Genomic DNA, 57,671 nt, shown 5'->3' with positions numbered 1-57,671 from the left:
CATGGATGGGATGCTTTTTGACTGTTGAGAAGATTTATCTTTTGCAAGGAAATGCAGATTCGGTCTTGCAAATTCTTTAAACTTTTCAAAATTTTAATTGGTCTCCATTCAATATGCGCATTTTTATACAGCACGCGGCTGGGCAACTGCTTTTTAATTTATCAGCTATTTTTAAATAATTGCATAATTTTATTAACTCATTATTGTGTTTTTTGGTTAATTTAACAGTTATTTGATAATTTTTTTAAAAATATTTATAATTTTAATTCTGAATATTTACATTTGTGTATTAATATTTTAATAATGAAAAGAGTATTTTTGCTGATCTTTCTGATGCTTTTGTTTGGATTTGGGGGCGGGTTAGGCTGTACAAATGTTTCTGCTACAAAAAATAGTGTTAAAACAGAATCAGCAATGAATAGCACTAATAATGAACTCAAATTTTCAGAAGTACGGAGACTGAACAAGAATATACCATTGAAAACGTATACCATTTTACAGTCTTTTGAGGAAACCATGAAATTATACCGTTTAATGGAAGATAAAAGATTTTCACGGTCGGCACCCATTCCTACATTAGAGGAAAATGAGTTTCTGCTTGTGTTGAAACCCAAATTGAAAACACAGCCATACGGAGATATTGAAATAGAGAAGATAGAAGAAGTGAAATCTGTTTTAAATGTTTATTACAAAGAAATCAATAACGAAGAATATCTATTGAACAAAGAAAAGAATCCCATACTGATTCTTAAAATAGAAGGGAAAATTCCTTCAGGTGTTAAGCTAATTACCTTTTAATTTAAATTTTAAAAAATAAATAGATGAGAAAAAAATTACTGGTTTTGGGAACCTTACTCATGTTTTCAGCAGTGGGGTTTGCTCAAAAAAATTATTGGAAAAAATCTGACTCGAAAATTAACAGTGAAATTCGTGAAAGTAATGTAAAGATTACTGATTTCACTTTTTTTAAACTTAATGTCAGTGAGATTCAAAATCAACTTAAAAATTTGCCGGACAGTGACCTGCATCTGTCTAAAAAAGGAGTGCTGTTGAATTTTCCAAACCTTGAAGGAGGTTTCGATACCTATGAGGTTTTCGAATCATCAACAATGCATCCCGACCTTCAGAACAGATATTCCGAGATCCGTTCTTATACTGGCTTCAAAAAAGGTGACCAGTCAGGAGTTTTAAAGTTTACGATAGATCCTTATTTTGGATTTAACGGGATGATCAGAAATAACGAGGGAATTTATTATATTGATTCCTATACAAAGGATAATAGCGTTTATAAACTTTATGACCGAAAAAAGGCTTCATCTCCCAATCAGTTTGAATGTCTTTTTAATGAAGAGAGTAAACTGAGTGCATCAGCGTTAAATGTTCAGAAAACAGTTATAGACGGATTACTTAGAAAGTACAGACTGGCTATTACAACCACAACAGAATACACAGGTTATATTGCAGGACAGGCCGGTGTAGGTTCAGGAACGGATGCTCAGAAAAAAGCGGCTGTTCTTGCGGCTGTTAACCTGGCTGTCACAAGATTGAATGAAGTTTTTGAAAAAGATATCTCCGTAAGATTGCAGCTTATTCCGAATACAGATTCTTTATTCTTTATCAGTACAGATACTTTTAATGCTCTGGATGCCGGCCAGATGTTAAATGAAAACATCACGGTTACCAATACTGTTATTGGTGCTGCCAACTACGATATCGGGCACCTGTTCTTTCAGGCAAACGCAGGAAATGATAACGGTTTGGCAGCTACTCCTTCCATTTGTGGAAATAGTAAGGCGGGTGGAGTTACTGGTTCTGCAGTTCCGGTAGGAGATCCTTTTGTAATAGATTATGTAGCCCATGAAATGGGACATCAGTTTGGAGCCAACCATACGCAAAACAATGGTTGTAACAGAAACACGCCTACATCCATAGAGCCGGGAAGTGCCAGCTCTATTATGGGATATGCAGGTATTTGTGCTCCCAATGTACAGGCGCACAGTGACGCTTATTTTCATGCAGTAAGTATTGCAGAAATGTATACCCGCTTAACTTCAGGAACAACCTCTAACTGCGGTGTTAAAACGCCTATTGCCAATACAGAGCCCATTGCCAATGCCGGCTTAGACAGAAGCATACCAAAGGGTACACCGTTTATGTTAACGGCAACGGCTACAGATGCAGATAATGATGCGCTTACCTATACCTGGGAACAAACGGATTTTGGGGTTGCAACTCAGCCGCCTCAACCGACCAATGCAGTAGGGCCTCTTTTCAGGTCTGTAATGCCTACAGCGTCACCTTCAAGATACTTTCCTAGACTGTCAACCATTGTTTCCGGCTATAACCCTGCCATTGTAACGCCTACAGATGTGAGAGCATGGGAGAAGCTTGCTTCCACGGGAAGAGATCTTAATTTTTCAGTTCTTGTTAGAGATAATAATCCGCTCGGAGGACAGACAGGACGTGATGATGTGAAACTTACCGTTATCAATGCGGCAGGTCCTTTCGTGGTTACTTCACAAAACACAGCAGGAGTTGTTTGGACTCAAGGTCAGTCCTATGCCATTACATGGGATGTTGCCAATACAACAGCAGCGCCTGTAAGCACACCTAATGTAACGATCCTGTTGTCAAAAGACGGAGGTCTTACTTTCCCAACGGTTTTGGTAGCAAGTACACCTAACAGTGGTACTTATAATTATACTGTTCCGGCAGGTCTGGGAACAATTTCGAATAATGCCAGAATTATGGTAAAAGCTGTTGGTAATGTATTTTTAAATGTAAATTCACAAAATTTTACAATTAATTCAGCAGTAGTAGTAGATCCCGGTCCAAATCCGGGGAATCCTATAATTCCTACAAGAATTTATCAGGGGCTGATGATATATCCTGTGCCTTCCAACGATGGGTATGTTTATATCAAAGCAGATTTCCCAAGACAGACTCCATTACGTCCTTATGTTATTTCTTACGAAATTTTTTCAATGGATGGGAAACTGGTTGTTCCTAAAAAGACCAAATATATATTTGACCAGGATCTGGAGCAGATCAACTTAAAACATTTACCTACCGAATCTTATATGATTCATGTGACGGTAGATGGAGAAAAAATTGTTAAGAAGTTAATGATGGTTCCTAAGTAAATCATTCCAACAGATTCAATAAAAAAACCGTTCACAGGAACGGTTTTTTGTTTTTTTATGATGTCTAGTATTACTCATTATTAAATTCACTGATAAAGTGCAGTTTAACATTAGGGAATTTCTCCTGTGTCATATGAATCGTAAATGAAGAATCTGCCAGGAATACCAGCTGATCATATTTATCTCTTGCAAGGAAACGCTGTTTCAGTCTTGCAAACTCTTTAAACTCCTCAGATTTCTCATCAGCTTCCACCCAACAGGCTTTGTGCATGGAAAGAGGTTCGTAGGTACATTTTGCACCATATTCATGCTCCAGACGGTACTGGATGACCTCATACTGAAGGGCACCTACCGTTCCGATAATCTTTCTGTTGTTCATTTCCAGGGTAAATAACTGCGCAACCCCTTCATCCATCAGCTGATCAATACCTTTTGCCAGTTGTTTAGCTTTAAGCGGATCATTGTTGTTGATATAGCGGAAATGCTCAGGAGAAAAGCTTGGAACTCCTTTGAAGCTCAGTTTCTCACCTCCCGTCAGCGTATCACCGATTCTGAAACTTCCGGTATCGTGAAGACCTACAATATCTCCTGGGAAACTTTCGTCCACAACCTCTTTTTTGTCAGCGAAGAATGCGTTTGGAGAAGAGAACTTCATTTTTTTGCCTTCTCTTACCAATAAATAATTTTCATTTCTTTTAAATGTTCCCGAAACAATTTTTACAAAGGCCAGACGGTCTCTGTGCTTCGGATCCATATTCGCGTGGATCTTGAAAACGAATCCTGTGAAAGTACTTTCTTCAGGCTTTACAAGACGGGTGTCACTTTCTTTAGGCTGAGGCATCGGTGCGATTTCAATAAAGGCATCCAATAACTCACGTACCCCGAAATTATTCAAAGCAGAACCAAAGAATACAGGCTGAAGATCACCCGCCATATAATCATCACGGCTGAATTCAGGATACACAGATTGTACAAGCTCCAACTCATCTCTTAAGTTTTGAGCTGCTTTTTCTCCGATCACTTCGTCTATGGAAGGGTCATTGATGTCATCAAACTTAATGGTTTCACCTACTTTCTGTTTCTTTTCTTCAAGGAATAACTGGATGTTGTTTTCCCAAATATTATAAATTCCCTGGAAGTCACTTCCCATCCCAATCGGAATGGATAACGGAACAACTCTTAATCCCAATTTCTGCTCTACTTCATCCAAAAGATCAAAGGCATCCTTACCTTCACGGTCAAGCTTATTAATAAAAACAAGCATCGGGATGTTTCTCATTCTGCAGACCTTCACCAATTTTTCAGTCTGTTCCTCAACCCCTTTCGCAACGTCAATAACAACGATTACGGAATCTACGGCAGTTAAAGTTCTGTAGGTATCTTCAGCAAAATCCTTGTGACCCGGTGTATCCAGGATGTTTATTTTGTGGTCTTTATATTCAAATGCCAATACGGAAGTCGCTACAGAGATCCCTCTCTGTCTTTCGATTTCCATAAAGTCGGAGGTAGCTCCTTTTTTTATTTTGTTGGACTTTACCGCACCGGCTTCCTGAATAGCACCTCCGAAAAGAAGTAATTTTTCAGTAAGGGTTGTTTTTCCGGCATCCGGGTGGGAAATGATCCCGAAAGTCTTTCTTTTTTGTATTTCTTTGATTAAGTCTGACATAGTGTATTTTGAAGTTGCAAAAATCGGGATTTTTTGCGAGGTTTTCAAATAATTTAGGCGAATAAATAGTTGAGAAGATGGAATAAGGGATTTCAGGGTTTGAGAGGAGGAGATTTTGAGGGGTTCAGGGTTTAAATATTTAGCTTCTGTCTAAGCCTGGCTTCTCTTTTTAAGTAAAATAAAATACCAGCCAAAGTATAAGTCCACAGATTAAAAAAGCTGCTAATATAACGAACAGAAGTATAAAACCTTCACTTTTCCGATCTATTTTCCATGTTTCCGGATCAATGAAATAGCTATGAAAAACCTGAGGAGCAATTTTCAGATCCGGTCTGAAAATACTGATTCCCTGAAGAAAACGGGCGTATAGTGTATAGCGGTCTTTGACGACATGGAGTGGAAGAGTCATTTCAACATATAAAGAATTTGAAGCATCTTTTTCAGATTGGGTAAAAACCTCGAGCAACGGTATGATTCCGCTATTTCTGGTATTATGTGATGAGATGTCAAATTCTTTTCCGGAAGCAACAAGATCGGCATACCGTATTTTTTTTACAGTTTCATTTTTTGAATTACAATAAAGAATTCCGGTTTCATTAATGATAATTTTACTTGCTGTAAGATTTCTTTTGATGATATAATGCTTTACTGAAGGAATTAAAATGCCAAATCCTATAGGGAAACAGATTAATGCGGGAATAAGCATCACTTCAATACCTCTTTTATAAATTCCGTAAGCGGGAAGAAGGATGAGAAAACCACAACCGAAAAGCAATACGCCGTAAAGAAGTGTCCGAAGTATGAATGTCGGAAATATGTTGATTTTAGATTCTAAACTTTGGAAAGACTTTTCTGAGTTCATTCTGGCTGTGATTGTGATGAATAGGCGAAAATAAGTATTTCCTTTTTTAGTTGCTTAGGGCTTTCAAAAAAATTATCTTTGTTTTCATAAATTTTTTACAGAGAAAAGCATGGAAAATAGCAGGTATCCGAAGTTTACGTTCACATGGATCGGTGGTCTTGTTCTGGTGGCAGGATTATTCATAGGAACAATGGCTGTTACTTTTTTTGGAAGTTTCTGGAAAATTGCTTTCAGAGAAAACCTTGAACTGAAAGACTGGTTTTTAATGCTGACGAATGCTGTCGGTTTTTTGACGGCAATTGCTTTTTTTGATTTTTTCATTGTAAGGCCAAGCACAGGCAAAAAACTGAATTTCAACTTTTCTCCCACAAATTTTTATACCTATGTCCTGATATTCCCTATGATGCTTGGGATGATGTTTATCTCCGAATTTATCACTTCACTGATTCCTGTCACGGGACCGTTTTGGGGAAAGTATTATGAATATTTCGCACAGCTGATGGAGCAGTTGACCTTTGAACCGGTGATCATGATCATCATGACCGTGATTATGGCTCCGATTTTTGAGGAAATTATTTTCAGGGGAATTATCCAGAAAGGATTAATGAATAAAGGAGTAGATCCTAAAAGAGCGATTTTTTATGCATCCGTTATCTTCGGACTGATCCACGGAAATCCATGGCAGTTTGTAGGTGCGGTATTATTGGGAGGTGTTCTGGGATTAGTTTATTATAAGACAAAATCTTTGTTGCTGCCGATGTTGCTGCATGGATTTAACAACCTGTGTTCTTCAATGCTGGTGACTTACACCAAAAGCGAAAGTTTTGCAGATGCCTTGAAAATTTCCGAATGGGTTATTTTAGCCGTTGGAATTGTTCTTTTTTCTTTATTCTATTACCTTTTCATGAAAAAGAATAAAGTGCATTACGCTGAAATTTAAGAGATAACAGGAGTGAGCCGTAACAAAAATACGGACAAACGAATTGAGCAAAAATGAATATAGATATGGAATTATTGGTTGCTACGCACAACGTACACAAAAAAGAGGAGATCCAGCAGATTCTGGGAAATGATTTTACAGTAAAAAGCCTTACAGATTATAATATTCACGAAGAGATCGTAGAAGACGGCGATTCTTTTAACGCCAATGCCCTGATCAAAGCAAAATACTGTTTTGAGAAAACCGGAATTCCCAGCTTGGGTGACGACAGCGGACTTGTAGTGGAAGCTTTAGATGGCAGACCCGGAATTTTTTCTGCCCGTTATGCAGGAGACCACGATTTTGCTAAAAACATAGAAAAGGTTTTAAGCGAACTGGAAGGTGAAGAAAACAGAAAGGCTTATTTCATTACCGTTTTGTGTTATTATGATGAAAACGGAGCCCGCTATTTTGAAGGCAAAGCCCATGGGAATTTATTGACAGAAAACAAAGGACACAAAGGATTCGGATATGATCCTATCTTCGTTCCTGAAGGATATGAGATGACTTTTGCGGAAATGAATCCTGAAGATAAAAACAGAATCAGCCACCGTAAACAGGCATTAGACCTGTTCCTGGACTTTCTGAAAGTAAAAGATTAGTTGTGAACGAGTTAAGGATAAGGGGAGAGAATACAAGTTTTGGGTTATGGTGGCTTCGAGTTCCCTCAGCCACCATTTGGAACGTCAGTTATTCGTTAGGATATTCGGATAGAAGTGCTGCATCCTGGTGGCTGAGGGAACTCGAAGCCACCAGCAATAGATCTGAAATATGTCTATGTTTCTTTATTCTCAAATATACATTCACCATTAACTTGCGAAGCAAAATTCACCATTGACATTCTTGCTCGCGGTTGAAAGTCTGATGTCTGATGTTTGATGTCTGAAATCTCAATTCCAGCATTCACCATTCACTTGCGAAGCAAAATTCACCATTGACATTCTTGCTCGCGGTTGAAAGTCTGATGTCTGAAATCTCAATTCCAGCATTCACCATTCACTTGCGAAGCAAAATTCACCATTGACATTCTTGCTCGTGGTTAAAAGTCTGATGTCTGAAATCTGATATCTAAAAAATGTCTTATCCCGAACTCGTGCTATGTTTAAATTTTCTGTCGTACATTTGTTTCAATAAACTATTGATTTGAGTACTTATTTAACGATACTGGGTTTTAACTCAGCTATTCCGACCATTAATTCTTCGCCTACAGCCCAGCTGCTGGAAATAGAAGAAAGACACTTCCTGATCGATTGTGGAGAAGGGACACAGGTACAGCTGAGAAAAGCAAAAGCAAGATTTTCAAAGATCAATCATATCTTTATATCACATCTGCACGGAGATCACTGTTTCGGGCTGCCGGGACTTATAGCGTCTTTCCGTTTGCTTGGAAGGGATACTCCTATTCATGTTTACGGTCCGAAAGGCATAAAAAAAATGCTGGAAACCATCTTTACGATTACGGAAACGCACCGCGGTTTTGATGTCATTTATCACGAGCTGGATAAAGATTATTCTGAAAAGATCTATGAAGACAGCAGGGTAGAAGTATATACCATTCCTTTGGACCACAGAATATACTGTAACGGTTATCTTTTTAAAGAAAAACCGAAAGACAGACACCTCAACATGAAGGAAATCGCTAAATACAGCGAAATTGAAAGCTGTGATTATCATAATATAAAAGCAGGAAAAGATGTCGTGCTGAGTGATGGGTACGTTCTTAAAAATGAAATACTAACCCTTGATCCGGCACCTCCGGTTTCCTATGCCTTCTGCAGCGATACCCGCTATCTTGAAACGGTGCTTCCAATCATTAAAAATGTAACCGTTCTGTACCATGAGTCCACTTTTCTTCATGATCTGAAAGAAATGGCAGATTATACAGGACATTCAACGGCTTTGGAAGCAGCAACAATTGCGCAGAAAGCTGAAGTCGGTAAACTTATTCTGGGACATTTTTCAAACCGATACGGAGACCTTACGGTATTTACCGATGAAGCCAGAACTGTTTTTCCCAATACCTTCCTTCCAAAAGCCCTGGAAAGTGTAAAAATTTAAAAACCTGTATGCTTAATTTTGAAGAATTAAAAAGCTTTTTGAACGAAAAGGCAGACCAGTACAACAGTCCCGATTTTATAGAAGATGATCCGATACAGATTCCGCACCGTTTTTCCTTAAAACAGGACGTGGAAATTGCGGGGTTTCTGGCGGCTACTATTTCCTGGGGAAACCGGAAGTCGATTGTGAAATCTGCAGAGAAAATGCTGGATATCATGGGGAATTCTCCTTATGATTTTGTATTGAATTATTCGGATAAAGATCTGGAAGCTCTTCAGGACAAAAGTATACACAGAACTTTTAACGGCCAGGATTTTGCTTACTTCATCAGGCAGTTCAATAAAATCTATAAAGAAAATGAAAGCCTCGAGAATTTATTTTTAGTAAAAGATCAGGAAACCAATTTTCTTCATGCGATTGAAAGGTTCAGAAACAGTTTTCTGGAAACGGAGAAGCACAGAAGCCATAAACATGTCAGCTCGCCGTATAAAAATTCTTCTTCTAAAAGGATTATCATGTTCCTGCGCTGGATGGTGAGAAAAGATAAACACGGCGTAGATTTTGGGATTTGGAAAAATATAGACCAGAAACACCTGTCGATTCCGCTGGATGTTCATACGGGAAATATGTCGAGAAAGCTCGGTTTGGTTTCCAGAACGCAGAATGACTGGAGAACGGTGGAAGAACTGGATATTGCTATCAGACAATTTGATGAGAAAGATCCCGCCAAATATGATTTTGCCCTGTTTGGACTGGGAGTGACCAAAGAACTCTTATAACACTACGAAAGGATGAAAAAAGAAACTGAAAAAACAGAAATCGAAAAAACAGAAATCTTAGAGAAAATAGCAAACGGTATTACGTGGTGGGTAGGTTCTATTCCGTCACTTATTGTTCATACTTTATTCTTTATTACCTCATTTCTTTTGCCGATGCTCAATTTGGTTGAGTTTGACAAAATGCTTTTAATTCTTACAACAGTTGTTTCTCTGGAAGCAATTTATCTGGCTATTTTCATCCAGATGTCCGTGAATAAAAGCCACGAGAAAATTGAAGACATCCAGGAAGATATCGAAGAGATCAGTGAAGATATTGAAGACATTCAGGAAGATATTGAGGAGATCAGCGAAGACATTGAAGAGATCAGTGAAGACATCGAGGAGATCAATGAAGACATTGAGGACATCCAGGAAGATATTGAAGAGATTAATGAGGACGAGGATGACGAAGACCACAACGAAAGAGCTAAGAACGTGATCCTTAAAAGCAACGTGAATTCCAACAAAAATGAAATCAAAGCTTTAAAAGATATTATCAGCCAGCTTAAGAATGAAATTGAGGAACTGAAGAAATAAACAGATTTTTGAATAAAACAAAAGATAACTGAGTATAATCATCCTCAGAAATAGAAAGACCGGGCATAATAAACCGGTCTTTTTTTATGCTGTTTTTAACATTGAAAATGTAATCCTACTAATTTTGTGGAATATATAATTATAAAATAAAATTATTGCGAATACGTGTAGTGAATTATTTGTTTGTGCTAAAAAAGAGTGTTTTTAATTGATATTTTTGTTACATTTGAGCAAACAATAATAAAATGTTAAGTTATAGATTGAATAATTACTTTTTAGTTACACTGTTTCTACTCACTTCTGTTTTGGTATTTTCCCAAAGGGCAGAAAGAAAGCCAAAACCTGAAAAGTTTACTGCAGCAAGTAAGAAAGCAGGCGCATTTATAGATGTAAATGTACCCACTTATCTGCCGTCCAGCTATACAATAGAAGACATTGTAAAGAAAGTGCTGATTTCCGGAGGATCGGTCTGTGCAGCACCCAATGTGAGCAATGTAACGATAACTCCCAATCAGCTCTCAACAGATACAGAGAGAGCCTGGGGATATTTCAACAAAGGAACAACCAACTTCCCTTTTACTGATGGAGTTCTTCTGGTGACAGGAAAAGCAAGAAGAGCCGGAAACGGGCTGGAAGGACCGAATTCATTAAGCGATGTCGTACCGGGTGCCGGAATGAATGATCCCGATCTGGTAGCAGCCATTAACCCACCGGGTAACCTTAAAGATGTGGTATCCCTGGAATTTGATTTTGTCCCGAACAGCAATCAGGTTAAATTTAATTATTTATTCGCTTCGGAAGAATATACCAGCGGGTTTCCTTGTGGTGACTTCGCAGACGGTTTTGCGCTCCTTCTTAAAAAAGTAGGAGATCCTACCTATGAGAATCTGGCTATTCTTCCCAACGGAGACGGACCTGTAAGTGTAACGAATATCGTTCCGGCAGGAGTCGGATGTGCCCCTGCAGACATTAAAAATGAACAGTATTTTGCTGGATTGAATACACTGAATGTAGAAACTAATTTTATAGGAAGAACGATACCTCTTAAAGCGGTTGCCACTGTTATTCCGGGCCAGACTTATCATTTTAAAATGGTTTTGGCAGATGCGATAGACAATAATTATGATTCTGCTGTATTCTTACAGGGTGGATCTTTTGATATCGGAATGACCATTGTTGACAATAACGGAAACCCTCTGGGAGAAACATTGAACATGTGCGACAATACTCCACAGGTTTTAAAAGCACAGGTGACAACCGTTCCGGGAATGACTTACAAATGGTACAAAAACGGTGTCCTGATTCCTAATGCAACAAGTGCAATATATATAGCCACTTCTCCGGGAGTATATGAAGTGAAAACTTTTGTGGGAGGAACGGAATGTCAGAAAGCAAGCATCACGATCATAGGAGGAACTTCTCCAACAGCTCAGAGTGCAACACTCAAACTTTGTGCTACTCCTACTTTAAGTACTTTTAATCTGGATAGTGCAAAACCACAGATCAGTACAACAGCTGGAGCTGTATTCCGTTTTTATGCCAATCAGGCTGATGCACAGGCACAAAATAACAGTTTCATTACCAACACGACAGCTTATAATGGTACAGACAATCAGGTTATTTATGTGCTGGTTTCCAATGGAGCCTTCTGTAGCAAAATTGTTACCCTTACATTAAGAAGAGAAGAAACTCCCGTTGCTCAGGTGACTGCTCCAAGAATGAGGATCTGTGCCGGTGAATCTCTGATCTTAACCGCTTCCGGCGGAGTAACCTATCAGTGGAGTGATACCTCAACGAATGGCGGAGTAAGAACTGTGAGTCCAGCCCAAACGACTACTTATACAGTATATGCTATCGGTGCACAGGGATGCAGATCTCTGCAGCCGGCTACTATTACCATTGATGTTGTACCGGCTATTGTATCTTCTCTGAAAGGAGGGCACATCTGTGAAGGCGATATGATTCTTTTAGACGCCGGATCAGGACCGGGATATACGTATGAATGGAATACCGGTGAAACCACTCAGGCAATCACCGTGGGAACTCCGGGAGAATATACCGTAAAGATCAGCAATGGAGTGTGTTCCAAAGAATTTAAAACCCAGGTGATACGCGCTATTGTTCCTCAAATCATAAAAGTGGATTATAACGTTAATGGAACCATGGTTCTTACCGCAAGCAATCCAAGTAACGGGACACTGGAATATTCTGTAGATGACGGATTCACATGGCAGGCTTCCAATGTGTTCTCCAATGTTCCTAAAAATAAGGTGATTTCTATCCGTGTCAAAGTGAAAAACACCAGCTGCGTAGGATTCCTTGAATATTTTACATTTGTAATAAAGAATGTGATTACACCCAACGGAGATAAAGTGAATGATATCATCGATTTCAGTGGAGTGAGTGGGTATAAAGACTTTAAAGGTCTTGTTTTCGACCGCTATGGAAGAGAGGTGTTTAAGGCTGTGAAAACCCGACCGTACTGGGATGGTTATTTCCAGGGAAAACGCCTGCCTACTTCGTCTTATTGGTATCAGGTGACCTATGAGGATCCTGCCAGTAAAGAGCTGGCAGTGAAAACAGGATGGATCCTTCTTAAAAATCTGGAATAATTTTCTTTATACAATATTTACAAAGACTGGTATTTTTGCCAGTCTTTTTTATTATTTTCAAATAAAGCAAGTTTATATTGTAAAATAAATAAACTTGTATTAGTGATAATGTAAATTGTGCTAAATTGAATTTCAATCAAAAAAAATAGTATTTTTGTTTCAAATACTATAAAATGTTAAATAGGAGGATTGGAAGTTTATTTTTGGCGTTATTTTTTGTACTCTTGGGAATTTCTGTTTTTGCTCAAAACAGAGACAGAACAACAGTAACTCCAAAAAAGGTAAACCCAGCTTCTATGAAAGCCGGTGCTTTTATAGATGTCAATACACCCAATTATCCGGAATCTAACTACAGCATCACACAGCTGGTGAAAGATGTGTTGATATCCGGGGGAGCCTGTTCTACGTCAAATGTGAGCAACGTTAATGTTTCTCCCAATTTATCAGTCAATGATCCGAACCGCAGCTGGGGATTTTTTAACAAAGGAACTACTGCTTTCCCTTTTGCGAAAGGAATTATCCTTACTACAGGGTTTGCGAGAAAAGCAGGAAATAGCCTTGAACCTTCATTAAGTGATCCTCTTCCATCTTCTTCTGGAGATGTGGATCTTGCTGCCGCATTGAATGTAAACAATAGTTCACTGAAAGATGCCACCTACATTGAATTTGATTTTGTTCCTACCTCTACTGAGATTACATTCAGATATTTATTTGCTTCCAAAGAATACGATACAAGCCACCAGTTTGCCTGTAATATATCAGATGGATTTGCTTTACTGTTAAAGAAATCCACAGATCCTACCTATACGAATCTTGCAGTACTTCCCAATTCAGCGGGCCCGGTGAGTGTGACCAATATTCACCCGACCGTTCCCGGAACTTCAGGTTGTGGTCCTGTCAATCAGCAATATTTTGCAGGAATCAATAATAATCCTATGATTGAGACCAATTTTGACGGGCGTACTGTGCCATTAATTGCAAAAGCAACAGTTGTTCCCGGTCAAACCTATCATTTTAAAATGGTTTTGGCGGATTATTCAGATTCCAATTTCGATTCAGGTGTTTTTCTTGAAGCGGGATCATTCGATATTGGGGTGAAAATCCTGGATCCTGCCGGAGTACAGCTTCCTGCTACAATCACTATGTGTGATAATGCACCACAGACATTCACCGCTTCAGTACAGGCACCGAATGTTACCTATCAGTGGTTTTTAAATAACAACCCTATTACTAATGCAACCGGCCCGAGCTATACGGCCACACAACCGGGAGTATACAGTGTACAGGTATTGATTCAGGGAAACAGCTGTCCGGGAACGGCTTCTATAACTGTAGTTGGAGGAACGTCTCCTACCGTACAGAATGCAGTGCTGACCGCCTGTTATGCCGCCGGAAATGCAACTTTTAATTTACCTTCAGCGCAGGCTTCCATTAGCACAACACCCGGTGCAACGTTTGATTATTATGTGAATCAAGCCGATGCACTTGCCGGAAATACAAGTACTATTCCAGGTCCTGCTACATATTCAAGCCCGGGAGGACAAACAGTATACGTTAGAGTCAAAAACGGCTTCTGTGCCAAAGTAGCTGAACTGCAGCTGGTAAAAGCCGCTCAGATAGCTCCGGCTATTTTACCTCCGGCCGTATTAACCTGCGCCAGTTCTCAGACGACTTTAGATGCTTCTGCTTCGGTATATCCTGCAGGATCCGTTTTCAGCTGGACAACTACAGGAGGAAACATAGTTTCAGGAGCCAATACATTAACTCCGGTTATCAATGCTCCGGGAACCTATACATTAACGATATCAAATACCTTCCAGCCAGGTAGTGTAGTTTGTACAGGAGTTGCGAACGTGACCGTAACAGGAGACAGTGCGCCACCGGTAACGGGTCTCACTGCAACCAAAATACAGATCTGTAACGGTGAATCTGTTACTTTAACAGCATCGGGAGGTGTAACATACAACTGGGCGACGCTTCCGGGAACAGGAAATACACAAACAGTAACCCCTACTGCTACCACTACTTATACAGTAACTGCTGTAGGAGCTAATGGATGTGTGTCTCAAAACCCTGCTACCATTACTATTGAGGTTTCCCAACCGATCACAGTACAGAATGCCGTATTGCATAAATGCTATGCTCCGGGACTGACTTATGATCTTACTACAGCTCAGAGCCAGATTACTGCTGCCGGAGGTGGAGTGACATTTACGTATTATGTTCTACAGGCTGATGCTCAGGCGGGTAATGCCAATTTTATTGCAACACCTACGTCATATGCGCCACCGGCCAATCAAACGATATATGTTTTAGTGAAAAACGGAGGATGCCATTATGTAGTTGAACTTCAGTTATTAAGGACTGCTGAAACAACACTTACGATAGCCGCACCGCAGGAAATTACCTGTACGAATCCTCAGACTACATTAAATGCTTCAGCATCGGTAGTGCCTGCAGGATCTACCGTTACGTGGACAGCAGCGGGAGGCGGAAATATTGTATCGGGAGCAAACACCCTTAATCCTGTAGTAAATGCGGGTGGAGTGTATACACTTACCGTGACGAATGTTTCACAGCCGGGTAATTTAAGCTGTACCTATACAGCTTCAGTTACAGTAACTCAAAACACAACATTGCCAACAGCTGCAGTTGTATCTTCACAACCCAGAATATGCGTAGGAGAATCGGTAACACTGACTGCTTCAGGCGGGGTAACTTATAATTGGGTAGGACTTCCCGGAAACGGAAACACTCAGGTAGTTTCTCCAACATTGACCACTGTATATACGGTTTTTGCAGTAGGTGCCAACGGATGTATTTCTGCCACACCTGCAACGGTTACTGTTGTGGTAGGCCCACCAATTGCAGGGGTTTCCGCATCTAAATTAAAGATATGTGCCGGAGAATCGGTAACGCTTACTGCTACCGGAGGATTTACTTATAACTGGGTAGGGCTTCCAGGAAACGGAAACACACAGGTAGTTACTCCGGCAGTGACTACAGAATACTCTGTTTTTGCATTGGGAGGTAATGGCTGTAGCTCTGTGCTTCCTGCAAAGGTGACCATTGAAGTAGTACCTGCCATTGTTTCTACATTAAAGGATGTGTATGTCTGTGCAGGAGATACCGGAATACTGGACGCGGGAGCAGGTGTTAATTATACATACTTATGGAGTACGGGAGCCACTACCCAGACCATATCAACCAATGTTCCGGGAACTTATAGCGTAACGATTAGTAATGGAGTATGTTCTAAGGTTTTCACTGCAAAACTATTGAATCCGGAACTGCCTAAGTTTACGAATGTGGTGTATGAAAAGAATGTCCTTACTCTTACCGCCAGCAATCCCTCGGGAGCCGTTTTAGAGTTTTCAATAGACGGGGGAATCGTTTGGCAGACGTCCAATATTTTCAATAATGTTCTGGATAATACAAATTATCATCTGAGAGTAAGAGAAAAAGATGCAAAATGCTATACATCGCTGGACTACTTCACATTTGTGATCAGCAATGCCATTACACCGAATATGGACGGTATTAATGATACCATCAATTTTACAGGAATTAGTGGTTATAATAATTTTGCAGCGTCTGTTTTTGACAGGTATGGAGCAGAATTATTCAGAGCCACCAAAACCGATGCAGTCTGGAGGGGAACTTTAAAAGGCCTGAACCTGGCAACAGGGACGTATTGGTATAAAGTACAGTGGGAAAACCCAGCCAGTAAAAAACTTGAACAGCGTTCAGGTTGGATATTGTTAAAAAATAGGAACTAACAAACAAACCTTCCATATTTGGAAGGTTTGTTTTTTTTATGTTAAAAAAAAAGTAAAAAATACGCGGTATATTTGAAAATAAATTAAATTTGTTGAAACAAAAGTATTATGCGAAAAAATCTCCTAGTTTTTTTATTTTTTCTAGTCGCTTCGACATTTCTACATTCACAAACTGGTAAGCCCAGAATCGCTCACAAAGAAAATATTCCTGCAGCAAATAAAGCAGGAGCTTTTATTGACGTTAATGTTCCAACCTATCCGGAATCCGCATATTCTATTACACAGCTGGTAAAGGATGTTCTGATATCTTCCGGAACAAATACCTGTGTGACACCCAGTGTAACCAATGTAAAGATCACGCCGAACCATGCAGTAAGCAATGCTGATAGAGCCTGGGGATACTTTCATAAAGGGACAACCAATTTCCCTTTTAAAGATGGAATTGTGTTGTCTACCGGGAAAGCCAGAAGAGCAGGGAATGGTCCTGAAGGAAATTTAGGAGATGATAACGGAGGAGGAACAGACTCAGATCTTGCTCAGGTGATTGGAGGTACCGGAACGCTTGCAGATGCTGTACTTCTGGAGTTTGACTTTGTCCCTACAACTTCTCAGATTAAATTTAACTATATCTTAGCCTCTGAAGAATACTACGGAGGATTCCCTTGTGATTATGCCGATGCTTTTGCGATTCTGCTTAGACCTACGGCAGGAGGACCGTATCAAAATATGGCCATACTTCCCGGTGGTGCAGGACCTGTAAGTGTTACCAATATTCACCCGGCAATACCGGGAGGATGCGCAGCAGTCAATGAGCAGTATTTCGGAGGGTACAATACCACCAATATTGAAACCAATTTTGAAGGAAGAACAGTTCCTTTAACGGCTACAGCTACTGTTGTGGCCGGTCAGGAATATCACTTTAAGATGGTGATTGCAGATTATACTCCTTATTCTTTTCCGGATCACATTTATGACTCTGCTGTATTTCTGGAAGGAGGATCATTTAATATCGGCGTAGAGCTTTTGGATCCGAGCGGTGCTACTTTACCTTCAGATATCAATGTCTGTGATAATGTACCACAGGTGATCACGGCTTCAGTAAGTGACCCAAACCTATTATACAAATGGTTCCTGAATGGAGTTGCTATCCCGGGTGCTACCACAAACAGTGTGACAGCCGTACAGCCGGGAATTTACACCATTGAAGTAAGTGTTCCCGGAAATCCATGTCCAGGGAAAGCAAGTATAGAAATCCATGGAGGAACTACTCCGCAGGCTCAGGATGCTACATTGCTGCTTTGTGCGACTCCGGATATTACTACTTTCGACCTTACGAATGCGATGCCATCCATAAGCCCGACACCCGGAGCTGTATTTAAATTCTATGCTAATCAGGCAGATGCAATTGCTCAAAATACCAACAACATTCAGAATATTTTAAATTATAATGGTACAGACGGCCAGATCCTTTATACCGTAGTTTCAAACGGAGGTTTCTGCAGTAAGCTTATAGAATTAAAATTACTTAAAGAAACTACTCCAGTAGCCGGTGTAAAATCTTCCAGAATAAAAGTATGTCCCGGAGAATCCGTTACACTGACTGCTGACGGAGGAGTAACCTATCAATGGGTGAACTTCCCGGGAACAGGCAATACGCAGACAGTAACCCTGCATCAGACGACGACATTCACCGTTTATGCAGTGGGAGCAAAAGGATGCCGCTCATTGAACCCTGCTACCATAAGAGTAGAGGTTACACCGGAAATCACTTCTCCTCTGAAAGATGTGGAAATGTGTCTGGGCGACCGTGTGGTTTTAGATGCCGGTGCAGGGCCGAATTATAAGTATTTATGGAGTACAGGAGCATCCACACAGACGATTACGGTAGACAGCTGGGGTGTTTATACAGTAGAAGTGGATAATGGATTCTGTAAAAAAATATTCACGGCGAAAGTGGGAGGGGCAGCCACTCCATTTGTAACCGCCATAAATTATGAAAGTGCTAAAAAGACAGTGACTATTATCGCAGAAAACCCTGTGATGAACAATACGCCAAGCACCTTAGAATATTCTATAAACAATGGAATTACATGGCAGGATTCTAATATTTTCACCAACCTTTTAGACAACACGAATTATACGGTACAGGTGAGAAGAGTAGGGACGCATTGTGTAGGAACGTTTGATTTCTATACCCTGCAGATCAATAATATCATTACCCCTAATGACGATGGAGTGAATGATGTACTGGATCTTAAAGAACTTATTGGATTCAAAAACTTCACAGGATCAGTCTTTGACAGATACGGAGTGGAAATGTTCAGATTCTCCAAAGAAAAACCGGTATGGGACGGAACTGTAGGAGGGAAGAAACTCTCTACTGCTACGTACTGGTACAAATTTAATTTCGAATATCCTAAGTCTAAAGTTCAGATGAACTGGTCCGGATGGATCATGCTTAAGAACAGAGAATAAAAGATAAAGCATACAGAAAAAGCCTTTCAAGAGAACTTGAAAGGCTTTTTTGTTTTTTGAAACAGACTTTACTGATTTTGTTTCCAGAGATTGGTAAAACCGATAAAATCCAGAACGCTGAGCTCTTCTGCTCTTTTGTCCAGAAATTCATGGGTTTTTAAAGCCTCAGGAATGTTCAGTATTTTCAGGGAATTTGACAGTTTTTTTCTTCTCTGATTAAATCCTGCTTTCACGATTTGTTTAAAAAGAACCTCGTTCCCGGCCAAACCTTCTTTAGGATTTCTCGTAAGTCTGATGACTCCTGATTTTACTTTCGGAGGCGGATTGAACACATTTTCATGGACAGTGAACAGATAGGTCACATCGTAATACGCCTGAATCAGGACAGACAGAATACCGTAATCTTTAGTTCTCGGCACAGCGGCTGTTCTTTCTGCGACTTCCTTCTGGAACATGCCTACCATTTCAGGAACCTGTCCGTAATAATCGATTATTTTAAACAGGATCTGTGAAGAAATATTGTACGGGAAATTACCAATGATCGCGATCTGCTCTCCATTGATAAAATTGAAGTCCTGTTTCAGAAAATCGCCTACAAAAGTGTTTTCTGTAATCTTTGAATAGTTCTTTTTCAGGTATTCAATAGATTCTGTATCAATCTCGGCAAGGTAGATGGTCTGATCCTTATCGAGCAGATATTTGGTGAGGACTCCCATTCCGGGACCAACTTCCATGACGTTTTTATAGTCTTCAAAACTAAGACCTTCCACGATTTTTCTCGCGATATTTTCATCTGTCAGAAAGTGCTGTCCAAGATGTTTTTTTGCTTTTACACTCAAAGTTTTTTATGATTTTATTAACATTGATTTTCTCAATTTCGTCCCAAATTTCGGAAGTTTTTTTCTAATTTAGCCAAAAATTTTAATATTAATGGCTAAATCTGTAGATGAGTTTAATAAGAAAAGGCTTCGGTCCAGCAATATTACAGTAGTAATAAGTATTGCCTTAGTGTTATTTTTGTTAGGATTAATGGGGCTTATTTTAATCAATGCCCAGAAATATTCTGACTATATCAAAGAACAGTTGGTAGTAAATGCTTATTTTGATGAAAACTATGACGCGAAAGATTCTGTGAAAATTGCAAAACTGGAGGAAGAAACTTTTAAAAAGGTACAGACGTTAGCTCCTGTAAAAAAAGCGACCTACATCTCAAGGGATATGGCGGCAAAAGAAGCCAAGAAAACCATGGGAATAGACAGCGATGCGCTTTTTGAAGAAAATATTTTCCCTTCATCCATTGAAGTGGCATTAAAGCCTGAATACGTAGACCCAGCGAAAATAGACGGTGCGATTAAAATAATCAAATCTGTTCCGGGTATCGTGGATGTGAAAAATGACAGTACGCTGATGGTGGATGTTTACAACAACCTGAGCAGGATTTTAAAGTGGATCTTAGGATTCTCCGTTCTTTTCCTGATCCTGGCTGTCGTATTGATCAACAATTCCATCAGGCTGAAGATCTTCTCTAAAAGATTTATCATCAAAACGATGCAGCTTGTTGGGGCAAAAAGAAGGTTTATCCTTAAGCCGTTTATCATTGAAGCTGTTATTTTAGGTGCTATCGGTTCTGCAATTGGACTTCTGGCGCTTGGCGGCGTATGGTATTATTTTACAAGTCAGATTGGTTCGGCTTTCGTGCAGGACAATAATCAGTACTTCTGGTTAGTTATTTTAGTACTTGGAGTAGGGGTGTTTATTTCCGTCCTAAGTACCATTTTCGCTACATGGAGATTCTTAAAATCAAACGTTGACGATCTATATTACTCTTAATAATGAGCAAAAAAACAAATAAACTGGCCGCTTCAGAGTTTGGCAAAGAAACCGAAGTTACACAGGAAAGTACCTTTTACTTCGGGCAGCAGAACTTCAAGTGGATGCTGATAGGTCTGGCATTTATCGTAGTGGGATTCCTGCTGATGATGGGGCCGGATGCTAATACCGTAGATGGTAAATTTGATCCCAATTCATGGAATGACGATATTTTTTCCATCCGCAGGATCAGAATTGCACCACTGTTCATAGTGATAGGCTTCGTCATAGAAGTGTACGCTATTTTAAAAAGAAAATAAATACAAACTTTATTTAAGGATTAAGAGATTAAGGAATTCGGAAACATCTGGATTTCAAAATCTCTTAATCTTTTAATTTTTACAATATTATGGATTTAATCAAAGCGATTATTATTGCTATTATTGAAGGACTTACCGAGTATCTTCCTATCTCTTCTACGGCACACATGGGATTTACGGCCAACCTTTTGGGCCTGCAGGATGATGAATTTCTGAAAATGTTTCAGGTTTCCATTCAGTTTGGGGCTATTTTATCTGTGGTGGTGGCGTACTGGAAGAAGTTCTTTGATCTGAAAAATATCCAGTTCTATTATAAACTTGCTTTTGCTGTTGTTCCTGCATTGGTTTTGGGGTATTTATTTGATGATAAAATTGAAGCGATTCTTGGAAACCAGATCGCTATTTCTTCCGTACTCGTACTGGGAGGAGTGGTGCTTCTTTTTGCTGACAAATGGTTTAAAAATCCCAGAATTGATGATGAAAAGGGCATTACGATAAGAAGTGCCATTACCATCGGCTTCTGGCAGTGTCTTGCGATGATGCCGGGAACCAGCCGTAGTGCGGCTTCCATTATCGGAGGAATGTCACAGGGGCTTACCAGAAAGGCAGCAGCAGAATTCTCATTCTTTTTAGCTGTTCCAACGATGCTGGCGGTGACGGTTTATTCCGTTTTCCTGAAAACATGGGGTAAAGAAACGGCGCATCCTCAGAAAGGATATGAAATGATAATGGCATCTCAGGATCACATCATGATCTTTGTGATTGGAAATATTGTAGCATTTATTGTCGCACTGATCGCGATTAAAGCATTTATCGGGGTGTTGAACAAATATGGTTTCAAACCTTGGGGATGGTACCGTATTTTCGTAGGGATTGCCCTGTTGATCTATTTCTATTTCTTTAAGTAAGAGTATGAAAAATAATATTCTAAAAATACTGGCTTTTTCCGGATTAATTGTTTCGTGCACTCCTGCACACACGCTGTTCGTGAAAAATAATACGAAAGAAAGAATAGAGTTTGTGGTAGAGCTTAAAGAGAAGAATACGACGGCTCAGGATTTACTGATCTGTAAAGAGCTTGTACCGGATGAAAAACTGGATCACAAAGCTTTTATGGAGTATTCCAAGGATGGAAAATGTTACAGCCAGAAAATTACAGCGATTAATAAGACCAGCTATAAATTTAATTTACCGGAAAATTATACCGTAAATATTGTTCCGAATAGTTCTGTATATCCGTTTCACAATATCTACTACTTCATCGGAGATAAAAAATGCTTTGTGAATGTAGAAAACGGTCCCGACTGCAAACAGAGAGTCAATAAGCTTCCCAGCTTAGTAAGTATCACCGAAATTACAGAATAATGACAGCTGAAGAACTGCAATCAGGATATGTGTTTTTATTGGACAAACCTCTGGACTGGACTTCTTTCCAGGCTGTCAATAAAATGAAATATAAGCTCAAAAGAGAGTTTAATCTTCCCAAGAAATTTAAAATAGGCCACGCAGGAACTTTGGACCCGAGAGCTACGGGGCTTCTTATTGTCTGCTGTGGAAAATTCACCAAGAAAATTCCTGAGATTCAGGATGCTCCTAAAGAATACTGGACCGAGATCAAAATAGGCGTTCAGACAGAATCCTATGATACGGAAAAGCCGGAAATCCTTCAGCAGGATTTTGCCCACATCACGGAAGAGCAGATCAATGAGGCACTGGAAAAATTTGTTGGAGAAATCGAGCAGAAACCTCCTGTGTATTCAGCGATCAAGATAGACGGACAAAGAGCCTATAACCTGGCAAGAGCAGGCGAAGAAGTGGAAATGAAATCCAGAAAAACTACGATTTTCTATATCAATGATATTAAGATCGATCTTCCTTTGGTCAGCTTTACAGTAGGATGTTCAAAAGGAACCTATATCAGAAGTCTGGCTCACGATATCGGACAGGAACTGGAGGTAGGTGCTTATCTGACCCAGCTCAGACGTACAAAAATCGGAGATTATACCATTGAAAATGCAACGACTGATTTTCTGGAAAACGAATACAGATTTGAAGGCTTATGATAAAAAATTTACTCCTTGTTTTGGGGCTCTTATCTTCTGTAGTTTTTTTTTCGCAGGAAAAAGAGACAAAGAAAGAAAAAATGGGGTTTTATGTGAATCCATCACTGAATGTAGGCCTGAATCTTCAGACTAAAGATAATCAGATCAGCAATTCGCAGTATATCGAACCGAAACGAGTGGGTAAAATAACATATGGCATTACAGCCATTGGAGGTTACAATTTTCTTCCTAACTTTGCACTAGGAACCGGATTGAAATACAGTTTTATAGAAGATAATTATCATCTGGTATACTGGATGATTCAGCCAAAGATCATATTCAGCCCGGGCGACCGTCCTTTTTATATTGATTTAAATTACGGAAAGCAGCTTAATCATTCAGCAATTTCAGATTCTGAATTTTGGGGTGCAAGGCTTGGAATCATGGTTTCTTATTCAAAAAGGCTGAGCCAGGAAGGGGGAATTACGTTTGAAGGATATCAGCTCAACGGGAAATCAAATGGCTTTTTCATTGGCTTAAGCTATGGAATTACCATTTTCAGCAATAAAAATTATACAGGTTACGGAGAAGACTAATGGAAAAAACGCGCATCAATAAATATTTATCAGAAGTAGGCTACTGTTCAAGAAGAGCGGCAGATAAACTTTTGGAAGAAGGAAGAATTACGATTAATGGAAAGGTTCCTGAGATGGGTACAAAAGTTTCCGATGAAGATGTGGTGGAAGTGGATGGGAAACCTATCCGTGAGCCGCAGGATAAGCCTGTTTATATCGCTTTTAATAAACCCGTGGGGATTGTCTGCACCACAGACACCAAACGTGAAAAAAACAATATCGTAGACTATATCAACTACCCGAAAAGGATTTTCCCGATCGGAAGGCTGGACAAACCGAGTGAAGGTTTAATCCTGCTGACCAGTGACGGCGATATTGTAAACAAAATCCTCAGAGCAAGAAACAACCACGAAAAAGAATACATCGTACGTCTTGACAAGCCTATGTCTCCTAAATTCCTTGATAAAATGAGGAATGGTGTTCCTATTCTGGATACCGTCACTAAAAAATGTGATGTGGAAAGAATCGATGATATGACATTCCGTATTATTCTTACTCAGGGACTGAACAGACAGATCCGAAGAATGTGCGAATACCTTGGTTATGAAGTAAAAAAGCTTAAACGTATCCGTATCATGAACATCAAACTGGATCTTCCCGTTGGAAAATGGCGTGAGCTTACAGATGAGGAATTCAATTCGCTTAATAACTTACTTTCAGAATCTACTAAAACTGCGGAGTAGAATTACGAATTATGAGTTATAAATTATGAGTCGCATTTTCACACATAATTTATAACTCATAACTTATCACTATTTCACATAAAGTTTCATCCTTGTCTCATATTCAGGTTTCAGTTTAAGCATTTTCCAGATTTTCGCATCATCAAAATTACTGGTCCGGTAAAAGATGATTTTATCTGCTGAATATTTAAAATACGGATGGCTATTCAGCCATTCTTCGGGAGCATCGGTCAGAGAATATTTGGCAACGTTTGACGTGTTGAGCTGACAGGTGGAGATCAGTTTCTGTACAATTTCTTTATCAATATTGTAGGTGTCCATGATCTGTTGCTTATTGACAAAGCCTCCCAGTTTTTTCCGGAATCCCAATATAGAACCGGCGCTTCTTTCATCCAGCCCAAATTCCATCAGCTGCTTAAACGTAATGGAATTAAGATCCATCTTTGAAAAATCAGTTTCCTGTCTGGCTTCCTTTTTTTTGTTCAGGTCAGAATTGAGTTTAATATAAGGTTTTAATTCCTGAAATTTCTCTGTAGAGATGACAAAACATTTCTGAAGATCTTCCGGTGTCTTAAAACTTCCCCCAAGATTTCTGTCACGGTAGTTGACAATTGTCTGAGCCTGTCTTTCCGAAAATCCTAATGCCTTCCAGCCCTCTAAATCTGTCGTATTCGGATCAAAATTGCGGTATTGAATGTTAGATTTTACAGCATAATTTTTAGTTGAATTTTTAAAATAGTCGGGTGTTTTTGAAGGAAGAAGTATATAAGGTTCCAGCTTGCTGTAATTTTCAGAAGAGATAATAAAACATTCTTTGAATTTTTCCTTACTGGCAAAGCTTCCCCCTAAATAATTTTTATACTTTAGAATGGCTTCCGCCTGTTTTTCACTGAAACCTATTTTTATCCAGTCAGCAGCAGAAAATCCATCCGGATTGAACTTTCGGGAGACAATGATCTCTTTCTTTTCATAATTTTTAAACTTCCCAGAAGAATTGTCTTTGGGTGTCTCAGGAAGTAACAGATAAGATTCCAGCTCTGCAAATTTTTCAGGAGAAACGGCGTAGCATTTCTTAAATTGGGCTTTCGAACTAAACTGACCTCCTACGATCTTTTTATAATTGAGAAGGGTAGCCACCTGCTTTTCAGAAAATCCTAAATGTTCCCACTGTTTTGCATCCAGTTCATTAGGATCAAAGTCTGTCAGATTCAAAGGAACTGAAGTTTCTGTAATAAATCTAACCTCAGGAAATGTCTCTTTTTCCCTGCCGGTGTAGTTTTGAAAGGCAAGAAGGACGATCATCAACGTTCCCATCAATGCCAGTTTCCGGTAATCATTTTTTCTCATCATCCCGTAAACTTATCAATAAAAACAAATCGGGGCAATGGACTGTAGGATAATGCATTGTTTTGTACAACAAATACTTATAAATAGTTTTTATTTTACATTTGAATGCTTTTCAGATAGAATGATTTAAATAAATGAAGAAAATAATGGGGCGGTTGAAAAACAAAAACATCCTTTAAAGATGCTTTTTATGATGTGATACTATTTATTCGGAATCTCTGTCTGCGAGGGAAGCTTTCAGTTTCTGGAGCTCAGCCTTTATAAATTCAAGACGGTCAATGATGGTCACCGTTTCAGAAATCTTGCTGTTGGTGGTTAGAGCGATTCTTGCGCCATCCAGCGTATAGCCTTTTTCCTTGACCAGATGGTAGATCATCTGAAGGTTCTTAATATCTTCCGGGGTGAAATAGCGGTTACCTTTCTTGTTCTTTTTAGGCTTGATGATAGGGAATTCCTGTTCCCAATACCGTATCAGTGAAGTGTTTACATCAAAAGCTTTTGCCACTTCTCCTATTGAATAATACAGTTTGTCAGGTAAATTTATCTTCATTGTATGAATCCTAAAAGCCAAAGATAAATATTTTTTAAACTCTGATGCAAATATGCGCGGGTAAATAGTTGTTACTGCAATATTTTTTTCACAAAATAGATGAAGATAATGATGTAAGTAATAATTTCTATAATTACGAATATTGTATGTATTTTTTTTATAAAATCTAAGATTATGATTAATATAGGATTTATTTTGATGATTTAATCTATAATTGTCATGAAATGAGCCTTTTATGTTATTATTTTTTTGTTAATTTGACTTACACTAAAAAAATATTATTTTATGAAAAACTACTTCTTCCTTTCCATGGTGCTTCTTCCTTTTTTAGGAGCAGCACAATGGACTAAAACTTCTGTGAGGACACAGAAAGTCAAGGCGTCTCAGGAAAAACTGGAATATTCGGCTTTATATTCACTGGATGCCAATCAGCTTAAACTTTCACTGAGAGGTGCCTCTGATCGTTTTTCCGGATCTAAAGGTGTGATCATATCACTTCCTACAGCAGATGGAAAGATTGAAAAATTTCAGGTTTGGGAATCTTCCAATATGGATCCGGCTCTTCAGAAAAAATATCCGGATATCAAATCCTACGTAGGAACCGGGGTAGATGATCCTTCTGTATATCTGAGATTCAGTATGTCACCTGTAGGATTTTCTTCTATGATCACCAGATCCGGTCTTTCCGAATTCATTGAACCTTATACCGAAGACAGAACCGTATACGCTGTTTTTGATTCCAATGCAAGAAGAGGGCAGGATAAAGAACCATTTGAATGCTCTGTGATAGAAGAAGCAGAGAAAAACGGGGCTGAAAAAAAAAGCGAAAGTGTCAATAAGAAAACAGCAGGTTTTAATATTTTCAGACTGGCATTATCCTGTACGGGAGAATATGCACAGTATCATTTAACGGCTGCAGGCACTCCTGCTACGGCTACAGATGCCGAAAAAAAAGCAGTGATCCTTGCTGCAATGAATGCATCACTGACAAGGCTGAACAGTGTTTTCGAAAAAGACCTGTCCTTTCATTTTAACCTTATAGCCAGTAATGACACCATTATATTTTTAGATCCGGCTACGGACCCTTATACCAATGGAGGCCCGAATGAAGCTCACGCTCAGATTTCTTCAAGAATTGCGACTGAGAATTATGACATGGGTCATTTAATAGATAAAAAAGGAGGTAACGGATCTGCCGGTGTAGGCGTTATCTGCAACAACAACTCAAAAGGAGCGGGATGGACTGCCCATAATTTTCCGGAAGGAGATAAGTTTGATATAGATTACGTAGCTCACGAAATGGGACACCAGCTGGGTGCAGGGCATTCTTATACCTACAGATCTTCACAGGCAGATCAGAGAGTGGAGCCGGGAAGTGGCAGCACTATTATGGCGTACACGGGAATTACAACGGCTTCTGATGTTCAGTTTAATTCCAATGATTATTTCCATACCAACAGTGTTACCCAGATTAAAAATAAAATCAACAGTATTGTCTGTGGGGTCAATACGCCTTTTGCAAATCCTGCTCCGGATGTTAATGCCGGCGCAGATTATACCATTCCTAAATCTACCCCATTTGTCCTAAAAGCAACCTCAGCAGATGCCAATACCGCTTCTTATACGTATACTTGGGAACAGGCAGATCAGGCTGCTGCTGCTCAGATCGGGGCAGGGGATATTTCAATAGCTTATCCAACAAAACCAACGGGACCTACTTTCAGATCTTTTACCCCAACAAGTTCTCCGGTAAGATATTTCCCTGATTTCAATAAAGTACTGGCAGGCGTTTTATCAACCCGTTGGGAATCGGTTTCAAGTGTAGCCAGAAGCCTTAATTTTGCAGCTACGGTAAGAAACAACAGTCCGGCGCAGCCACAGGTTTCGAAAGATGCTACGGTTTTAACAGTTGATGCAGCATCCGGTCCTTTTCAGGTGACAGCCCCCATATTCGGACAGTCATTATCTTCAGGAGGAAACATTAATGTGACCTGGGATGTTGCCAATACCAATCAGGCTCCTGTAAGCACAGCTAATGTTAATATTAAACTATCTAAAGATGGTGGACAGACCTTTACGACAATAGCTGCCAACACTGCCAATGACGGAAATGAGCAGGTAACAATACCGGCAGGATCTATGTCTGCCAATGCCTATATATTGGTAGAGTCAGTAGGAAATGTGTATTATGCGGTAAGTCCAAGTTTTGTTATAGATTATAACGTAACAGGCGAAACATGTAATACCTATACGTACAGCGGCCCGGCTGTAGCCATTACAGATGGTCCAGGCGGTACAGGTATCTCTGCACCCAGAATAAACATTCCTTTAATCGTCAACAATACGGGAACCATTACTAAAATAAAAGTGACACCGTCTGTTACCCATCCGAACATCAGTCAGCTAGCTATAGGAATTGAAAGTCCGGTCGGATCTTCAGCTCTTTTCTGGAACAGACAATGCTCCGGGCAGTCAGGAATTACGGCTTCATTCAGTGAGACGGGGAGTGCGGTGGCTTGTGCATCACCTCTTGCGGGAGAAACGAAATCAAATGAATCTTTAGCGATATTTAAAGGACATAAAGCTCAGGGAGAATGGAAACTCTTTGCTACAGACAATAATGCAGGAAGTGCAGGAACAGTTACAGCATGGTCTCTGGAAGTATGTACAAGAGAAACCCAGACACTGGGAACCCATGAAGTTTCTTCTCCATTGGCGGATGATATCAAAATTTATCCTAATCCAAGTGACGGTAATTTCTTCATTAAGTCTAGAAACTTAAAAGGAGAAGTGAAAGTGGGAATGTTTGATGCCAGCGGAAGAATAGTATTTTCATCTGCCTATCAGAGTGAAGGCAACAGCACAAAAGAGTTTAATGTGAACGTTCCGAAAGGCGTGTATGTGATCAGCATTAATTCTTCAAAAGGAGCTTACAGTACAAAGCTTGTGATCAAATAACAGATGCATAGCTTATGAATTAAGGACTGGTGAAAACCGGTCCTTTTTTATGTCCATTTGCGTTGTCTCTCTTTTTGCAGTACTTTTATACAATAACTACCATCTGTTTATTATCCGAATGAATTCTATCTCTGTTCTTCATATCGAGCTTTTCCAGTCCGGCAGGAATACTTCAGATTTTTATTTCAATACCATGAAAGAACATCTGGTAGTAGGTCACCGTCATATTGAAAAACCGCATCGCCACGACTTTTACGCGGCTGTTCTCTTTACAAAGGGAAAAGGAACTCATGAGATTGATTTCCAGAAATATGAGGTGTCTGAAGGAAGTCTTTTCTTCCTGTCTCCGGGACAGATCCACAGCTGGGAACTTTCGGAAGATATTGACGGGTATATTTTTTTCTGCTCGCAGGAGTTTTATGAAATGCATTACGTAAGCCAGAAATTGAGGAATTTTCCCTTTTTCGGTTCCGTATCTTTTCCCCGTAAACTGCAGCTCGATGCTGGAGAATTGATGAAAACGGACAGTTTATTTCAGGAACTGGGAAAAGAACATCAGTCTCAGTCCGTGATGAAGGAAGGATTTATTCTTTCCCTGATGTCGCAGGTTTTCATTAATGCAACAAGACTGTTTTCGAAAGATATTGAGATGCGTTCTTCATCCGCCAGCCTTTCTTATTTTAAACATTATCAGGATTTTGAAAATCTGATAGAGCAGCATTTTACAGCTCATAAATCTATATCTCACTATGCATCATTACTGGGAATTACCCCCAAACACCTGAATCGGATCGCACAGACTGTCGTTCAGAAAACAGCAACCGATGTCATTACTGAAAGAGTAGTTCTGGAAGCCAAAAGAATGCTGATGTATCTCGATGAAAGTCTCGTGGAAATTGCTTTCAGACTCGGATATGAAGAATATTCCTACTTTGTAAGAGTATTCCGGAAAAGCTCCGGAATGACTCCTACTCAGTTTATGAGAAAATACAAGGTTTAATGTTTAAAGGAGGGAAGCCTGAAGCCCGAAGAGGGAAGTTAATAGAGGTCTGCAATATTAATTTGGCGTCCCTTATTCTTTATCCCACATCTTCAGTCTAAAATCTAAAATCTAGATTCTTGGCTCTTGTCTCTTGATTCTTTTACTCTACAACATAAGCTTAAACGGCCCCTCAAATGTTGTCTCAAATGAATCCAGCATTTCTCCTTTTTCATCAAATACCCCGATAACCATATTTTGTTTTGAGAATTTAATGTCTTCTTCCGGGAAGGTGATATTGATGTTTCCTTTCAGAATTTCATCCCCTTTCAAGATGATCTTTTCAGAACCGAAATACGTGATTTCTGCATGCGCCGGAGTCATTACTTTAATGGTCAGGGTCTTTTTCTCGTTGGATTTATTTAAAAGGGTATAAATAAAAGTATTGGTGATCTTACCGTCTTTGATAAAGAACGTAGAACCTGCCGGTTTAATGAATTTTGCTTCCATAGATCCACGGTCATACATCAAGAAGCCTAAGAATCCGATGAGCAGGGCTAAAAACACCGTCGTCGCTTTCATTCTTGAGGTGAATTTGAAACTGTCCTGGTTTTCAATTTCTGCTTCTGTGGCATAGCGGACCAGTCCTTTTGGAAGTCCTACCTTCTCCATCACTTCATCGCAGGCATCTATACACGCTGTACAGTTCACACATTCCAGCTGCTGCCCGTTTCTGATGTCAATACCGGTAGGGCAGACTACGACACACTGATGGCAATCGATACAGTCCCCTTTTCCTGCGGCTTTACGATCTTCATTATTTCTCCATTTTGAACGGCCTTCTCCTCTTTTGAAATCATAATAGACATTGATCGTCTGTTTGTCGATCAGCACGCCCTGAAGTCTTCCGTACGGGCATACCAATGTACAGACCTGCTCGCGGAGCCATGCGAAAACAAAGTAGAACGTCATGGTGAAAAATATCATGGTAATGAATTTCAGGGGATGCTCCTGCGGCCCTTCATTCATAATCCGGAACAATTCTTCGTAACCTACAATATACATGAACATAACGTGAGCGATGATCAGTGAAATTAAGGCAAAAACAGACCATTTTAACAGCCTTTTTCTGATTTTTTCAGTGTCCCATTCCTGTCTGTCCAGCTTCATCTGCTTGTTTCTGTCACCTTCGATCAGGTATTCAATTTTCCGGAAAACCATTTCCATAAAAAGTGTCTGAGGACATAGCCATCCACAGAATATTCTTCCAAAAACCACGGTGAAAAGCATTACGAAGATCACAGAAGTAACGGCTCCCAGTGCGAGGATAAAGAAATCCTGAAGGTAAAACGGTTGTCCCAGGATGAAAAACCTTCTGTCAATCACATTGACCAGCAGAAAAGGATTGCCGTTGATCTTTACAAATGGCAGCCCGAAAAATATAGCAAGCATAGCGTAGCTCGCATAATTCCTGTAGTTGGTATATTTTCCTTTTGGTTTTCGTGGAAAGACCCATTTTCTTTTGCCCGTTTCGTCCATGGTTCCCACCGAATTCCTGAACGTATCGTTTTCTATTTCTACAAATTGGCTGTTGCCTGCTTCTGCACTCATTGCGGTACTTTTGTTAAGTTAAAAAAGTATTAAGGTGATATTTGAGATCGGATCAAGCTAGTTTTTCAGTCAGTTTTACAAAGGAAAAAGGAGGGTTGATCTTACCATGGCAAAGGTCCGCATAAAACTGTTTTTTAACTAATACCATCTGCTTCCAAAATAGGACAATTGAGACATTGCGCTTTGTCGTAGAGATGATTGTTCAAGAAAATTATTATATTTTTAGAAGTAGTTGAAATCCAGAGTTTTCAATTCTTTTTTTTCGTAGTTTAGCCCTACCCGGGGAAAGGCAGATTTACATTTCATTTTTTATGAAGTTTTCCACTTTGGCGGGTTTTACTAAACAAGATTTCCGTGAAAAATAAAATTTCTATTGTATGCCTCCTGTTGTTCATTTGTTCAGCATTATCGGCTCAGATTCCAAATAAACTGACGCTTAATGAGAAAATCTATGGATTGTCTAAATTCTGGAGCGATGTGGAATACAATTTTGTCTATCTGTACAAAACAGATCAGTCCAAATGGGATAAAGCTTATAGAGAAGCTATTGTAAGCATTCAGAAAACGGAAAACGATTACCAGTATTATAAAGAACTTAAAAAATTATGTGCTGTTTTAAAAGACGGACATACACAGGTTTATTTTCCGGAGGATATCGAAAATAAGATCATGGTTTCTATGTTTGGAGAATACAGGCTTTTTCTGATGAATGTGCAGGGAAAGGTGTATGTGATCGGGACCAATAAAAGCAAAGAAAAAGAGATTCCGTTGGGAAGTGAGATCATTAAAGTGAACGGTTTGTCTACAGCTGAATACCAGGATAAATTCGTTAAGCCTTATATTTCCTCTTCTACCGTGAGTTATCTCAATTTTAAAGCAGGGTTGAATCTGTTGGAAGGGCTGGGTGGAGACACTTACGATGTGGAAATCAAAACTCCAAAAGGAGAAATCAAAAAGCTGCATCTTATCCATTCAAAAACAGAGGAAACTGCTGTCAATCCCGAGGCGCTGCCCAATCAGTCGCTTTTTGAATTCAAATGGCTGAAAAATAATATTGCCTATGTAAAGATCAGCAGCTTTGAGAACTCTTCGGTTGTGAAAGATTTCGAATCCAGGCTGACTGAACTTAAGAATGCAAAAGGAATTATTCTGGATATCAGAAATAACGGCGGCGGCAGTTCGAAAAACTCAAAAAATATTGCAAAATATTTTGTCAAAGGAGATACTATTTATGGTGCGAAAAACTACAGCAGAAAGATTATTCCGACAGAAAGAGCTCTTGGTTCTTTTCTCACACCAAAAGATACGATTGCTGGAAAAGCAGAGTGGGGACTTTCAAAGCAGGAAACCACTGATTTGTTTAAGGCCTATTCAGGGAGCAAGTTTCATGAATTCGAATACAAACCTCAGGTAATAGAGCCTGTAGAAAAGCTGAACGTTCCTACCGTTGTGCTGACAAGTGTTTTAACGGCTTCAGCTGCCGAAGACTTTTTGATTTATCTCTATAATCAGAAAAATATAACCAGAGTGGGCGAGTACTCCAATGGAAGTACAGGCCAGCCTCTTCAGATAGAACTGCCGGGAAATGGCTCTGCCATTATATGTACCAAAAAGGTGACCCTGCCGGATGGTGAAGAATTTATAGGAGTCGGAATTAAGCCGCATAATTTTATAGAAAGAAATCTGAATGATACTTTATATCCTGTGAAGTTTGATTCTCAGCTGGAAGCTGGAATTAACTATTTAAAAGGAACTCTGAAAAACTAATGTAATTTTTACCGCTTAAACAAAGGGAATTTTATTTTACAAATTGTAAATTTGAAGGCCTTAAAGTTGAAGAATGAAAAATATATGCAGAATAAGCGTGATTGGTTTGGTTTTCGCATTGGTAAGCTGTCAATCAGTAAATTATAACAAAATGTTTTATGAAGATGTACAGCCGGAGAAAGTGTCGGATCAATTCACTTTTACAGAAGGACCGTCTTCGGATCAACATGGAAATGTTTATTTCACTGACCAGCCTAATGACAAAATCTATTACTGGGACTGGAAAACCAATAAGGTCATAGAGTTTTTGGGAAAGACGGGTAGGGCCAACGGAACCCATTTCGATAAAGACGGAAACCTCATCACCTGTTCCGATGACCAGGGAGAAATCTGGAAAATTTCAAAAGACAAAAAAGTAGAAGTCATCCTGAAAGGTTTTGAAGGAAAAAGGTTCAACGGACCTAATGATGTATGGAACGATGCTTCCGGGGGAATGTATTTTACAGATCCTTTGTACAAAAGGGATTACTGGATAAATTTCAAACAGGAAATTGCGCACAAAAGCCTTTATTACAGAACAAAGGATGGAAAAACCATTAAGATGGAAACCTTTGTACAGCCCAACGGAATTGTGGGAAGTGAGATCTTTAAAAAACTGTATATTTCAGATATCGATGCCGGAAAAACCTATGTTTATGACATTCTTGGAGAAGGAAAGTTATCAGAAAGAAGACTGTTCTGCGAGATGGGGTCAGACGGAATGACACTGGATAAGCACGGGAATCTCTATTTAACAGGAAAAGGAGTGCATATTTTTAACCGCCACGGAAAGAAACTGTACCATATTCCTATTGAAGAGGAATGGACGTCAAATGTCACTTTTGGGGGTGAAAACAATGATATTTTATTCATCACCGCTTCAAAATCTGTATACACTTTACCCACCAGAGTAAGGGGAACCAGATAAATATCTTTTATAATTAACTATAACATAGAAAAGACTGTCAGTGACGGTCTTTTTTTATGCTTTTTTCTCAAGCTTTGCAAAGGCTATTTTTTATAAAATGAATTTAAAATAATGGAAGGTTATTAATCATTTAAAACGATTTTGAATTTTTTTCTCTTTTATTCCTTAATTAATTAAAAATTATTAATCTATTTCTATTTATAGAGAATTATTTATGTTAATTATGAAAAATATTAATAAATAGGCTTGTATGTTGTTGATTTTGTGTGTTTTGTATTGAATTTTTCGCTTTTTTTGTAAAACATTTACAAGTGTGTAGAGATTTAAGTTTAATTGTGTATTTAAATCCTCGTAAAGGAATCTTTATATTAAAATTTTAACATAATCATCTTCAAAATTATAGATATGAAATTTTACTTATTTATTGCATTGTCAATGATCCCCTTTTTAGGATCATCACAGTGGAGAAAAACAGAGCTGAAGTCTCAGAAAGTCAGGACAGCACAGGAAAAACTGAAGTTTTCGGCTCTGTATTCATTAGATGCCGATCAGTTGAGAACTGCACTGAAAAATACTCCTGAGCGCTTTTCCAGATCAAAGGGAGTCATCATTTCGCTTCCTACAGCGGAAGGAAAAATTGAAAAATTCCAGGTTTGGGAATCTTCCAATATGGATGCCGAGCTTCAAAAAAAATATCCGGATATCAAATCATATGCAGGAACCAGTGTCAATGACCCTTCTGTATACTTAAGGTTCAGTATGTCTCCGGCAGGATTTTCATCCATGATCACAAGGTCCGGTATTTCAGAATTTATTGAGCCTTATTCCGAAGACCGGGCTGTGTACGCAGTCTTTGACTCAAAAGCGAAAAGAGGTCAGGAAAACGAACCGTTTGAATGTGCTACCAAGGAAGATTTGCAGAAAACCGCATTAGGACTACAGAATGGCGGCACCAATAAAAAACTGGCAGGTTTCAATGTTTTCAGACTGGCATTATCCTGTACGGGAGAATATGCACAGTATCATTTAACGGCTACCAATACTCCGGCAGGCGCTACAGATGCTCAGAAAAAAGCGGTGATTCTTGCTGCTATGAACGCCACTCTTACCAGACTGAACAGTGTTTTTGAAAAAGATCTGTCTGTGCATTTTAATCTGATTGCCAATAATGAAGCCGTTATATTTTTAGATCCTGCAACCGATCCGTATACTTCTTTCGGGACTGGTTCTGCACAGACGGCAATATCTGCCCGTATTCCGGCGACAGATTATGACATGGGACATTTGATAGATAAAAGAAATGCAAACGGAGTCGCAGGCTTAGGTGTCATATGCATCAATAATCAAAAAGCAAGAGGATATACGTCGTGTAATTTTCCGGAAGGAGACACTTTTGATATAGACTATCTTGCTCACGAAATGGGGCATCAGATGGGAGCTAATCACACCTTCTCTTTATATCTTGATGGTTCCGGTACGTCTGAAACAGAACCAGGAAGCGGAACAACGATTATGGCTTATACCGGGATTATGGGAGATAATGATGATGTTCAGTTTAATTCCAATGATTATTTTCATGCTTTTAACGTTACAGAAATCAAGAATACGATCACTAATGCCGCCTGCGGTACCAATACTCCTTTTGTAAATCCTGCCCCTGTTGTGAATGCAGGTCTGGATTATACCATTCCTAAATCTACCCCTTATGTATTAAAAGCAACGACAACGGATGTGAACTCTGCCTCTTATACCTACACATGGGAGCAGATGGATGCTGCAGGAGATCCTGAAACAGATGCTAATTCTATAGCATACCTTACCAAACCGGCGGGGCCTAATTTCAGATCTGTAATTCCTGTAAGCAGCCCGGTACGTTATCTTCCGGATTTTAATAAAGTCCTTGCGGGAGTGTTAACGACAAGATGGGAGTCTGTTTCCAGCGTAGCCAGAAGTCTTAATTTCAACGTTACCCTGAGAACCAATAACCCGGTTGATCCGCAAACGACCAAAGATGATATGATTGTAACAGTGAATGCAACAGCTGGTCCTTTTAAAGTGACTGCTCCTACATTCGGACAGTCATTGGCTTCAGGAGCATCATTTAATGTAACCTGGGATGTGGCGGCTACCAATGCGGCCCCGATCAATACAGCCAATGTTAATATTAAATTATCTACAGACGGTGGCTTGACTTTTACCACTATTGCAGCCAATACGGCTAATGACGGAAGTGAGCAGGTAACGGTTCCCGCAGGATCTTCCTCAGCCAATGCCTTTATCATGATAGAAGCTGTAGGGAATATTTATTATGCAGTGAGCCCAAGTTTTGTTATTGATTATTCAGTGACTGATGAAGCCTGTACAACCTATACTTATAATGGAAGTCCTGTAGCTATTACGGACGGACCGGGTGGATCAAATATTTCTGCACCGATAGTTAATGCTCCTTTAATGGTTAATAATACCGGAACGATCACTAGAATTAAAGTTACTCCGGCTGTTACCCATCCCAATGTAAGACACCTTGCCATCGGTATTCAAAGTCCGGTAGGTTCTTCAGCATTAATATGGAGCAGAAGCTGCCCGAACAGTTCAGGAATCACCGCATCATTCAGTGATGCCGGAGCTGCAGTGGCATGTGCATCACCTGTTCAGGGAGAGACCAGATCATTCGAGTCTTTAGAGATTTTTAAAGGTCATAAAGCTCAGGGAGAATGGAAGCTTTTTGCAACGGATAACAATCCGGGAAGTACTGGAACCATTACAGGATGGTCTCTTGAGGTATGTACACAACAGACAAAAACACTTGGGACAAAAGAAACTTCTTCTCCGCTGGCAGATGACATCAGAATTTATCCTAATCCAAGTGACGGCAAGTTCTTCATTAAATCCAGAAATATAAAAGGAGAAATGAAAGTGACCGTGTTTGATTCTGCGGGCAGACTGATCTCTTCAGATGCTTACCAAAGCAATGGAGATTTCACCAAAGAATTTAATTTAAATGTTTCTAAAGGTGTTTATATGATCAATATCAACTCGCCAAAAGGAGCATACAACCAAAAACTCATCATTAAATAAATTTTTTTAGTAGTAGTATAACAACGAAGAGAGCCCGGTACATTACCGGACTCTCTTTTTATTTTTACGGGTAGATTTTCTTAATAGGCAACCTCCATTTTTACTTTCTTACCCTTCAGTTTTTCAGCACTTAATTTCTTTAAAACAAAGCTTACTTTATTTCTGGAAACGGCTACATAAGAAGTAGTATCCTTCACTTCAATGATGCCAATATCTTCCTTCTGCAGTTCTCCTTTCTTGATAAGATAGCCTACAATATCCACTTTATTCACCTTATCTTTTTTTCCGGCACTGATGTAAATCGTCTGGAAAGGTGTTTTCTCGGGAACCTTATTGAAATCTTTTACACTTTCTTCAGGGGTATTGCTTTTAATGAACGGGAAGTTTTCATCTTCAGTCATGATCAGGTATGCAAAACCTTTTGCATTCATTCTGGCAGTACGTCCGTTTCTGTGGATGAAAGCATCTTCTTTCGGAGGAAGCTGATAGTGAACAATAGATTCCACTTCAGGAACATCCAGTCCGCGGGAAGCCAGATCTGTGGTAATTAAGATCCTTGCAGAATCGTTTCTGAATTTCAGAAGAGCACGCTCTCTCTCGTCCTGTTCCATACCGCCATGGAAAGTTTCCCTGTCGATTCCTTTTTCAGCCAGAAGATCAGAAATACGGTCTACAGCCTCACGGTGATTACAGAAAATTAATGTTCTTTTATTTCCGATTTTACAGATTAAATTAAATAACGTATCCAGTTTCTCTTCAGAAATAGTCATTACTTTTCTCAGCTGAATATCAGGCTTTACTTCGCTTAATTTTAGAAAATCAATGATCTTTTCATTTTTTAAACCTGTAAATTGCGGAATTTCATCCATTGTTGTTGCTGAGGTTAAAATTCTTTGCGAAAGCCCTCTCAGTGAACCTGAAATATATTCCATATCCTCATGAAAGCCCAGCTCCAGAGCCTTGTCAAACTCATCCAAAACCAAAGTTTTAATCGTTTTAGGATCAAAATTGTTATTTCTTAAATGGTACGTCACTCTTCCCGGAGTTCCGATTAAAACTGCAGGCGCTTCAATTAAATTATTGACCTCAATTTTCTTATCATGACCTCCATAACATACCGATACTTTAAAATCGGTTCCCATTGATTTGAAAACCTGCTCAATCTGCAATGCCAGTTCTCTTGCCGGAACCAGGATCAAAGCCTGAATTCCCTGAACATCTTTTTTAAGGTTACGAAGAACCGGAAATAAAAATGCCAGCGTTTTCCCTGAACCTGTAGGAGAGAGCAAAACAACATCCGTATTGTTTTCAGTAGTCTTATATGTAGATTTCTGCATCTGATTCATGTCCTGAATCTGCAGTTTTTGATAAATTGATTCTAATTCCATTTTGCAAAGGTAGTAAATTTAAGGAGCAAGTTTGGAGTGGGGGAGTTTGAGGGTTTTAGGGTGGGAGAGTTTTTGAGTTTCGGGATACGAGATATGGGTTTGAACATTTTAGGGTGGGAGGGTTCGAGAGTGGGTAGAGTAAATGAGCTTGAAAGAAGTTTGTGAGTGGCTGGTTTTTTTAGTTGCTGGTTGCTGGTTGTCAGTTGCTGGTTCGTAGTAATTAAATCGGTGGATAATCGTGCTTGATATCTATTATCTGGCATCTGGCATCTTTTTTCTTAGCTCTTGACTAAAATCAAAGGACCATCATTTTCAACCTTCGGCACAGTCCCTAATCCCTAATCCCTGCCACCTAATCCCTGCCATTTACTTCAACCTACTCAACATCTCTTTCCCTCTCAATAAAGTAACAGGATAAACTTCAGCGGTATTGGCAATAGCTTTTTCGTAAAAACCTTTAGCAGCAACTTTGTTTCCCTGTGTGAAATTGATGAAACCTGATATTTCGTACATGAAATTGCGGAGCTTGAGATCTTTCTCTTCTTTAGTAGAAAGGTATTTTAGAAGTTTTTCAGCGGAGGTAAGACGGGCATCTTTGTAAGGCTTGATGTCATATCCATCAGGTTTGCTGAACCAGTAATCCCACATGGCGCCGCTATTGTGCTCGTTCCATGAATATTTAACCAGCTGTAAAGCTACTTCAAGCAGGGCTGGATCAAGATTTTTATTTTTCGGATCCTGTTTTTGGCTTTCTGCAATATAATGGTCAATGGTGATGTCTGCGCCTTTATCCTGTATTTCCTGAAAAATAGATTCTTTAAGGTATAACGAATGGTTTTTAGAGAAATGTTCATAAGCAAATGATGAAGGAAAATGATCTGCCAGGTTTTCTATACGGTAGCCTTTTTTGAGTTCAGATTTTAAATCAATCTTATAAACGGTATTATAATCGTGAAAAAGATATACGTAGATAATTCCTTTTTTAAGATCGCAGATGGTAGAATATAGGGTGTTCAATTCCCCTTCCTGATGGGTCTTGTCTAAAATGGTTTTCAGAAACCCGATATTGTTTTCCTTGGAAGCGGCAAGCATTTCATTGGCGATGTCCGGTCTTCTGCATGACAGTTTTCCATTGATCATATTACAGTTGGAATTCACCTGGAAATCACCGGTCTTTTCTATGATTTTTCCGGGAGTGATCACAACAGAATTTCCTTCTTTATCCGCCAGTAGAACTTTGGCAGAGATGGCGTAGTCGTATTTTTTTAAATACACCATGGCTTCTTTTACGGTTTTGCATTTTCCTAAAATTTCCCACATTAGGTCTCCCTGGTAAGGATTTTTCAGATTCAGCTTGCTCAGGTCGTAATTGGCGGCTGCAAAATCATAGAACAGGCCGTATTCATTCATCGCAGAGGCGGTCTGCATATCCGGAGCTCCGAAGCTGACGGATCCGTAGCGGTCTTTAGTAGCAGGATTATACCAGATTCTTGTGAAAGGAGTCATATCATCTTCATTGGCCGCAGCGAATGTCTCTCCACCTCTTGAGCATGAAAATATGGTACAGGCTTTTACCGTGCTTATACCGGACGAGATCAGGGTGATAAAAATGAAAATGAAATGTTTATACATTGGTTAGTTTTTAGGAATGTTGGTGTTTTGATTGCAAAAAGATGGTTTTGTTAAAGTTTTTTTGAAAATATATTTTTAGGCTGAGGCTGAGACGAAGGTTGAGAGAGATTAAGAAGGAGATTTGTATTTTCAACACTACAACACTACAACACTACAACACTACAACACTACAACACTACAACACTACAACACTATAACACTCATACACGAAACCCGAATCACACATAAAATCCATTGTTAATATAAAATAAAATTCATATCTTTGCACCCACTTTTGTGTGAAAGGTTTGAAAAGGTAAAATATTAAAAATTAATTACTTCCATATTTTTTAGATCCACATTTATTCAGACCATTAAAAAAGAAGGAATACAAATTTTATTAGAAAATGTCAAAAGAGACAAATTCAGCAGAGGTTTTATTAAACCAAAACGTAGCACCAGAACAATTTGATTGGGATTCATTCGAATCAGGTCTTGATGCAGATGCGAGAAAAGAAAAAAGCGATTTAGAAGAAATCTATAACGGATCTCTTAGCAGCTTGAACGATAACGACGTTATCACTGGTAAAGTTGTAAGATTAACGGATAAAGAAGCTATCGTTGATATCGATTTCAAATCTGAAGGTGTTATTTCTCTTAACGAATTCCGTTACAACCCAGGCCTAAAAGTAGGTGATGATGTGGAAGTAATGGTAGACAGAAGAGAAGACAAAACTGGACAATTACAGTTATCTCACAGAAAAGCTAGAACGCTTAAAGCTTGGGATAGAGTAAACGAACTTCACGAAACTGGAGAAATCGTTAACGGTTTTGTTAAGTCTAGAACTAAAGGAGGTATGATCGTTGACGTACACGGAATCGAAGCATTCTTACCAGGTTCTCAGATTGATGTTAAGCCAATCAAAGATTACGATCAGTTCGTAGGTAAAACTATGGAGTTCAAAGTTGTGAAAATCAACCCTGAGTTCAAAAACGTAGTAGTATCTCACAAAGCATTGATCGAAGCAGATATCGAAGGTCAGAAAAAAGAAATCATCGCTCAGCTTGAAAAAGGTCAGGTTCTTGAAGGTACTGTTAAGAATATTACTTCTTACGGTGTATTCATTGACTTAGGAGGTGTAGATGGATTGATCCACATTACAGACCTTTCTTGGTCTAGAGTGAACCACCCATCTGAAATCCTTGAGGACGGACAGACTGTGAAAGTTGTTATCCTTGATTTCGATGATGAGAAAACAAGAATCCAGTTAGGTATGAAGCAATTAGAAGCTCATCCTTGGGATGCTCTTTCTGCTGACATGAAAGTTGGAGACAAAGTAAAAGGAAAAGTAGTAGTTCTTGCTGACTATGGTGCATTCGTAGAAATCGCTCCAGGTGTAGAAGGATTAATCCACGTTTCTGAAATGTCTTGGTCTACTCACTTAAGATCTGCAGGAGACTTCGTGAAGGTAGGTGATGAAGTAGAAGCTGAAGTATTAACACTAGACAGAGAAGAAAGAAAAATTTCTCTTGGTATCAAGCAGTTATCTAAAGATCCATGGGAAAATATCGAAGCTAAGTATCCGGTAGGATCTCAGCATGTAGGAACTGTAAGAAACTTCACTAACTTTGGTGTATTCGTAGAGTTAGAAGAAGGTATCGACGGATTAATCTACATCTCTGATCTTTCTTGGACTAAGAAAATCAAGCACCCATCTGAGTTCTGTGCAGTAGGTGATAAATTAAACGTTATCGTTCTTGAATTAGACATCCAGGCTAGAAGACTATCTCTAGGTCACAAGCAGTTAACTGAAAACCCTTGGGATAAATTCGAAACGAAATATGCTGAAGGTACTATCCACGCTGGTAAAGCTGTAGAAGTTCACGATAAAGGAGCTTCTGTACAGTTCGAAGACGTAGAAGTAGAAGCTTTCTGCCCATCAAGATTATTAGAGAAAGAAGATGGATCTAAAATCAAGAAAGGTGAAGATGCTCAGTTCAAAGTAATCGAATTCAACAAAGAGTTCAAAAGAGTAGTAGTTTCTCATACTGGAATCTTCAGAGACGAAGAGAAGAAAAATATGAAAGACTCTTCTTCTAGAAACGTATCTTCTTCTTCAAACAACGAAGAAAGATCAACTCTTGGAGATATCGATGCATTAGCAGAATTGAAAAGAAAAATGGAAGAAGGTAAATAATCTTTAACCCATTTGATCATATGAAGCCGCTCGTAAGAGCGGCTTTTTTTTGTTTCTATGAGAAATCAGGATTTATGACGTAAGATCCTGATTTTATGATGGTTGAATTTTTCTTTATTTGTTACTATTTTTACTTTCTGTATGGTTTTTATTGTGAATTATTTTAATTTACTTGATTATTATTATTAAATTATTTCATCAAATAGAGAAAAAATATTATTTTTAGCCAACTAAATTTAAATAATAACCATGAAAAAAACATTCTTATTTTTCCTCGTGGCATTTATCATGTCATGGAGTAATTTTAATGCCCAGCAATCCTCAGATTATATTATTATGCTCGATAATGGAGGATCTACGACTAATGATAGCTACGCTCACATGAAACGCGGCGCGGTTAAACTGATAGAGCAACTTTTAGCCTGCAATCCCAGAAACAGAGTAGCGGTTGTACAATACGGAGCAGGAATATACGGAAATCCGGCCGGAGCGAATAAAGCCCTGATTTACATTGAAAGTGATTTTACCAATGATGGTTTCACCGCACAAAACTTTAAAAGACGTCTGGATTTTGGGGATTATTTTAATGAATCCCTGGATCTGATTGGAACTGCTTTCAACGGAGCTTTTAGCCCGGATATTGTAAGCAGTCAGAATACTTTAAATCTTGGGCAGCCTCTGAAAATTGTCGTGTTTACTGATGCAGAAAGGAATTCAGGAACCCCTCACGATTCATATCTTGTCAATTATAATAATACAGGCTTAAATAATCCTTTGGCATTTGAGATTGTGGTGAAGTTTAAAGTGGGCCATCAGGCACAGTTTACCATGATTCATGCCAATACAGATCCTCAGGCATTAAAGGCTGCAGCATCTATTTCCAGTGCAGGAGGCTTATATAGTGGACCATTGGAAACCAATATTGCAGATCCTGATAATGGTGTTTTGCCAAGACTGTACTATAACAGACCGAATGGCTTTTCTATAGGACATACGGAAGTAGATTACTGGAAAGAACTGGCTGCCAATATTTGTGACCCGGGTAACTTAGCGACTGTCAATTTCAGATATGAACCGGGAGAATGTATAGAAAGTACATCTGGTATAGGTGGGTATTACAACCTTCCTGCAGGAGCTACTTTGGTAAATTTAAGACTGGAGCTAATAGGTTTACAGGACGGAAGTGTATATCCGATAACATTTAATCCTTCCTTTGGGGCCGGTAATTTCTTCAATTACTATTTTCAGCCGTCGGATTTTAATTATCCGGTAAGTAATGGAGCAACAGGAGAGCAGAAGTTCAGATTGAGTATGGTGTATCTTCAAAATGGGGCATATAAGATTGCGTACAGCTGGAATAACTATCCATATTTTGATTATGATATCAACTTGGATTGCCATGTGCCGAGAGCTGCGAAGCCATTGGCAGGAGAAAAGATCTTCAAACTGACACCCAATCCTACTAACGGATTGTTTAAGGTGATCCTGAAAAACAAACTTGAATCAGGAAGATTGGAAATCAGAGATTTGAGTGGAAATACAGTATATAATAAAGTATTGCGTAATGAAAAAGAAATAGACATCGATATAAGTTCCAGAAAAGAAGGAGTGTATATAGTTAATATGATCAATGATAAGAACGAAATCTATTCAGATAAAATAATCAAAAAATAAAAAAATTAAGCTGTCTTTCGGGACAGCTTTTTTTGTATAGCTTGCTATCACTTAATTGTAGAATTAATAAAAATCCCAGTGGTGAGATTATTTTTCTTAAAACATTTTATTTTTTTAAATAATTTATTAAAAAATAACATTAATTGTGAATTATTTGTAAATTAGCGCCTTTATTAGTAAAAATGAAAAAGATAACTCTACCTCTTTTATTTGCTGTATTCGCAGTAATTCCTTCTGCTTTATTTTCACAAGATAACGAGAAGCTAGTTAAGGATTATATTTCTCAAAATAAGATCAGAGAATATAAAAAGAACGATCTTACCAACTTCGTCATTGACAATATTGATGCATCAAAATCAATGAACGGAAATGTTGTAAAGTTCCAGCAAACCTACAACGGGATACCGGTTTATGGTTCTGCAGGAACGGTGTTAGTTAAAGATAATAAAGTTGTTTATTATTCAGATAACTTTCTGAAAGATTATAAGGGATCTACTTCTGCTGATGCAACCATTACAAAAGAAGCTGCACTGCAGAGAATAGCTGCTGATTTAGGAGCTGAGAATGTCTCGGAGCTGCCCATCATGGAACTCTTCGAAAAAGGAGCTAATAAACACATTGCAGCGAAGCAGAGACTGGTATACACTACAGATGATAGCCAAAATCTCAGACTTGCGTATGAATACATCTTACATGAGCCCAAAACTACAAATCACTGGAATATTCTTGTTGATGCCAATTCAGGGAAAATTCTAAGCAAACTGAATTTAAACCTCTCATGTAATTTCCATGATGGAGCCTATTCCCACGACGAAAATACAATGGCATCGTTACCACAGGTTGAAAGTGCCTACCGCTTCAATACCAATAACCTGGTTACTTTAGCACCGGATAATGCTTCCTACAATATTTTCCCGTTGCCTATAGAAGCTCCCACATTCGGATCCAGAGCTATCGTAAATAACCCATGGATTCTTGCTTCCTCACCGGAAGGATGGCATTCCAATGCAACGACTCACTACACCACCACAAGAGGGAATAATGTGTACGCTTATGATGATAAAGATGGCAATGAACAGACTTTCGGGGTATCTCCGGACGGAGGAGCCGCAAGAAATTTCAATTTTTCTTATGACCCGAATGCTTTTACCTATCTTAATTTATCAGCAGCAACAACCAACTTATTTTACATCAGTAATATGATGCATGATATTTTCTACAAATTCGGGTTTACTGAATCTGCAAGAAACTTCCAGAGCAATAATTTTAATAATGGTGGTCTGGATGATGATGAGGTTTTTGCACAGTCGCAAGACGGAGGAGGCTTCAATAATGCCAATTTTGCTGCTTATATGGATAATTACAATCCGGTGATGCAAATGTATCTGTGGTTGGTTTCAAACCGTAAATTATTCTACAAAGCACCATCTGATGCAGTGGGCCGTGTGGTGAATGCAGGAGTTGCTCAGTTTGGACCTGCAGTAAATGATATTGGGATTACAGGAGATGTTAAGCTTGCCAGTGTTATTGATGGCTGTACAGCATTAACTGCCGGAGAATTAGCTGGAAAAATAGGTCTTGTTGAGAGAGGTGGAACGTGCGGTTTTACGGTAAAAGTAAAAAATGCACAAAATGCAGGTGCTATTGGTGCTATTATTTATAACAATGCTACCAATGGGGCTACGTTAGGAAATATGGGCGGTGCCGATCCCACTGTTACTATACCTTCTATATTAATTACGAACGCTGAAGGTGAATATATCAAAGGGAAATTAGCTCTCCCTACCACCGTAAATGTTGATGTAAGAGCAGATACAAAATACGACGGTAGTTTCGATAACGGAATCGTTGCCCATGAATACGGTCACGGAATTTCCAACAGAATGACAGGAACTGGATATAACTGTCTAAATTCAAATGCTGATAAAGAGCAGATGGGTGAAGGATGGTCAGATTTCTTTGCATTAATGTTAACCAACAGACCGGGAGACAACGCTACCGTAGCCAGAGGAATCGGGACATATCCAAACGGGCAGCTTACAACAGGTTCTGGAATAAGACCAGCTAAGTATTCGCCGGATTTCGCTGTAAACAATTACACCTACGGAAGAACAAACGGAATGGAATACAACAACGGAACAGCTACTGTTCCGGATGTTCATTCTATCGGATTTGTCTGGGCAACCATGCTTTGGGACCTTAACTGGAAATACGTTGAGAAATACGGATATGCATCTGATGTAACGGCTAATGCTACCAGCGGAAGCGCCAGAGTACTACAGTTGGTGACAGACGCATTGAAACTTCAGGCATGTAATCCAACATTTATCGACGGAAGAAATGCAATCCTTCAGGCTGAATTGGCAACAACAGGAGGTGTGGACAAATGTATGATCTGGAGAGTTTTTGCTAAAAGAGGTTTGGGATCACTGGCTACAGCCGGATCTTTAACCAATATTAATGACCAGACAGAAAGCTTTGCCCTTCCGGAAGGATGTTCAGCATTGTCAACAGAAGAAGTAAAAGCGGCTAAAAATACCATCTCTATCTATCCGAACCCTGCTAAAGATGAATTCTATATCAATTTCCCAAGCAGTACAATAGGAAAAGTAAGCCTTGAGATCTATGATATGTCTGGAAAACTGGTTTCTTCAGAAGATAAGATTTCACCGGTTGCCAGAAAAGCAGTTTCTACGAATGGCCTGATCAACGGAACCTATATGGTGAAAGTACAGGGTCTTGGCTTTGAAGCTTCATCAAAAGTAATCGTTAAGAAATAATGACTCCATAAATCAATTTTTTGAGAATCGCCGCAAGCTTGCTTGCGGCGATTTTATTTATCTATCATAATGACGTCTCAGGGTATTTCAATTATTATGTTGTAACTTTGCAGGCTGTAAAAAAAATTATGAAGAAGAAAAATATACTCAAGGGAGTTTTATTCGTAGGGATCGGGGCCAGTATATACGGAATGCTGGCGACATTTGTGAAAATGGCTTATCATGATGGCTTTACCACTTCTGAAGTGACTACTGCTCAGTTTGTGATGGGGTTGGTTGGGCTTCTGTTCCTGAATTTTATGCAGACGATAACGTCCAAACAGAAACTTTCGTCACCAAGTGCTAAAGAAGTAAGAATGCTGATGATCGCCGGAACATCTTTAGGCTGTACCAGTCTGTTCTATTATATTGCGGTTCAGTATATCAATGTTTCCATAGCGATTGTGTTGCTCATGCAGTCGGTTTGGTTCAGTGTTGTAGTAGAAAGTATTATCGCAAAGAAACTACCTAACGCAAGAAAAGTGGTTTCCGTGATTATTGTATTGGTAGGAACTATCTTAGCCACAAACCTGATCAATATGGATATTGAACTTGACTGGCATGGGGTTTTCTGGGGCTTAATGGCTGCAGCATCGTATACCATGACCATGTTTACCTCCAATACACTGGCTACGCATCTTCCGGTATTCAGGAAAAGTATCATCATGCTTTCCGGTGGGGCGATTGTGATATTTGGATTCCTGTTTTTTGCCCAGATAGGGCCGATGTATTTTGATGGATTAAAATCATTATACCTTAATTTTACAGACAATACAGAGCATATTCACTCTTTCAATTATTCCATTTTCTGGACGTACGGATTTGTTCTGGCTTTGTTCGGAACCATTGTGCCACCTATTTTATTCAATGTAGGTTTCCCGAATGCGGGGCTTGGTCTGGGAAGTATTGTTTCATCACTTGAACTTCCGGTATCAGTGACGATGGCCTTCGTTTTATTGGGAGAAAAAGTCTTGCTGGTTCAGTGGGGCGGGATTATTCTGATCCTTTTTGCGATTGTCCTGATGAACCTTCCTGCAAAAAAAGAATTAAAAGCAGTTGAAGTAGCTTAAAAAATAATCAATTAAATAATGTTAAAAACCGTTCCTTTTGGATCGGTTTTTTTTAATTTTAATAGCTAAAACAAAACGTTCATGACTTATTTCCAAAAAGCAATGGCTGTCATCATGTTATCTGCGGTGCCCACCTTCTTATTTTCACAGACAAAACCGCTTGATGCTATGTTGTCTGATTATCAGTATCCGTATGAAGTTCACTATTTAGATCTCAAATCTCAGAATAATGACCTCAAAATGGCTTATATGGATGTACAGCCCCAAAAGCCGAATGGAAAAATTATCATGCTTCTCCATGGAAAGAATTTCAACGGAGCGTACTGGCAAAAAACAGCAAAAGATCTTTCAGAAAAAGGCTTCAGAGTAATTATTCGTGATCAGATCGGATTTGGAAAGTCTTCTAAACCTCACAACTATCAGTTTTCTTTTTCACAATTAGCAGAAAATACAAAAGCTATTTTGGACAAACTTCAGATCGATAAAGCAATCATTTTGGGACATTCCATGGGTGGAATGGTTGCCACAAGATTTACCCTTCTCTATCCGGAAAAAGTTCAGAAACTGATTCTGGAAAACCCAATCGGACTGGAAGATTATAAAACTTTTGCGTCTTATCAGACCATAGACCAGGCGTACCAGTCTGAACTGAAAAATACCGCCGAGACTTACAAAAATTATCAGATGAAATTTTATTATGATAATCAATGGAAAAAAGAATATCAGCCATGGCTGGATCTTATTGCGGGCTGGACACTGCATAAAGATTATCCACAGGTAGCATGGGATGCTGCGCTTACTACAGATATGATCTACAACCAACCGGTCTGTTATGAATTCAAAAATATAAAAACACCGACACTGCTTATTATCGGAACGAGGGACAGAACAGCAATAGGGAAAGACAGGGCGCCTAAAGAATTACAGCCTAAAATGGGACAGTATCAGGAATTAGGAAAAAAGACACAGCGGGAAATTACAGGATCAAAATTAGTTGAACTTGAAAATGTAGGACATCTTCCGCATATAGAAGTATATCCTAGGTTTTTGAATGCTTTGTATGAGTTTATTAAATGAGGTAAAGGCTAAGACTAAGGCTGAGATTAAGGTTCTTGAAAAGAATAGTTAAGAGACAATCTAATAGTTTTTTAAGCTATACTTTCTTATCTTGAAAAGCATAGGTTAAAAACTGCTGAGAAAAACCAGCCACAACGTGGCGATTTAGCCGAAAATAGGATGTAGTCCTATCGAATTCTGCCCCATCGTATGTTAAAATCTAAGAAATCATAAGTTAAAACTGCTGAGAAAAACCAGCCACAACATGGCGATTTACCTGAAGATAGGATGCAGTCCTATCAGATTCTGCCCCATTATATGTTAAAATCTAAGAAATCTTAAGTTAAAAACTGCTGAGGAAAGCTAGCCACAACGTGGCGATTTAGCCCAAGATAGAACGCGGTCCTATCAGATTCGGCCCAATCATATGTTAAAATCTAAGAAATCATAAGTTAAAAACTGCTAAGAAAAACCAGCCACAACGTGCCGATTTAACCCAAGATAGGATGAAGTCCTATCAGATTTCAAAGCTCCGCAATTATACCAAAATAAAAAGAGACTACCTGATAAACAGATAGTCTCTTTTTGTATGTATTGTTGTCTGAATTACTTTTTCTTGTAAGCAGCATCCTTGATTCTAGCTTTTTTACCTCTAAGGTCTCTGAAGTAATAAATTCTAGATCTTCTAACTCTACCTCTTCTGTCAACTTCAATTTTCTGAAGCGCAGGCATGTTGATAGGGAATACTCTTTCTACACCTACATCACCACTCATTTTTCTGATAGTGAAAGTTTTTGTAGCGCCAGTACCTCTTAATTGGATAACGGTACCTTTGAAGAACTGAGTTCTTGTTTTTTGTCCTTCTTTAATTTCGTAATACACAGTAATTGTGTCTCCTGCTTTGAATTCAGGGAAATCTTTTTTAGTAATGTACTGATCTTGTACGTACTTTAATAAATCCATTTTTAATAAAATAAAATGTTAAAGCTAAGCAACTTACACGTTCTTCGTCAGAGGTTGAATAACAGGTCGCAAAGATACAAAATACTTTTTGATTCTACCAAATAATTACTGTACTAAAAACTATAATTTTTTCACCCGAAATCTGACGTAAAGTTAACAGTTCCTTTAAGTTCCCATCAGCAATAGTTTATATAGGAAGTCTACTTTTGCCCGAAATTAAAAAATCAGATCATTATTTTTTTAATGGCCTGATTTACAAATCTAAATAAATCTAAAACAAAAGTAAACTATTATGAAACACTATTTCTTCTTTTTCTGTTTTGCCGTCCAGATGGCATTCGGGCAGGCACTTTTTCCCTACCTGCAGAATCCGACGCCCAACTCGATGATTGTCAACTGGAAAACAGCTTCTGACAACGAAACAACCGTAATCTACGGAACATCTCCAACCAGTCTGAACGTGACGGTTACGGGAACCACAAATATTTTTTCAGATACGGGTTATAACAACAACTATTATTACCACACTGCAAAAGTGTCAGGTCTTCAGCCCAACACCAAATACTATTATAAAATAAAGACCGGAACTACAGAGTCTGCGGTTTATAATTTCAGAACTCTTCCTCTTCCGGGACAGGCTGCGACGGCAGACGGGAAAATCCGTTTCCTGATCATGGGAGACAACCAGATCAAAGCGGAACCAAGATATGATACACTGACGCTGAATGCTTTCAAAAAACTAAAGCAGAAATTTGGAGCCACCACAGATCCTTCGGATAATATCGCGCTTACTTTTATGGTGGGTGACCAAGTAGACGTAGGAACACTGGATCATTATGAGAATGTACATTTTAAAAAGAACATCAAATTATCACCGTATCTTCCTATTCAGACAACGGTAGGAAACCATGAGACGTATGGAACACTTGGGATGAATTCTTATTACGCCCATTTCTATATCGATGAAATTAAATATAAAAATATCTCATCAGGAAACGAAAACTATTATGCGCAACAGGCTGGAAACGTTCTGTTTGTAAGTTTGAGTTCTGAGCATACAGGTACTGCACAGCAGACATGGCTTTCCCAGATTTTAGATGCAGCGAATGCTGATCCTACGGTAGACTGGATCATTTCTTTAAGCCACAGACCTTACCAGGCAGAGCAGTATGTAGGAGACATTTCTACATGGGTGAGAAACAATGCAGTACCATTGCTGACGACTTCCAATAAATATTTAATGCACGTTGGAGCTCACCACCATTTATACCACAGAGGTCAGTTGAAGGAAACTCCGAATTATCAGATTATTTCCGGAGGTACCGCCTGGGACCAGTATTGGGGAATGTCTAATGAGCAGGATTTTGATGATGTACAGAAAACACTTACTGACTGGACCTACCAGATCGTAGAAGTAGATGTGCAGACCGGAAAAGTAGATATAGAATGCTACTCAATTGGAGGTGTATATAATAAGAAGCAAAACGAATTGGTAGATACTTTCCACCGATATAAAAACCAACCGAAGCCATCAAAACCTTCTGTTACAAACACCTTTTCTGCATCAGTAACGTTACCTTTAACGCTTGACGGAAGTGCTTTTGCATCATCCAACGGCGAACTTCTGAACACCACACAGTTCCAGATCAGTAAGGCGGCGAACTTTTCAGTTATTGAAAAAGAATTTTACCGTGATTATGAAAACTGGTTCGGGAAAGACGGAAACGGAACACCGGATAAAACGAAAAACTTAAATGCAGGAGTTGATATTACAAAAGCTACTATTGCTGCGAACTCTATCTCAAACGGGACTTATTATGTAAAGGTTCGTTACAGAGACAGAAACCTGGAATGGAGCGACTGGAGTGATGTAAAACAGTTTGAGGTAACCGGAAGTGTGGTTTCCAATCCTACTTTTACATTAGATAAAACTGAATATACACAAGCTGAGCCTATCACAGCTACTTACACCGGAGGACCTGGTAATCAGCAGGACTGGGTAGGAATCTATAAAAAAGGACAGACGCCTGCGACGACAACTTCTCAAGGCTTTATTTACACCAACGGACAAACGGCAGGAACAGCTGTATTCACGAATGGTCTTGCTAATAAAGGTCAGTATTTTGCAGGTTTCTTTGCCAATGGAGGGTATACTGAAATTACAGGCAGAAAAAGTTTCTATGTAGGACCGAAAGTAGTGCTACAGGCTACAGCAGATACGTATCCGGTAGGAGGAACAGTGGTAATCAATTACAGCAGCGGACCGAATTTGGTGAAAGACTGGATCGGAATTTATAAAATGGGACAGACTCCGGGAACCAATACAGCTACTAAATGGAGCTATGTGACAACACCTGCAGGAACACTGAATTTTACAGGTCTTGCAAAAGGATATTACTATGCTCAGTATCTTCTTGAAGACGGATATACAGGAATCGGAGATAAGGTATTCTTTAAAGTAGGGGATATCGTAACGGATTTATGGATCAACAAACCGGTCTATACATTAGGTGAAAATATTACCGCTTCATGGACTGATTCTCCTGGAATTATCAAAGACTGGTTGGGAATTTACCCTCAGAGTGTTCAGACGCCTGATGATAATTTTGTTTCTTATACATATTTCGATGGGGTGACTCAGGGAACAAAAACCATCCAGGGAACAGCACTTCCTACAACGCCGGGGAACTATTATATGGTAATGTTTACGAATGACTCTTATACAGAAGTTTCAAACAGAAAACAATTCCAGGTAACATCCGGAACGCTGGGAACCGATGAAGTGAAAAGCACAGAGAAAAATGTAGTGATATATCCGAATCCAACGAAACCGGGTGAGCCTACATTCATCAAGAGTGATTATCCAATTGAGAAAATTGAGCTGTTATCAGCATCAGGACAGTTGTTGTACGAATCTAAAAACATCAACAACCAACGTTTCTCTCTGGTCAATGAAAATCTTCCGAAAGGCGTATACTTCGTGAAAGTGCACACAAGAAAATTATTTACTTTAAAACTGGTGATCCAGTAATATTCTAACAACATATTGGAAAAAAGCAGGAAAATTATTTCCTGCTTTTTCTATTTAATATGAACAGGAACAGTAAAATACAAATAACAATGATCATCTCTTTTACTTTTTAATGGGAGATTAAGTTCATTAAAGCTCCTAAAATCATGATCGAAATACCAAATGTGATCATTCCCAAAACATAGGAAACGAGGGCTTTAAAATAACTGGCTACCTTGCCTTTATCGAAAAACTGTCCTACAGACCAGGAAAAATAGACAAACACGATCGCTGCTGCAATCTGCATCATATGGTATTTTGTGAATCCTTCAACAATGGCAAAGACAGAAAACATCAGCATTTCCATTCCAAGAATAAAGCATAGAAGGATCAGTATTTCAAAAAAATTGTAATCGTATTTTCTGAAAAATATTTTTAGCCAAAAAGCAATAAACGCACCCATAATAATATTGGAATATCCATAATGACTTTGAACCCAATTATTAATGGCATTGAGCTTCGAATCGCCTGCACCATCAATTTTTATATAGCTGTCTTCGATGTGAAAAAAGTGATTGATAAGTGTATAGATTAGCGATGTGACAATAATAAATATCACAGGTTTAACAAGCCGGCTTCTGTTTTCACTGATGAAATTTCTGATGTTTTCGCCGGGTCTTATTAATAACTCTCGTATGGTATACAAAATACCTCTGTCAAAATGTAAAACGTGTTCGATTTCATGAAGGATGTAATGTCCGTCTATTCTTTTCGGTTTTAAATTTTGTCTGCAGTTTGAGCAAAATTCTTCATTCATAGTAGTTTAAGTTTTAAATGCAAAAAAAGATAAATAGTTTTACATACCCTTTACACTTTAGTTTAGTTTTTGGAATTTTTATATACTCAAAAACTTCGCTCCATCTAATCATCATCCTTTGCATGCTAAAAGAAATCCCGCTGATCCCACAAATTTCGCAGATTTTTTTATGCATTCAGATATTTTGCTTCATCGAATCAACGAAGTTGATTTCTCCCTTTGCTCTCCTTAAATTTCCAGCATATTAATTATTCTTTGCGTGGAAAAAAACTCCCGCAGATCCCACAGATTTCGCAGATTTTTTTATGCATTCAGACATTTAGCTTCATCAAATCAACGAAGTTGATTTCTTCCTTTGCTCTCCTTAAGTTTTCATCATAATTAATCATCCTTTGCGTTAAAAAAACAGATACAAAGGTTTAAATTTTTAACAAAAAAAATCAGCCATTACAAACAGCCGATTTTATATTGAAATAAAAAATTTTTAAAATTCATACAGAAGATCATCTTCCTGTAAAGTTGTACTCGAAGCACCATAAGTGTCTTGTGGTTCAGCATCGGCAAGAATTTTTGAATCCTGAATAAGCTTTCCGTCCGGAGTATACACTTTTAAAAGTATCCATTTTCCGCTCCGCTCCATTTCTTTTAAACCTGATTCGGTTTTATACTTGATCTTTCCACTCTGAAGCACTCCGTCTTTTACAATGGCTTTATTGCCAGGCTTTCCTTTTGCATACTGTACAATCTGCGCGGTGAAACCTTCTGCTTCTTCCAAAGGCTGGCTGTAGGTATAAACAATGGCTCCTTTATCATCATAAACAGTGGAGTCATATCCGGTCTGCTTAGCATTCATTTTTTTCTCAGATTTTAGCTTTTCATCTTCTCTGAAGGACCTGGAAAGAACTAAAACACCATCTTTATATTGCTGTTCGTTAAGTTCTTCGTATAAAGTTCCGTTGTAAGGCATGTCATCCTTATACGTTAAAGTGCCTTTCAGTCTTCCGTCCGGATGATAGTATTTCATCTCCTGTACCATATCATCTTTTAATACTTTTTCGGATGACAATTTTCCGTTTTCATCAAAGTATTTATTCAGAATGACGGAACCGTTTTTATAGACATCAATGGCGGTAAAACCAGATAAATCATAACTGAACTGATAGTCTTCGCCGTCCTGAGGTTTGTAATAATTGGATTCTTTATCATAAACGTAGATCAGATTTCCTATTTTTTTACCTGTTTCATCGTAGGTTGTTTTATAGCCGTCTTTTTTGCTTTTCTTATCTTCCTGAAGAATCTTTCCGTTTTTTGAATAGATGATACTCTCCTTGATCGTCCCGTCGCTTTTCTGTTTCTCGATTTTGGATATCCTCATCGGATTGTAGTAATAATCAACGGTTACATTGTCATCAGAGTTCCCTGTATTGCTTGTGCCGATGTGTTTTCCTTTATCGCCGTAATATTTAGTTTCGTACTTTCCTTTGCTGTCTGTGGTGATTTCGTACCGGATTCCTTTGATATCGTCATCATAGGCGATCGTTTTAAAATTCTCAGAATCCTCATAGGTGGTAATAGTATTGAAAGAAGAGGATAATTCAGCGTCTTTGTAGGTGTACATTTTTCCTTTAAAGGTACCGTCTGCTTTATAGACAAGATCTTCCACAGGTCTTCCTTTTTCATCAAATGTTTGGGCCGGTCCTATCTGCTTTCCACCCGAAAATGTTGCTGTGCTTACTATTTTACCTTCAGGGCTGTACCAAACTACTTTTCCTTCATAGACCTCGCTGCCCGGAGTGGCATTGGAAGCAAGACCTTCCATCTGTGGCTTACCGTTTTTATAAAAATCTTTAATTGAAGTAAGCTTGCCTTTATTTTCAGTTTCACGGTAGAATTCCATTTTGTCCTGAGTGGTTTTCTCCCAGTTTTCGTCAAAATAGATTTTTTCCTGTGCGCCTACACTGATGCTGAGGATCAGGGCAAGAACTGCGGAGGTAAATAATTTTTTCATGTTTTTATTAAAGTTTAAATGATTCAGTAGTGATAATTCGAAGTGGAGTAGAAGGATCAATCTGTATATAAACAACATTGATTGATCACGCCAAATATAAGTCAATTTGCCGAGAAATAAAGGGAATTGAGCGCACAAAACCTCCGTAAAATCACGGAATTTTTTCTGAGAAATTTTACTATAAGAACATGCGGAAAATTGGATTGATCTGCTTTTTATAGGTCAATTTTTTCACAAATAAAAGAAATCCTTCTTTTTCTTTTTGATCAACTGATCGATCCCGAAAGCTTTGTATCCATTGAGAGAAAACATTCCCAGCAGCATGATAAACAAAACCTGCGGCAGATAGAAAAAATAGGTAAGCCATGTGAAAGGATCCATAGAACGGGTTCCAACGGCAGGATCTACGGGAACAAGTTCAGTAGGAATAGAGTGAAGGTCTTTGGTGAATAATGCCACCAACATAATGACAATTAATGACAGTGAACTGAATCTGGTTAAAAGCCCCAACAATAAAAATAATCCCCAGAACGCTTCATTAAAAGCCACAAAATTAGCCATGAACTGAGGGTTGGAAAAACCTAAACTGCTAATGGTTTTCAGCATATAACCCTGGAAAACCGGATGGAAAAGTTTATTGAAACCTGTGATAAAAAAGAACAGTCCGATGCTTATTCTGCAAATGACATAAAATAGATCGCCGGGTTTATTAAAAGTATTCTTTTCCATAGTATAGTGGTATAAATTAAATTTTTAAATGGTTTAAAGGATTTAACTTAAACTATGATGCCGGAATCCACCAAAAGTTAGATCTGAATTCAAATAAATTTCTGAATAATGGAGATATGAGAAAAATGATTAAATTTAACGGACAGAAAATCTAATATTTCATGATAGATAAAAGAGTAAAAAATGCAAAGGAAGCCATCGAAGGAATTAATGATGGAATGACTTTAATGCTGGGCGGGTTTGGTCTGTGCGGTATCCCTGAAAACTCAATAAATGCTTTGGTAGAAAGCGATGTGAAAGACGTAACCTGTATTTCAAACAACGCTGGTGTCGATGATTTTGGGTTAGGATTGCTGCTTCAGAAAAGACAGATCAAAAAAATGATCTCTTCATATGTAGGCGAAAATGCTGAATTCGAAAGACAGATGCTGTCCGGAGAACTGGAGGTAGAGCTTACACCACAAGGAACTTTGGCAGAAAAATGCAGAGCGGCTCAGGCTGGAATTCCTGCTTTTTATACGCCTGCAGGGTACGGAACAGAGATCGCAGAAGGAAAGGAAGTAAAAGATTTTAACGGAAAACCTCATATCCTGGAACACGCTTACAAAGCAGATTTTTCAATTGTAAAAGCATGGAAAGGAGACTACCTTGGA

At 38.8% G+C, this 57,671-nt stretch carries 41 protein-coding genes (1 of these 41 cut by a window edge); 29 read left to right on the top strand and 12 right to left on the bottom strand.

Annotated features, from left to right (window positions below):
- The first annotated feature begins 303 nt into the window (after window positions 1–303).
- Both IW22_RS11030 and IW22_RS11025 read left to right on the top strand, forming a co-directional pair.
- Window positions 304–798, top strand: coding sequence for a hypothetical protein (locus IW22_RS11030; protein ID WP_034726463.1), 495 nt, complete (start codon window positions 304–306; stop codon window positions 796–798).
- Window positions 799–821: 23 nt separating this feature from the next.
- The gene (locus IW22_RS11025; protein WP_051891198.1) at window positions 822–3,143 is read left to right on the top strand and encodes a reprolysin-like metallopeptidase; all 2,322 of its coding nucleotides are present in this window, start codon (window positions 822–824) and stop codon (window positions 3,141–3,143) included.
- A gap of 70 nt (window positions 3,144–3,213) precedes the next feature.
- Here the strand turns inward: IW22_RS11025 and IW22_RS11020 are convergent, their stop codons facing one another.
- Together IW22_RS11020 and IW22_RS11015 are read right to left on the bottom strand one after the other, a co-directional pair.
- A complete protein-coding gene (locus IW22_RS11020; RefSeq protein WP_034726462.1) occupies window positions 3,214–4,809 on the bottom strand; it encodes a peptide chain release factor 3 in 1,596 nt (531 codons plus the stop codon).
- 169 nt (window positions 4,810–4,978) lie between these two features.
- Window positions 4,979–5,671 carry a hypothetical protein gene (locus IW22_RS11015; RefSeq protein WP_034726461.1) on the bottom strand — a complete coding sequence of 231 codons (693 nt, stop codon included), beginning with the start codon at window positions 5,669–5,671 and terminating at the stop codon, window positions 4,979–4,981.
- 109 nt (window positions 5,672–5,780) lie between these two features.
- On the opposite strand from IW22_RS11015, the gene IW22_RS11010 reads away from it, so the two are divergent.
- The 8 genes from IW22_RS11010 to IW22_RS10975 all read left to right on the top strand — a co-directional run bounded on the left by IW22_RS11010 (window position 5,781) and on the right by IW22_RS10975 (window position 18,929).
- Window positions 5,781–6,611 carry a CPBP family intramembrane glutamic endopeptidase gene (locus IW22_RS11010; RefSeq protein ID WP_034726460.1) on the top strand — a complete coding sequence of 277 codons (831 nt, stop codon included), beginning with the start codon at window positions 5,781–5,783 and terminating at the stop codon, window positions 6,609–6,611.
- 53 nt (window positions 6,612–6,664) lie between these two features.
- The gene (rdgB, locus tag IW22_RS11005; protein WP_410492849.1) at window positions 6,665–7,252 is read left to right on the top strand and encodes an RdgB/HAM1 family non-canonical purine NTP pyrophosphatase; all 588 of its coding nucleotides are present in this window, start codon (window positions 6,665–6,667) and stop codon (window positions 7,250–7,252) included.
- Window positions 7,253–7,793: 541 nt separating this feature from the next.
- Window positions 7,794–8,708: a ribonuclease Z gene (locus IW22_RS11000; protein ID WP_034726459.1), complete on the top strand. Its 915-nt coding sequence runs from the start codon at window positions 7,794–7,796 to the stop codon at window positions 8,706–8,708.
- 8 nt (window positions 8,709–8,716) lie between these two features.
- The gene (locus tag IW22_RS10995) at window positions 8,717–9,487 is read left to right on the top strand and encodes a TIGR02757 family protein (RefSeq protein WP_034726457.1); all 771 of its coding nucleotides are present in this window, start codon (window positions 8,717–8,719) and stop codon (window positions 9,485–9,487) included.
- 12 nt (window positions 9,488–9,499) lie between these two features.
- Window positions 9,500–10,063, top strand: a complete 564-nt coding sequence (locus IW22_RS10990) for a DUF1003 domain-containing protein (protein ID WP_034726455.1) — start codon at window positions 9,500–9,502, stop codon at window positions 10,061–10,063.
- Between the two features lie 245 nt (window positions 10,064–10,308).
- Window positions 10,309–12,675, top strand: a complete 2,367-nt coding sequence (locus IW22_RS10985; protein ID WP_034726453.1) for a T9SS C-terminal target domain-containing protein — start codon at window positions 10,309–10,311, stop codon at window positions 12,673–12,675.
- A gap of 173 nt (window positions 12,676–12,848) precedes the next feature.
- Window positions 12,849–16,454: a choice-of-anchor L domain-containing protein gene (locus tag IW22_RS10980; protein ID WP_034726450.1), complete on the top strand. Its 3,606-nt coding sequence runs from the start codon at window positions 12,849–12,851 to the stop codon at window positions 16,452–16,454.
- A 108-nt stretch (window positions 16,455–16,562) separates the two neighbouring features.
- Window positions 16,563–18,929, top strand: coding sequence for a T9SS C-terminal target domain-containing protein (locus IW22_RS10975; RefSeq protein ID WP_034726448.1), 2,367 nt, complete (start codon window positions 16,563–16,565; stop codon window positions 18,927–18,929).
- 68 nt (window positions 18,930–18,997) lie between these two features.
- Here IW22_RS10975 and rsmA read toward each other — a convergent pair whose 3' ends face one another.
- Window positions 18,998–19,768: a 16S rRNA (adenine(1518)-N(6)/adenine(1519)-N(6))-dimethyltransferase RsmA gene (gene rsmA, locus IW22_RS10970; RefSeq protein WP_034726446.1), complete on the bottom strand. Its 771-nt coding sequence runs from the start codon at window positions 19,766–19,768 to the stop codon at window positions 18,998–19,000.
- A 91-nt stretch (window positions 19,769–19,859) separates the two neighbouring features.
- Between rsmA and IW22_RS10965 the strand changes: the two genes are divergently transcribed.
- The 7 genes from IW22_RS10965 to rluF all read left to right on the top strand — a co-directional run bounded on the left by IW22_RS10965 (window position 19,860) and on the right by rluF (window position 24,418).
- Window positions 19,860–20,759: a cell division protein FtsX gene (locus tag IW22_RS10965; protein WP_034726445.1), complete on the top strand. Its 900-nt coding sequence runs from the start codon at window positions 19,860–19,862 to the stop codon at window positions 20,757–20,759.
- A gap of 2 nt (window positions 20,760–20,761) precedes the next feature.
- Window positions 20,762–21,058, top strand: a complete 297-nt coding sequence (locus IW22_RS10960; RefSeq protein ID WP_034726444.1) for a DUF3098 domain-containing protein — start codon at window positions 20,762–20,764, stop codon at window positions 21,056–21,058.
- Window positions 21,059–21,147: 89 nt separating this feature from the next.
- On the top strand, window positions 21,148–21,966 hold the full coding sequence (locus IW22_RS10955) for an undecaprenyl-diphosphate phosphatase (RefSeq protein ID WP_034726443.1): 819 nt from the start codon (window positions 21,148–21,150) through the stop codon (window positions 21,964–21,966).
- Window positions 21,967–21,970: 4 nt separating this feature from the next.
- Window positions 21,971–22,423: a hypothetical protein gene (locus IW22_RS10950; protein ID WP_034726442.1), complete on the top strand. Its 453-nt coding sequence runs from the start codon at window positions 21,971–21,973 to the stop codon at window positions 22,421–22,423.
- Window positions 22,423–23,121: a tRNA pseudouridine(55) synthase TruB gene (gene truB / locus IW22_RS10945; protein WP_034726441.1), complete on the top strand. Its 699-nt coding sequence runs from the start codon at window positions 22,423–22,425 to the stop codon at window positions 23,119–23,121. The genes IW22_RS10950 and truB overlap by 1 nt, the downstream gene beginning before the upstream one ends.
- The gene (locus tag IW22_RS23655) at window positions 23,118–23,696 is read left to right on the top strand and encodes a hypothetical protein (protein ID WP_051891197.1); all 579 of its coding nucleotides are present in this window, start codon (window positions 23,118–23,120) and stop codon (window positions 23,694–23,696) included. Before truB ends, IW22_RS23655 begins: the two co-directional genes overlap by 4 nt.
- Window positions 23,696–24,418: a 23S rRNA pseudouridine(2604) synthase RluF gene (gene rluF, locus IW22_RS10935; protein WP_034726440.1), complete on the top strand. Its 723-nt coding sequence runs from the start codon at window positions 23,696–23,698 to the stop codon at window positions 24,416–24,418. Before IW22_RS23655 ends, rluF begins: the two co-directional genes overlap by 1 nt.
- Before the next feature lie 69 nt (window positions 24,419–24,487).
- On the opposite strand, the gene IW22_RS10930 is transcribed toward rluF, so the two are convergent.
- The gene (locus IW22_RS10930; RefSeq protein WP_051891196.1) at window positions 24,488–25,768 is read right to left on the bottom strand and encodes a helix-hairpin-helix domain-containing protein; all 1,281 of its coding nucleotides are present in this window, start codon (window positions 25,766–25,768) and stop codon (window positions 24,488–24,490) included.
- Between the two features lie 202 nt (window positions 25,769–25,970).
- Window positions 25,971–26,315, bottom strand: a complete 345-nt coding sequence (locus IW22_RS10925; protein WP_034704939.1) for a MerR family transcriptional regulator — start codon at window positions 26,313–26,315, stop codon at window positions 25,971–25,973.
- A gap of 285 nt (window positions 26,316–26,600) precedes the next feature.
- Here IW22_RS10925 and IW22_RS10920 point away from each other — a divergent pair, with 285 nt between their 5' ends.
- Together IW22_RS10920 and IW22_RS10915 are read left to right on the top strand one after the other, a co-directional pair.
- A complete protein-coding gene (locus tag IW22_RS10920; RefSeq protein WP_051891195.1) occupies window positions 26,601–29,273 on the top strand; it encodes a reprolysin-like metallopeptidase in 2,673 nt (890 codons plus the stop codon).
- Window positions 29,274–29,322: 49 nt separating this feature from the next.
- Entirely contained in the window at window positions 29,323–30,273 is a 951-nt protein-coding gene (locus IW22_RS10915) for an AraC family transcriptional regulator (protein WP_228384031.1), read from the top strand.
- A gap of 147 nt (window positions 30,274–30,420) precedes the next feature.
- Here the strand turns inward: IW22_RS10915 and ccoG are convergent, their stop codons facing one another.
- Window positions 30,421–31,863 carry a cytochrome c oxidase accessory protein CcoG gene (gene ccoG / locus IW22_RS10910; RefSeq protein ID WP_034726436.1) on the bottom strand — a complete coding sequence of 481 codons (1,443 nt, stop codon included), beginning with the start codon at window positions 31,861–31,863 and terminating at the stop codon, window positions 30,421–30,423.
- A 354-nt stretch (window positions 31,864–32,217) separates the two neighbouring features.
- Between ccoG and IW22_RS10905 the strand changes: the two genes are divergently transcribed.
- The 3 genes from IW22_RS10905 (at window position 32,218) to IW22_RS10895 (ending at window position 37,675) form a co-directional block, all read left to right on the top strand.
- On the top strand, window positions 32,218–33,630 hold the full coding sequence (locus IW22_RS10905; protein WP_051891194.1) for a S41 family peptidase: 1,413 nt from the start codon (window positions 32,218–32,220) through the stop codon (window positions 33,628–33,630).
- Window positions 33,631–33,703: 73 nt separating this feature from the next.
- Window positions 33,704–34,597: an SMP-30/gluconolactonase/LRE family protein gene (locus tag IW22_RS10900; protein WP_034726435.1), complete on the top strand. Its 894-nt coding sequence runs from the start codon at window positions 33,704–33,706 to the stop codon at window positions 34,595–34,597.
- A 405-nt stretch (window positions 34,598–35,002) separates the two neighbouring features.
- Window positions 35,003–37,675 (top strand): reprolysin-like metallopeptidase, encoded by a 2,673-nt coding sequence (locus IW22_RS10895; RefSeq protein ID WP_081873936.1) that lies wholly within the window; start codon window positions 35,003–35,005, stop codon window positions 37,673–37,675.
- Window positions 37,676–37,755: 80 nt separating this feature from the next.
- Here IW22_RS10895 and IW22_RS10890 read toward each other — a convergent pair whose 3' ends face one another.
- Both IW22_RS10890 and IW22_RS10885 read right to left on the bottom strand, forming a co-directional pair.
- Complete coding sequence (locus IW22_RS10890) at window positions 37,756–39,063, bottom strand: DEAD/DEAH box helicase (RefSeq protein WP_034726434.1); 1,308 nt, start codon at window positions 39,061–39,063, stop codon at window positions 37,756–37,758.
- Between the two features lie 366 nt (window positions 39,064–39,429).
- A complete protein-coding gene (locus tag IW22_RS10885) occupies window positions 39,430–40,695 on the bottom strand; it encodes a hypothetical protein (RefSeq protein ID WP_034726431.1) in 1,266 nt (421 codons plus the stop codon).
- A gap of 386 nt (window positions 40,696–41,081) precedes the next feature.
- Between IW22_RS10885 and rpsA the strand changes: the two genes are divergently transcribed.
- From rpsA to IW22_RS10860, 5 genes are all read left to right on the top strand, one after another.
- Window positions 41,082–42,872, top strand: a complete 1,791-nt coding sequence (gene rpsA, locus IW22_RS10880) for a 30S ribosomal protein S1 (protein WP_034726429.1) — start codon at window positions 41,082–41,084, stop codon at window positions 42,870–42,872.
- Between the two features lie 249 nt (window positions 42,873–43,121).
- Window positions 43,122–44,546 carry a T9SS type A sorting domain-containing protein gene (locus tag IW22_RS10875; protein ID WP_034726428.1) on the top strand — a complete coding sequence of 475 codons (1,425 nt, stop codon included), beginning with the start codon at window positions 43,122–43,124 and terminating at the stop codon, window positions 44,544–44,546.
- Window positions 44,547–44,728: 182 nt separating this feature from the next.
- The gene (locus IW22_RS10870; protein WP_051891192.1) at window positions 44,729–47,326 is read left to right on the top strand and encodes a T9SS-dependent M36 family metallopeptidase; all 2,598 of its coding nucleotides are present in this window, start codon (window positions 44,729–44,731) and stop codon (window positions 47,324–47,326) included.
- A 128-nt stretch (window positions 47,327–47,454) separates the two neighbouring features.
- Window positions 47,455–48,435, top strand: a complete 981-nt coding sequence (locus IW22_RS10865) for an EamA family transporter (RefSeq protein ID WP_034726799.1) — start codon at window positions 47,455–47,457, stop codon at window positions 48,433–48,435.
- Window positions 48,436–48,516: 81 nt separating this feature from the next.
- The gene (locus IW22_RS10860) at window positions 48,517–49,512 is read left to right on the top strand and encodes an alpha/beta fold hydrolase (protein WP_081873935.1); all 996 of its coding nucleotides are present in this window, start codon (window positions 48,517–48,519) and stop codon (window positions 49,510–49,512) included.
- Between the two features lie 585 nt (window positions 49,513–50,097).
- Here IW22_RS10860 and rplS read toward each other — a convergent pair.
- Window positions 50,098–50,454 (bottom strand): 50S ribosomal protein L19, encoded by a 357-nt coding sequence (gene rplS, locus IW22_RS10855; protein WP_034704964.1) that lies wholly within the window; start codon window positions 50,452–50,454, stop codon window positions 50,098–50,100.
- Window positions 50,455–50,746: 292 nt separating this feature from the next.
- Here rplS and IW22_RS10850 point away from each other — a divergent pair, with 292 nt between their 5' ends.
- Complete coding sequence (locus IW22_RS10850; protein ID WP_034726426.1) at window positions 50,747–53,485, top strand: fibronectin type III domain-containing protein; 2,739 nt, start codon at window positions 50,747–50,749, stop codon at window positions 53,483–53,485.
- Window positions 53,486–53,594: 109 nt separating this feature from the next.
- Here the strand turns inward: IW22_RS10850 and IW22_RS10845 are convergent, their stop codons facing one another.
- The 3 genes from IW22_RS10845 to IW22_RS10835 form a co-directional block, all read right to left on the bottom strand.
- Window positions 53,595–54,281, bottom strand: coding sequence for a DUF3667 domain-containing protein (locus tag IW22_RS10845; RefSeq protein WP_034726425.1), 687 nt, complete (start codon window positions 54,279–54,281; stop codon window positions 53,595–53,597).
- Between the two features lie 484 nt (window positions 54,282–54,765).
- On the bottom strand, window positions 54,766–56,289 hold the full coding sequence (locus IW22_RS10840) for a hypothetical protein (RefSeq protein WP_034726424.1): 1,524 nt from the start codon (window positions 56,287–56,289) through the stop codon (window positions 54,766–54,768).
- A 231-nt stretch (window positions 56,290–56,520) separates the two neighbouring features.
- Window positions 56,521–57,018, bottom strand: coding sequence for a DoxX family protein (locus tag IW22_RS10835; protein ID WP_034726423.1), 498 nt, complete (start codon window positions 57,016–57,018; stop codon window positions 56,521–56,523).
- Between the two features lie 161 nt (window positions 57,019–57,179).
- On the opposite strand from IW22_RS10835, the gene IW22_RS10830 reads away from it, so the two are divergent.
- A protein-coding gene (locus IW22_RS10830) for a CoA transferase subunit A (protein WP_034726421.1) crosses the window boundary here: on the top strand, window positions 57,180–57,671 show its 5' portion. The gene runs 210 nt beyond the window's last position; 492 of the gene's 702 nt are visible here — the first part of the coding sequence; it begins with the start codon at window positions 57,180–57,182; its stop codon lies off the right edge, out of view.

It is taken from the genome of Chryseobacterium sp. JM1 (assembly GCF_000737715.1).
Classification (GTDB): Bacteria; Bacteroidota; Bacteroidia; order Flavobacteriales; family Weeksellaceae; genus Chryseobacterium.
Note: the sequence above shows the minus strand (reverse complement) of the source record. Positions and strands in the feature narration are given on the sequence as shown.

Excerpts from the sequence above, each read along its gene's own strand:
- IW22_RS11030 (WP_034726463.1), top strand. The coding sequence starts at position 304 with ATGAAAAGAGTATTTTTGCTGATCTTTCTGATGCTTTTGTTTGGATTT.
- IW22_RS11025 (WP_051891198.1), top strand. The coding sequence starts at position 822 with ATGAGAAAAAAATTACTGGTTTTGGGAACCTTACTCATGTTTTCAGCA.
- IW22_RS11020 (WP_034726462.1), bottom strand. The coding sequence starts at position 4,809 with ATGTCAGACTTAATCAAAGAAATACAAAAAAGAAAGACTTTCGGGATC.
- IW22_RS11015 (WP_034726461.1), bottom strand. The coding sequence starts at position 5,671 with ATGAACTCAGAAAAGTCTTTCCAAAGTTTAGAATCTAAAATCAACATA.
- IW22_RS11010 (WP_034726460.1), top strand. The coding sequence starts at position 5,781 with ATGGAAAATAGCAGGTATCCGAAGTTTACGTTCACATGGATCGGTGGT.
- rdgB (WP_410492849.1), top strand. The coding sequence starts at position 6,665 with ATGAATATAGATATGGAATTATTGGTTGCTACGCACAACGTACACAAA.
- IW22_RS10995 (WP_034726457.1), top strand. The coding sequence starts at position 8,717 with ATGCTTAATTTTGAAGAATTAAAAAGCTTTTTGAACGAAAAGGCAGAC.
- IW22_RS10990 (WP_034726455.1), top strand. The coding sequence starts at position 9,500 with ATGAAAAAAGAAACTGAAAAAACAGAAATCGAAAAAACAGAAATCTTA.
- IW22_RS10985 (WP_034726453.1), top strand. The coding sequence starts at position 10,309 with ATGTTAAGTTATAGATTGAATAATTACTTTTTAGTTACACTGTTTCTA.
- IW22_RS10980 (WP_034726450.1), top strand. The coding sequence starts at position 12,849 with ATGTTAAATAGGAGGATTGGAAGTTTATTTTTGGCGTTATTTTTTGTA.
- IW22_RS10975 (WP_034726448.1), top strand. The coding sequence starts at position 16,563 with ATGCGAAAAAATCTCCTAGTTTTTTTATTTTTTCTAGTCGCTTCGACA.
- IW22_RS10965 (WP_034726445.1), top strand. The coding sequence starts at position 19,860 with ATGGCTAAATCTGTAGATGAGTTTAATAAGAAAAGGCTTCGGTCCAGC.
- IW22_RS10960 (WP_034726444.1), top strand. The coding sequence starts at position 20,762 with ATGAGCAAAAAAACAAATAAACTGGCCGCTTCAGAGTTTGGCAAAGAA.
- IW22_RS10955 (WP_034726443.1), top strand. The coding sequence starts at position 21,148 with ATGGATTTAATCAAAGCGATTATTATTGCTATTATTGAAGGACTTACC.
- IW22_RS10950 (WP_034726442.1), top strand. The coding sequence starts at position 21,971 with ATGAAAAATAATATTCTAAAAATACTGGCTTTTTCCGGATTAATTGTT.
- truB (WP_034726441.1), top strand. The coding sequence starts at position 22,423 with ATGACAGCTGAAGAACTGCAATCAGGATATGTGTTTTTATTGGACAAA.
- IW22_RS23655 (WP_051891197.1), top strand. The coding sequence starts at position 23,118 with ATGATAAAAAATTTACTCCTTGTTTTGGGGCTCTTATCTTCTGTAGTT.
- rluF (WP_034726440.1), top strand. The coding sequence starts at position 23,696 with ATGGAAAAAACGCGCATCAATAAATATTTATCAGAAGTAGGCTACTGT.
- IW22_RS10930 (WP_051891196.1), bottom strand. The coding sequence starts at position 25,768 with ATGATGAGAAAAAATGATTACCGGAAACTGGCATTGATGGGAACGTTG.
- IW22_RS10925 (WP_034704939.1), bottom strand. The coding sequence starts at position 26,315 with ATGAAGATAAATTTACCTGACAAACTGTATTATTCAATAGGAGAAGTG.
- IW22_RS10920 (WP_051891195.1), top strand. The coding sequence starts at position 26,601 with ATGAAAAACTACTTCTTCCTTTCCATGGTGCTTCTTCCTTTTTTAGGA.
- IW22_RS10915 (WP_228384031.1), top strand. The coding sequence starts at position 29,323 with ATGTCCATTTGCGTTGTCTCTCTTTTTGCAGTACTTTTATACAATAAC.
- ccoG (WP_034726436.1), bottom strand. The coding sequence starts at position 31,863 with ATGAGTGCAGAAGCAGGCAACAGCCAATTTGTAGAAATAGAAAACGAT.
- IW22_RS10900 (WP_034726435.1), top strand. The coding sequence starts at position 33,704 with ATGAAAAATATATGCAGAATAAGCGTGATTGGTTTGGTTTTCGCATTG.
- IW22_RS10895 (WP_081873936.1), top strand. The coding sequence starts at position 35,003 with ATGAAATTTTACTTATTTATTGCATTGTCAATGATCCCCTTTTTAGGA.
- IW22_RS10890 (WP_034726434.1), bottom strand. The coding sequence starts at position 39,063 with ATGGAATTAGAATCAATTTATCAAAAACTGCAGATTCAGGACATGAAT.
- IW22_RS10885 (WP_034726431.1), bottom strand. The coding sequence starts at position 40,695 with ATGTATAAACATTTCATTTTCATTTTTATCACCCTGATCTCGTCCGGT.
- rpsA (WP_034726429.1), top strand. The coding sequence starts at position 41,082 with ATGTCAAAAGAGACAAATTCAGCAGAGGTTTTATTAAACCAAAACGTA.
- IW22_RS10875 (WP_034726428.1), top strand. The coding sequence starts at position 43,122 with ATGAAAAAAACATTCTTATTTTTCCTCGTGGCATTTATCATGTCATGG.
- IW22_RS10870 (WP_051891192.1), top strand. The coding sequence starts at position 44,729 with ATGAAAAAGATAACTCTACCTCTTTTATTTGCTGTATTCGCAGTAATT.
- IW22_RS10865 (WP_034726799.1), top strand. The coding sequence starts at position 47,455 with ATGAAGAAGAAAAATATACTCAAGGGAGTTTTATTCGTAGGGATCGGG.
- IW22_RS10860 (WP_081873935.1), top strand. The coding sequence starts at position 48,517 with ATGACTTATTTCCAAAAAGCAATGGCTGTCATCATGTTATCTGCGGTG.
- rplS (WP_034704964.1), bottom strand. The coding sequence starts at position 50,454 with ATGGATTTATTAAAGTACGTACAAGATCAGTACATTACTAAAAAAGAT.
- IW22_RS10850 (WP_034726426.1), top strand. The coding sequence starts at position 50,747 with ATGAAACACTATTTCTTCTTTTTCTGTTTTGCCGTCCAGATGGCATTC.
- IW22_RS10845 (WP_034726425.1), bottom strand. The coding sequence starts at position 54,281 with ATGAATGAAGAATTTTGCTCAAACTGCAGACAAAATTTAAAACCGAAA.
- IW22_RS10840 (WP_034726424.1), bottom strand. The coding sequence starts at position 56,289 with ATGAAAAAATTATTTACCTCCGCAGTTCTTGCCCTGATCCTCAGCATC.
- IW22_RS10835 (WP_034726423.1), bottom strand. The coding sequence starts at position 57,018 with ATGGAAAAGAATACTTTTAATAAACCCGGCGATCTATTTTATGTCATT.